General features: G+C 66.7%; 51 protein-coding genes (1 of these 51 running past the window's edge). 38 read left to right on the top strand and 13 right to left on the bottom strand.

Going from position 1 to position 56930, the window contains the following annotated elements; all coding sequences use genetic code 11:
• Nucleotides 1-153: 153 nt before the first annotated feature.
• Nucleotides 154-900 carry a sulfite exporter TauE/SafE family protein gene (locus ACTIAO_RS05640; protein WP_441905295.1) on the bottom strand — a complete coding sequence of 249 codons (747 nt, stop codon included), beginning with the start codon at nucleotides 898-900 and terminating at the stop codon, nucleotides 154-156.
• A gap of 170 nt (nucleotides 901-1070) precedes the next feature.
• On the opposite strand from ACTIAO_RS05640, the gene rlmN reads away from it, so the two are divergent.
• Entirely contained in the window at nucleotides 1071-2345 is a 1275-nt protein-coding gene (gene rlmN, locus ACTIAO_RS05645; RefSeq protein ID WP_441905296.1) for a 23S rRNA (adenine(2503)-C(2))-methyltransferase RlmN, read from the top strand.
• 72 nt (nucleotides 2346-2417) lie between these two features.
• Nucleotides 2418-4010, top strand: coding sequence for a DUF4407 domain-containing protein (locus tag ACTIAO_RS05650; protein WP_441905297.1), 1593 nt, complete (start codon nucleotides 2418-2420; stop codon nucleotides 4008-4010).
• Nucleotides 4011-4170: 160 nt separating this feature from the next.
• On the opposite strand, the gene ACTIAO_RS05655 is transcribed toward ACTIAO_RS05650, so the two are convergent.
• From ACTIAO_RS05655 to ACTIAO_RS05675, 5 genes are all read right to left on the bottom strand, one after another.
• Nucleotides 4171-4677, bottom strand: a complete 507-nt coding sequence (locus ACTIAO_RS05655; RefSeq protein ID WP_441905298.1) for a glycine cleavage system protein R — start codon at nucleotides 4675-4677, stop codon at nucleotides 4171-4173.
• A 30-nt stretch (nucleotides 4678-4707) separates the two neighbouring features.
• A complete protein-coding gene (locus ACTIAO_RS05660; protein WP_441905299.1) occupies nucleotides 4708-5763 on the bottom strand; it encodes a PLP-dependent cysteine synthase family protein in 1056 nt (351 codons plus the stop codon).
• Nucleotides 5760-6002: a hypothetical protein gene (locus ACTIAO_RS05665; RefSeq protein WP_441905300.1), complete on the bottom strand. Its 243-nt coding sequence runs from the start codon at nucleotides 6000-6002 to the stop codon at nucleotides 5760-5762. Before ACTIAO_RS05665 ends, ACTIAO_RS05660 begins: the two co-directional genes overlap by 4 nt.
• A 100-nt stretch (nucleotides 6003-6102) precedes the next feature.
• Nucleotides 6103-7065 carry a ribokinase gene (locus tag ACTIAO_RS05670; protein ID WP_441905301.1) on the bottom strand — a complete coding sequence of 321 codons (963 nt, stop codon included), beginning with the start codon at nucleotides 7063-7065 and terminating at the stop codon, nucleotides 6103-6105.
• Nucleotides 7066-7099: 34 nt separating this feature from the next.
• Nucleotides 7100-7630, bottom strand: coding sequence for a CGNR zinc finger domain-containing protein (locus tag ACTIAO_RS05675; RefSeq protein ID WP_441905302.1), 531 nt, complete (start codon nucleotides 7628-7630; stop codon nucleotides 7100-7102).
• Nucleotides 7631-7669: 39 nt separating this feature from the next.
• Here ACTIAO_RS05675 and ACTIAO_RS05680 point away from each other — a divergent pair, with 39 nt between their 5' ends.
• From ACTIAO_RS05680 to fgd, 10 genes are all read left to right on the top strand, one after another.
• On the top strand, nucleotides 7670-8686 hold the full coding sequence (locus ACTIAO_RS05680) for an EamA family transporter (RefSeq protein ID WP_441905303.1): 1017 nt from the start codon (nucleotides 7670-7672) through the stop codon (nucleotides 8684-8686).
• 72 nt (nucleotides 8687-8758) lie between these two features.
• The gene (locus ACTIAO_RS05685) at nucleotides 8759-9124 is read left to right on the top strand and encodes a VOC family protein (RefSeq protein WP_441905304.1); all 366 of its coding nucleotides are present in this window, start codon (nucleotides 8759-8761) and stop codon (nucleotides 9122-9124) included.
• A 174-nt stretch (nucleotides 9125-9298) separates the two neighbouring features.
• Nucleotides 9299-9982: a GntR family transcriptional regulator gene (locus ACTIAO_RS05690; RefSeq protein WP_441905305.1), complete on the top strand. Its 684-nt coding sequence runs from the start codon at nucleotides 9299-9301 to the stop codon at nucleotides 9980-9982.
• Nucleotides 9979-11496, top strand: a complete 1518-nt coding sequence (locus tag ACTIAO_RS05695; protein ID WP_441905306.1) for an MmgE/PrpD family protein — start codon at nucleotides 9979-9981, stop codon at nucleotides 11494-11496. The genes ACTIAO_RS05690 and ACTIAO_RS05695 overlap by 4 nt, the downstream gene beginning before the upstream one ends.
• A 145-nt stretch (nucleotides 11497-11641) precedes the next feature.
• Nucleotides 11642-12544 (top strand): methylisocitrate lyase, encoded by a 903-nt coding sequence (gene prpB / locus ACTIAO_RS05700; protein WP_441905307.1) that lies wholly within the window; start codon nucleotides 11642-11644, stop codon nucleotides 12542-12544.
• 3 nt (nucleotides 12545-12547) lie between these two features.
• Nucleotides 12548-13738 carry a bifunctional 2-methylcitrate synthase/citrate synthase gene (locus ACTIAO_RS05705; RefSeq protein ID WP_441905308.1) on the top strand — a complete coding sequence of 397 codons (1191 nt, stop codon included), beginning with the start codon at nucleotides 12548-12550 and terminating at the stop codon, nucleotides 13736-13738.
• Entirely contained in the window at nucleotides 13738-14922 is a 1185-nt protein-coding gene (locus ACTIAO_RS05710) for a thiolase family protein (protein WP_441905309.1), read from the top strand. The genes ACTIAO_RS05705 and ACTIAO_RS05710 overlap by 1 nt, the downstream gene beginning before the upstream one ends.
• Nucleotides 14923-14963: 41 nt before the next feature.
• Nucleotides 14964-15959: a TIGR03557 family F420-dependent LLM class oxidoreductase gene (locus tag ACTIAO_RS05715; protein ID WP_441905310.1), complete on the top strand. Its 996-nt coding sequence runs from the start codon at nucleotides 14964-14966 to the stop codon at nucleotides 15957-15959.
• A 1-nt stretch (nucleotide 15960) separates the two neighbouring features.
• Nucleotides 15961-16776 carry a coenzyme F420-0:L-glutamate ligase gene (cofE, locus tag ACTIAO_RS05720; protein WP_441905311.1) on the top strand — a complete coding sequence of 272 codons (816 nt, stop codon included), beginning with the start codon at nucleotides 15961-15963 and terminating at the stop codon, nucleotides 16774-16776.
• Nucleotides 16776-17792 carry a glucose-6-phosphate dehydrogenase (coenzyme-F420) gene (gene fgd / locus ACTIAO_RS05725; protein WP_441905312.1) on the top strand — a complete coding sequence of 339 codons (1017 nt, stop codon included), beginning with the start codon at nucleotides 16776-16778 and terminating at the stop codon, nucleotides 17790-17792. Before cofE ends, fgd begins: the two co-directional genes overlap by 1 nt.
• Nucleotides 17793-17869: 77 nt before the next feature.
• On the opposite strand, the gene ACTIAO_RS05730 is transcribed toward fgd, so the two are convergent.
• Entirely contained in the window at nucleotides 17870-18715 is an 846-nt protein-coding gene (locus ACTIAO_RS05730) for an LLM class F420-dependent oxidoreductase (protein ID WP_441905313.1), read from the bottom strand.
• A gap of 91 nt (nucleotides 18716-18806) precedes the next feature.
• Between ACTIAO_RS05730 and ACTIAO_RS05735 the strand changes: the two genes are divergently transcribed.
• Nucleotides 18807-19796 carry an LLM class F420-dependent oxidoreductase gene (locus ACTIAO_RS05735; protein WP_441905314.1) on the top strand — a complete coding sequence of 330 codons (990 nt, stop codon included), beginning with the start codon at nucleotides 18807-18809 and terminating at the stop codon, nucleotides 19794-19796.
• Nucleotides 19797-19805: 9 nt separating this feature from the next.
• On the opposite strand, the gene ACTIAO_RS05740 is transcribed toward ACTIAO_RS05735, so the two are convergent.
• Genes ACTIAO_RS05740 through ACTIAO_RS05755 form a run of 4 tightly spaced genes read right to left on the bottom strand, consistent with a single transcriptional unit; the run spans nucleotide 19806 to nucleotide 23087 of the window.
• Nucleotides 19806-20201 (bottom strand): PPOX class F420-dependent oxidoreductase, encoded by a 396-nt coding sequence (locus tag ACTIAO_RS05740; RefSeq protein ID WP_441905315.1) that lies wholly within the window; start codon nucleotides 20199-20201, stop codon nucleotides 19806-19808.
• Entirely contained in the window at nucleotides 20198-21025 is an 828-nt protein-coding gene (locus ACTIAO_RS05745) for an ABC transporter ATP-binding protein (protein ID WP_441905316.1), read from the bottom strand. Before ACTIAO_RS05745 ends, ACTIAO_RS05740 begins: the two co-directional genes overlap by 4 nt.
• Nucleotides 21022-22089 (bottom strand): putative F420-0 ABC transporter permease subunit, encoded by a 1068-nt coding sequence (locus ACTIAO_RS05750; RefSeq protein WP_441905317.1) that lies wholly within the window; start codon nucleotides 22087-22089, stop codon nucleotides 21022-21024. The genes ACTIAO_RS05745 and ACTIAO_RS05750 overlap by 4 nt, the downstream gene beginning before the upstream one ends.
• Complete coding sequence (locus tag ACTIAO_RS05755) at nucleotides 22089-23087, bottom strand: putative F420-0 ABC transporter substrate-binding protein (RefSeq protein WP_441905318.1); 999 nt, start codon at nucleotides 23085-23087, stop codon at nucleotides 22089-22091. The genes ACTIAO_RS05750 and ACTIAO_RS05755 overlap by 1 nt, the downstream gene beginning before the upstream one ends.
• 168 nt (nucleotides 23088-23255) lie before the next feature.
• On the opposite strand from ACTIAO_RS05755, the gene ACTIAO_RS05760 reads away from it, so the two are divergent.
• From ACTIAO_RS05760 to ACTIAO_RS05805, 10 genes are all read left to right on the top strand, one after another.
• Nucleotides 23256-24287, top strand: coding sequence for a LacI family DNA-binding transcriptional regulator (locus tag ACTIAO_RS05760; RefSeq protein ID WP_441905319.1), 1032 nt, complete (start codon nucleotides 23256-23258; stop codon nucleotides 24285-24287).
• Nucleotides 24288-24454: 167 nt separating this feature from the next.
• Complete coding sequence (locus ACTIAO_RS05765; RefSeq protein ID WP_441905320.1) at nucleotides 24455-25183, top strand: L-ribulose-5-phosphate 4-epimerase; 729 nt, start codon at nucleotides 24455-24457, stop codon at nucleotides 25181-25183.
• The gene (locus ACTIAO_RS05770; RefSeq protein ID WP_441905321.1) at nucleotides 25180-26763 is read left to right on the top strand and encodes a xylulokinase; all 1584 of its coding nucleotides are present in this window, start codon (nucleotides 25180-25182) and stop codon (nucleotides 26761-26763) included. The genes ACTIAO_RS05765 and ACTIAO_RS05770 overlap by 4 nt, the downstream gene beginning before the upstream one ends.
• 82 nt (nucleotides 26764-26845) lie before the next feature.
• The gene (gene araA, locus ACTIAO_RS05775; protein ID WP_441905322.1) at nucleotides 26846-28369 is read left to right on the top strand and encodes an L-arabinose isomerase; all 1524 of its coding nucleotides are present in this window, start codon (nucleotides 26846-26848) and stop codon (nucleotides 28367-28369) included.
• Complete coding sequence (locus tag ACTIAO_RS05780; RefSeq protein ID WP_441905323.1) at nucleotides 28369-29301, top strand: aldose 1-epimerase family protein; 933 nt, start codon at nucleotides 28369-28371, stop codon at nucleotides 29299-29301. Before araA ends, ACTIAO_RS05780 begins: the two co-directional genes overlap by 1 nt.
• A gap of 295 nt (nucleotides 29302-29596) precedes the next feature.
• Nucleotides 29597-30043: a hypothetical protein gene (locus ACTIAO_RS05785; protein WP_441905324.1), complete on the top strand. Its 447-nt coding sequence runs from the start codon at nucleotides 29597-29599 to the stop codon at nucleotides 30041-30043.
• Between the two features lie 106 nt (nucleotides 30044-30149).
• Nucleotides 30150-31652, top strand: a complete 1503-nt coding sequence (locus ACTIAO_RS05790; RefSeq protein ID WP_441905325.1) for a CoA-acylating methylmalonate-semialdehyde dehydrogenase — start codon at nucleotides 30150-30152, stop codon at nucleotides 31650-31652.
• A gap of 9 nt (nucleotides 31653-31661) precedes the next feature.
• The gene (locus ACTIAO_RS05795; protein ID WP_441905326.1) at nucleotides 31662-32849 is read left to right on the top strand and encodes an acyl-CoA dehydrogenase family protein; all 1188 of its coding nucleotides are present in this window, start codon (nucleotides 31662-31664) and stop codon (nucleotides 32847-32849) included.
• Nucleotides 32846-33733, top strand: a complete 888-nt coding sequence (gene mmsB, locus ACTIAO_RS05800) for a 3-hydroxyisobutyrate dehydrogenase (RefSeq protein ID WP_441905327.1) — start codon at nucleotides 32846-32848, stop codon at nucleotides 33731-33733. The genes ACTIAO_RS05795 and mmsB overlap by 4 nt, the downstream gene beginning before the upstream one ends.
• Before the next feature lie 172 nt (nucleotides 33734-33905).
• Nucleotides 33906-34682 carry an enoyl-CoA hydratase gene (locus ACTIAO_RS05805; protein WP_441905328.1) on the top strand — a complete coding sequence of 259 codons (777 nt, stop codon included), beginning with the start codon at nucleotides 33906-33908 and terminating at the stop codon, nucleotides 34680-34682.
• A 98-nt stretch (nucleotides 34683-34780) separates the two neighbouring features.
• Here ACTIAO_RS05805 and ACTIAO_RS05810 read toward each other — a convergent pair whose 3' ends face one another.
• Nucleotides 34781-35317: a MarR family winged helix-turn-helix transcriptional regulator gene (locus tag ACTIAO_RS05810; protein WP_441905329.1), complete on the bottom strand. Its 537-nt coding sequence runs from the start codon at nucleotides 35315-35317 to the stop codon at nucleotides 34781-34783.
• Between the two features lie 221 nt (nucleotides 35318-35538).
• Between ACTIAO_RS05810 and pulA the strand changes: the two genes are divergently transcribed.
• The 5 genes from pulA (at nucleotide 35539) to ACTIAO_RS05835 (ending at nucleotide 46079) form a co-directional block, all read left to right on the top strand.
• Complete coding sequence (pulA, locus tag ACTIAO_RS05815) at nucleotides 35539-41709, top strand: pullulanase-type alpha-1,6-glucosidase (protein WP_441905330.1); 6171 nt, start codon at nucleotides 35539-35541, stop codon at nucleotides 41707-41709.
• A gap of 152 nt (nucleotides 41710-41861) precedes the next feature.
• On the top strand, nucleotides 41862-42638 hold the full coding sequence (locus ACTIAO_RS05820) for an electron transfer flavoprotein subunit beta/FixA family protein (RefSeq protein ID WP_441905331.1): 777 nt from the start codon (nucleotides 41862-41864) through the stop codon (nucleotides 42636-42638).
• Nucleotides 42638-43612: an electron transfer flavoprotein subunit alpha/FixB family protein gene (locus ACTIAO_RS05825; protein ID WP_441905332.1), complete on the top strand. Its 975-nt coding sequence runs from the start codon at nucleotides 42638-42640 to the stop codon at nucleotides 43610-43612. The genes ACTIAO_RS05820 and ACTIAO_RS05825 overlap by 1 nt, the downstream gene beginning before the upstream one ends.
• 14 nt (nucleotides 43613-43626) lie before the next feature.
• Complete coding sequence (locus tag ACTIAO_RS05830; protein WP_441905333.1) at nucleotides 43627-45213, top strand: cytochrome b/b6 domain-containing protein; 1587 nt, start codon at nucleotides 43627-43629, stop codon at nucleotides 45211-45213.
• Nucleotides 45213-46079 (top strand): alpha/beta fold hydrolase, encoded by an 867-nt coding sequence (locus ACTIAO_RS05835; protein WP_441905334.1) that lies wholly within the window; start codon nucleotides 45213-45215, stop codon nucleotides 46077-46079. The genes ACTIAO_RS05830 and ACTIAO_RS05835 overlap by 1 nt, the downstream gene beginning before the upstream one ends.
• Nucleotides 46080-46089: 10 nt before the next feature.
• Here the strand turns inward: ACTIAO_RS05835 and ACTIAO_RS05840 are convergent, their stop codons facing one another.
• Nucleotides 46090-46596, bottom strand: a complete 507-nt coding sequence (locus tag ACTIAO_RS05840; protein WP_441905335.1) for a GNAT family N-acetyltransferase — start codon at nucleotides 46594-46596, stop codon at nucleotides 46090-46092.
• A gap of 108 nt (nucleotides 46597-46704) precedes the next feature.
• Between ACTIAO_RS05840 and ACTIAO_RS05845 the strand changes: the two genes are divergently transcribed.
• From ACTIAO_RS05845 to rocD, 10 genes are all read left to right on the top strand, one after another.
• Nucleotides 46705-47265, top strand: a complete 561-nt coding sequence (locus ACTIAO_RS05845; RefSeq protein WP_441905336.1) for an acyl-CoA thioesterase — start codon at nucleotides 46705-46707, stop codon at nucleotides 47263-47265.
• A gap of 63 nt (nucleotides 47266-47328) precedes the next feature.
• On the top strand, nucleotides 47329-51015 hold the full coding sequence (locus ACTIAO_RS05850) for a proline dehydrogenase family protein (protein ID WP_441905337.1): 3687 nt from the start codon (nucleotides 47329-47331) through the stop codon (nucleotides 51013-51015).
• Nucleotides 51016-51044: 29 nt separating this feature from the next.
• Complete coding sequence (locus ACTIAO_RS05855; RefSeq protein WP_441905338.1) at nucleotides 51045-52799, top strand: alkaline phosphatase family protein; 1755 nt, start codon at nucleotides 51045-51047, stop codon at nucleotides 52797-52799.
• 84 nt (nucleotides 52800-52883) lie between these two features.
• Entirely contained in the window at nucleotides 52884-53318 is a 435-nt protein-coding gene (locus ACTIAO_RS05860) for a hypothetical protein (RefSeq protein WP_441905339.1), read from the top strand.
• Nucleotides 53318-53545 (top strand): helix-turn-helix transcriptional regulator, encoded by a 228-nt coding sequence (locus tag ACTIAO_RS05865; protein ID WP_441905340.1) that lies wholly within the window; start codon nucleotides 53318-53320, stop codon nucleotides 53543-53545. Before ACTIAO_RS05860 ends, ACTIAO_RS05865 begins: the two co-directional genes overlap by 1 nt.
• A gap of 1 nt (nucleotide 53546) precedes the next feature.
• Nucleotides 53547-54566 (top strand): NAD(P)-dependent alcohol dehydrogenase, encoded by a 1020-nt coding sequence (locus ACTIAO_RS05870; RefSeq protein ID WP_441905341.1) that lies wholly within the window; start codon nucleotides 53547-53549, stop codon nucleotides 54564-54566.
• A gap of 58 nt (nucleotides 54567-54624) precedes the next feature.
• Nucleotides 54625-54900, top strand: coding sequence for a hypothetical protein (locus ACTIAO_RS05875; RefSeq protein ID WP_441905342.1), 276 nt, complete (start codon nucleotides 54625-54627; stop codon nucleotides 54898-54900).
• A gap of 17 nt (nucleotides 54901-54917) precedes the next feature.
• A complete protein-coding gene (locus tag ACTIAO_RS05880; RefSeq protein ID WP_441905343.1) occupies nucleotides 54918-55331 on the top strand; it encodes a type II toxin-antitoxin system VapC family toxin in 414 nt (137 codons plus the stop codon).
• A 147-nt stretch (nucleotides 55332-55478) separates the two neighbouring features.
• A complete protein-coding gene (gene ddaH, locus ACTIAO_RS05885) occupies nucleotides 55479-56375 on the top strand; it encodes a dimethylargininase (RefSeq protein WP_441905344.1) in 897 nt (298 codons plus the stop codon).
• On the top strand, nucleotides 56372-56930 hold the 5' end (the start) of the coding sequence (gene rocD, locus ACTIAO_RS05890) for an ornithine--oxo-acid transaminase (protein WP_441905345.1). Its footprint extends 626 nt past the window's final position; 559 of the gene's 1185 nt are visible here — the first part of the coding sequence; the start codon lies at nucleotides 56372-56374; its stop codon lies beyond the right edge, outside the window. Before ddaH ends, rocD begins: the two co-directional genes overlap by 4 nt.

A 56930-nucleotide genomic window follows, 5' to 3' on the forward strand; every position in this document is an offset into this window, starting at 1 on the left:
GTGACGGACTTCTCCGGCTACGCCGCGGTCCCCGGCACCCCTGACAACCGGCTCTTCCCGGACATCTTCCTGGACTAGCGGCGTCTCGCCCCCTTCGACAGGCTCAGGGATCGACAGTCGGTCGCTGAGCCTGTCGAAGCGTCCGGTCATCCATCAGAAGAGCAGGTACACCGCGCCGATGATCGTCAGCACGATCACGATGCGCTCGAAGACCCGCTGCTTCATCCGGCGCGCGAGGAACAGGCCGACGAGCGCGCCCGCGACGACGAGCGGTGCGAGCACGGCATCCATCAGCAGCACCGGTGGCTGGAACAGGCCGAGACCGGCGAGGAACGGTACCTTCACGAGGTTCACGATCGCGAAGAACCAGGCGGAGGTCCCGAGGAACACCTGCACCTGCGTTCGCGTCGCGAGGAAGTACATCGACATCACCGGCCCGCCCGCGTTGGCGACCATCGTCGTGAATCCGCCGAGTGTCCCGTACCCAGACGAGAGCAGGATGCCGTGAGCGGATGCCGCGGCATCCGCTTCGCTCTGGCGTGATCGACGCCACAGCGTGAGAGCGATCATCAGCAACAGGATCACACCGATCGCGCGCCGGACGAGCCCGTCGCCCGCGAGCGCGAGGAAGGCGAAGCCGGCGAGCAGCCCGACCGCGACAGCCGGTGCGAGCCGCAGCAGCGTCGGCCAATGCGCATGCCGGCGATAAGCGATCAGCGCGAAGACATCGCCCACCATGAGTAGAAGAAGCATCGCAGCCGTCGATGTCCGCGCCGGAAGCACCGCGGCGAACAGGGCGATGGCCAGGACGTTGCCGCCGGGGAGTGCCGTCTTCGAGATGCCGATCGTGAGCGCGGCAAGGCCCAGAAGCATCCATGCCCAGACCGCGAGATCGGGCATGCTCAGCCGCGCACGGCGCGGACGCCGGTGGCGCAGGCGAGACGGTCGGGCATGAGACTCCTTGTTCGAGGTGCGTGCCCATTCTCGCGGACGCCGACTTGTCTCGACAAGCGAAGCGGATGCTGCGCGCTCCAGCCTCTTCCCACCCATGAGCCCGTACCCTGGAGGGTATGATTGAGAACTCCCGCATCCGCTCGACGGGGCCTGCGAAGACGGGGCCGGCCACGACGGGCGCCGCCAAGGCACAGGTGCGCCCGCGCACCGAGGGATGGACCCAGAAGAAGGACGAGTCGGGGCGTCCGCTCCTGCAGTTCGCGAGCCCGAAGCGCGGCAAGCCGCCCGTGCACCTCGCCGACATGACTCCGGATGAGCGCACCGAGAAGGTCAAGGAACTGGGACTGCCCGGCTTCCGCGCCAAGCAGCTGTCCACGCACTACTTCACGCACTACACGTCCGACCCTGCCGAGATGACGGACCTGCCCGCCGCGCAGCGTGATGAGCTCGTCGCCGGCATGCTGCCGCCGCTGCTCACCGAGGTGCGCCGGCTCGAGACTGACAAGGGCGACACGATCAAGTTCCTCTGGCGTCTCCACGACGGAGCGCTCGTCGAGTCGGTGCTCATGCGTTACCCCGGCCGGATTACGCTGTGCGTGTCGTCGCAGGCCGGATGCGGCATGAACTGCCCGTTCTGCGCCACTGGTCAGGCGGGCCTGACCCGCAACATGTCCACCGCTGAGATCATCGAGCAGATCGTCCGCGCCAACCGCCTCATCGCCGAGGGGGGCCTGGGCGGCAAGAAGAGCGACGACCACTCGATGGAGCGCGTCTCCAACATCGTCTTCATGGGGATGGGCGAGCCGCTCGCCAACTACAAGCGCGTGATGGATGCTGTGCGCATCATGGTTGCCGACCAGCCGGATGGCCTCGGCATGAGCGCCCGCGGCATCACGGTCTCGACGGTCGGGCTGGTTCCCGCGATCCGCAAGCTCTCGGACGAGGGCATCCCGGTCACGTTCGCGCTCTCGCTGCACGCACCGGACGATCACCTGCGCGACGAGCTCATCCCGGTGAACTCGCGCTGGAAGGTCGACGAGGCGCTGGATGCTGCGCGCGAGTACTACGAGAAGACCGGTCGCCGCGTCTCGATCGAGTACGCGCTCATCAAGGACATGAACGACCACGCCTGGCGCGCCGATCTGCTCGCGGAGAAGCTCAACCAGCGTGGGCGCGGCTGGGTGCACGTGAACCCGATTCCGCTGAATCCGACGCCGGAATCGGTGTGGACGGCATCCACCCGCGAGGTGACGAACGAGTTCGTGCGCCGGCTCAATGACGCCGGCATCCCGACGACTCTCCGCGACACCCGCGGCAAGGAGATCGACGGGGCATGCGGCCAGCTCGTCGCCACGACCGAGGACGAGGCCGCCGCCGAAGCGATGGCCTGAGGGGGCATTCCTGTGAAGCGCTTGCAGGAGTTTTGCAACGTTTCCACAGGCGCTCTTTCGTAGATTGTCGGGATGCCCTATTCTGCCCACCGCCCGGGGCGATTCGACTCACAGGGTCGCATCGTGCTCGACAGCGAATCTGCGGACCAGACGGATGACCTCCACTTCCTGCGCGACTACGAGCCGGCAGGCAACGCGGAAGTCGCCGATCCGTTCGTCGGAACGTCGCTGACCGAAGACGCGATCCCGTCGGCCGAATCGGATGCTGCGCCCGAAGCATCCGAGACCGACGCCGTCCCCGCTCCGGCTCCCGCGAAGGTCAAGAAGCCGAAGCGTCCGCGGCGCGAGCGTGCCCCGCGCACACCGGGCTCCCGCCTGCGCACCCTTGCGATCCTCGGCGGAGCAGACGGGGAGATCCTGGACCGCGTTCCCGGTGAGACGCCGCGGTTCGTGCAGATGTTCTTCGTGCTCGCCGGCACCGCGCTGGTCTCGGCGATCTCCATGGTCTTCGCACTCACCACAGGCGTCGGCGCGGTCATCTGGCTGGCCGTTCCGCTGGCGATCGTGTGGGCTCTGGTCATCTTCAACCTCGACCGGTTCCTCACCTCGACGATGACGTCGACCCGGAATGTGCTCAAGCTCATCGGTCTCGCCCTGCCGCGTGTGATCATGGCCATGATCATCGGATTCGTCGTCGCGGAGCCGCTCGTGCTGCAGGTCTTCCACAACGACATCAACCGTGAGGTCGCCGCGACCAACATCGTCCAGGCGCAGTCCGATCAGGACGCTCTGGAGAGCGGTCCGGAGAAGGTCGCCCTGGATGAAGCATCCGAACGGGTGGCCGCACTCGAGAACCAGGCCGCGACCGGAATCGTCGCCGGCACCGACTCGTCTTCTGCCAGTGAGTCCGCCGCCCAGGCGACCGTCGATGACCTGACCGCGAAGATGGCGGACCAGCAGGGCGTGATCGACCAGGCGCGAGCGCTGTACCAGTGCGAACTGACCGGTGAAGGTGCCGGAACGGTGCCCGGCTGCACCGGAGTCAGCGGTGACGGCGCGAGCTCCGACGCCGCACAGGCGCAGCTCGGGCAGGCGCAACAGACCTACGACGCGCTCGCTGCACAGCTGCGCGATGCGAACGCCGGGCTGGAGAGTGCCGGGACCGCTGCGAAGGAGAACACCTCGAGCTCCGAGACCCGCAACCGCGACGAGGCCACCTCGAAGCTCCCGGCCGCGCGCGACAGCTACGATCAGGCGCTCGCCGCCTACAACGCGCGAGCGGATTCCATCGCGCAGGGCAATGCCGGTGCCACCGGGCTCCTCAGCCAGATCAGTGGATTGAACCGACTCTCCGAGAAGGAGCCGACGATCCTGTGGGCGCACTGGCTCATTGCAGCGCTCTTCTTCATGATCGAGCTGCTGCCGGTACTGGTGAAGGTGCTCACGAGCTATGGCGAGAAGTCGCTGTACGAGAAGGCCTATGCGATCCGTAAGCAGGTCGACCTCGACCGGGTGACGGCAGAGGGATTCCGTGACAGGGCGTCGATCGTCACGATGCCGGATGCTGCGGCATCCGCCTCTGCGCCGTCTCACGAGGCTGAGGCGAGTGGCGTGCCCACGCAGCCGATGACCCGCGCGGACATGCGCGACTCGGTCGGCGTGTAGCTCGCGCCCGCTCGCCCTGTCGGACCCCGCCCACCCCGTACGCCGAGGCCCCCTCTGGTCGCCGGCGCCCCCTCTGATTCGCGCATATTCGAGGGGGCGTGGATGACGGGAGGGGGCCTCGGCGTAAAAGCTGGGTCGGGGAAGCGGGCCGGAAACCGGGTCAGTCCAGGGTGATGTCGACCTGGAGCTCGGACGTCAGTCGCTCCAGGTCAGCGCGGAGCGCGGCCAGATCAGCGGATGCCGGCACGGTCGCTGCCACGGACGCCTCGAACAGGCGGCCGCCGGCCATCGCGGCATCCTTCGTCTCGGTCGTCATGTCCTGGATGCTGAGCTCATGAGTGTGCAGCACGGCGGACACCTCGCGCACGATGCCCGGCCGGTCATTGCCGAGCACCTGCAGCGTGATCGGGCGTTCGGCAGCTTCGGCGGCATCCGCACCGGTGTTCACCGAAACGGTGAGCAGCCCGTCGAGCGCCCGCAGCGCTGACTGCAATGCGGTCTCGCGATCGGGAGCGACTGACACCTGGATGACGCCGGCGAAGACTCCGGCGAGCTCGGCGAGCTGACTGCTCTCCCAGTTGCCGCCGTGCGCATCTACGATGTCGGCGACGGCCGCGACGAGCCCCGGTCGATCGGATCCGGCGATGGTGAGGATCAGAGTGGTCATGGCTGAAGCGTAGTCCGGGTGGGGAGGGCGCTACCAGGTGCCGGTCTCGAGGAAGCTGTCGAGCTGAGCGCGATGCGGGGCGAGGTTCATGCCCTGGGACGCCACCCACTCGTCGGAGTAGTACGTTCCGGCGTAGCGGGCGCCTCCGTCGCAGATCAGCGTCACGACGCTGCCGGTCCGCCCCGCGGTGCGCATGCGCGCGATGAGCTGGAACGCTCCGACGAGGTTGGTGCCGGTCGACCCGCCCGTCCAGTGCAGCGTCCGCTCCTTGAGCAGCCGGATGGCGGCGACGGACGCAGCATCCGGAATCTGCAGCATTTCGTCGATCACGCTCGGCACGAACGACGGCTCCACGCGCGGTCGGCCGATGCCCTCGATGCGGCTCGGGGTGCCAGTCGTGTAATCGGCGGCTCCGGTGCTCCACCCGCCGTAGAACGCCGATCCTTCCGGATCGACGACGGCGACGCGGGTCGGATGCTGGCGGTACCGCACATACCGGCCGAAGGTCGCGCTCGTGCCACCGGTTCCGGCGCCCACGACGATCCACTCCGGGATCGGATGCCGCTCCCGCTCGAGCTGGCTGAACACGCTCTCGGCGATGTTGTTGTTGCCGCGCCAATCGGTGGCGCGCTCGGCATAGGTGAACTGGTCGAGATAGTGCCCGCCGCACTCGGATGCGAGGCGCTGGGCTTCGCTGTACATCTCGGGGCCGCTGTCGACATAGTGGCAGCGTCCGCCGTAGAACTCGATCAGCTCGATCTTCTCCGGGCTCGTCGAACGCGGAACGACCGTGATGAAGTCGAGCCCCAGCATCCGCGCGAAATAGGCCTCGGAGACGGCCGTCGATCCGCTGGATGCTTCGACGAGCGTCGTGTTCTCGGTGATGCGTCCATTGACCAGCCCGTACAGGACGAGGGAGCGCGCGAGGCGGTGCTTGAGCGAGCCGGTCGGGTGCACCGACTCGTCCTTCAGATACAGGTCGATGCCCCACTCGGCAGGCAGCGGGAACACGTGCAGGTGGGTGTCGGCGCTGCGATTGCCGTCCGCCTCGAGAAGAGAGATCGCGGTGCTGGTCCAGGAGGTCACTGGACGCTCAACTGCCAGATCACGGCGCCTGCGCCGGCGGCCACGAGCACGATCACGACGATGAGCGGCACCAACCAGCGCGCGCGCCTGCGCTGCGGACGGATGACGGGGGAGGGCTTCGTCAGCGGTCCCGGGACGGGTTCGGGCCGTCCGCTGAGATTCGCCAACGGCGGCGTGGGCCCGGTCGAGGGCTGCTTGTCGCTGCCGGGAGTCTGATCGGATGCGGCGCCAGTGACCATCGTCTTCCTCTCTCAGGCGGGTGATCGCCTCAGACTGAAACTGTACCCGCCCGCGCTGTTTCCCCGGTCCCGATCGATCGTCTCGGTGGTCGTGCTCATGTCAGGATGCGACCCGTGCGCCGAGGAAGGCGTCGACTTCGTGGCGCACGGGCAGGCTCGGAGAGGCACCCGGCCGGGTGACGGTGAGCGCACCGGCGGCAGTGGCCAGACGCACCGCATCTGCGAGGGATGCTCCGCCCGCCAGCGCTGCTCCGAGATAGCCGGCGTAGGCGTCGCCGGCGGCCGTGGTGTCGACGGCATCCACTGGCATCGACGGCACGAACGACGCACCCTCGGCGGTGACGACGCACGAGCCCTGTGCGGCAAGTGTGATGACGGCCGCACCGACTCCCTGCTCGAGAAACCACCGACCGGCCTGCTCCGCGGTGGCCCCATCGGTCACCTCGATGCCGCTGAGCACGGAAGCCTCCGTCTCGTTCGGGGTCACGATGTCGATGCTGCGCCAGAGATCTGCGGGCAGGGGAGTGGCGGGAGCGGGGTCGAGGACGACGGTGTAGCCGAACTCCTGACCGCGGGTGGCGATGTGCGCTGCGAGGGAGGGCGGCGTCTCGAGCTGGGTGAGGAGCACGGAGCTCGTGGCGGACAGGGCATCGAGCGCGGTGTCGATCTGCTCGGTGCTCAGTGCGGCGTTCGCGAGCGGGACCACGACGATGTCGTTCTGCGCCGAGGCATCCACTCGGATGTGCGCGATTCCGGTCGGGCCGGGGACCGTGCGCAGGTGCGTGAGGTCGACGCCCGCGTCGGTGAGGCCGTCGACGACGAGGTCGTGGAAGAGGTCGTCGCCGACGCATCCGACGAAACTCGTCCGGGCACCGGCCCGGCCGGCGGCGACCGCCTGGTTGGCCCCCTTGCCGCCGAGGAGCAGCGTGAACTCATCGCCGAGGATCGTCTCGCCTCTGGCGGGAAGCCGCTGCGAGAACGTGGTCACATCCGCGGAGACGCTCCCGATCACGACGACCCCGGTGCGGTCGCGGGTGCGTGGTTCACTCGGGGCGGCGGGCATGGAGCGAGCCTACCTGTGCGGACAGGAGGGGTGATCAGCGCTGTCGTGCGCGGTAGGCGGCGACCGCATTGCGGTTGGTGCAGGTCGTCGAGCAGTATCGGCGGGAGCGGTTCCGGGAGAGGTCGAAGAGAACTCCTTCGCATTCCTCATCCGCGCACACGGCGATGCGACTGCCCTCGTCGGCACGGACGATATCGATGAGGGCCATGGCGGTTTCCGCCAGCACGCGCTCCGCGAGCGGGCGTTCGTCGGAGACGGCGTGCAGGTGCCAGTCGGCGTCATCGTGCCGGACGACGTGCGCGTCGAACGTCACGTCCTTCAACGCGGCATTGATACCGACGACCATCTCGTCGCGCGGAGCGAGGAGCATCCGGCGAAGGCGCGGGCGCAGGGTGCGGACAGCATCCAATTCGGCCGGATCGCGATCGAGGCGGCCGGTGTAGGGGAAAGCGGTGAGGAAGGCGTCGAAATCGCTCGCTGTTGCGAGCGTGTCGGGATCTTGGGCGCTGTTCACGAGGTGGACGGCCGCTCGCATAGCCTCGACCGTGTCATCGGTGAAGATCATGTTGACACCTTACATGCTTCGACATTACTGTCATTGATCATGGATGCTGTGGCAAATGACGCACGCGTGCACTCCGGACTGCGTCTCGGGCTGCCGCTGGCGATCGCGGCTGCGCTGTCGTTCGGGATGTCCGGCGCGTGGGCGCGCGGTCTCATCGACGCAGGTTGGACTCCGGGGGCCGCGGTGACCGTGCGGATCTGGGTCGCGGCGCTCGTGCTGCTGATTCCGACCGTCATCGCTCTGCGCGGGCGATGGCGGCTCCTGCGTCGGAACCTCGGCGTCATCGCCGCCTACGGTCTGCTCGCCGTGACCGCGACGCAGCTGTTCTACTTCCAGGCCGTCGCGGTCATGGACGTGGGCCTCGCTCTGCTCATCGAGTACACCGCACCCATCGCGGTCGTGCTGTGGCTGTGGATGCGCCGCGGCGAGAAGCCGACTGGGCGCAGCATCCTCGGTGCGCTGATCGCGTTCTTCGGTCTCGTGCTCATGCTCGACGTGCTCTCCGGACGCACGGTCGATGTCGGCGGCATCCTCTGGGCATTCGGTGCGATGGTCGGGGCTGCGGCCTACTTCATCCTGTCGGCGAAGAGTGACACGGGACTCCCGCCGATCGTGCTCGCAGGTTCTGGACTTCTCGTCGGGGCGGTCGGGCTCACCCTCGCCGGACTCGTCGGAATCCTGCCGATGGTGTGGAACACCGAAGACGTCGCCTACCGCTTCGGTACCGTCCCGTGGTTCGTCCCCGTTCTCGCGATCGGGCTCATCGCCACCGCGCTCGCGTATGTGCTCGGGATCGCGTCGACCCGGCTGCTCGGATCGCGGCTCGCGTCGTTCATCGCGCTCGCCGAGGTGATCGCGGCGATGCTGTTCGGGTGGCTGCTGCTCGGACAGCTGCCGAACCTGCTGCAGGGCCTCGGTGCTGGTCTGGTGCTGGCCGGAGTCGTGGTCGTGAAGCTCGGCGAGCCCGCGGCATCTGTGGCATCCGTCTCTGGTGATCCGGCGCTCACGACGCCGGGTGAACACTCGGTGGACACTCTTGAAGTCGACGACGCGTGAGCGGAGACTGGCCGTGCCGGTATCCGGTCGGTACCGGCCCTTCGGCAGGCTCAGGGACCGAAAGGCGGAGAGATGGCTCACGGCGACATCACGCACATCGACATCCCCGTTGCGGACATGGAACGGGCGAAAGCCTTCTATTCCGGGTTGTTCGGGTGGCAGATCGCGTCACCTCCCGGGTTCGAGGACTACCCGATGTGGCAGGCGCCGAACAAGATCAGCGGCGGCGGGCTCGCACCGCGCAGCGAGGACTTCAGCCAGCCGCGCTCCTACGTCGAAGTCGATTCGATCGATGAGACTCTCGCTGCGGCCGTAGCGGACGGTGCGAGCGTGCTGATGGAGAAGTCGCCGATCAGCGAAACGAGCTGGTGGGCCGTCATCCTCGACCCCGACGGCAACTCGATCGGCCTGTACGAGGGCGTGACCGACGTCGGCTGAGTGCTGAGTCTGAGCGTTCGGGTCGCAAACTCTGTCGCTCTGGCGCTCGCAGAGCGACAGGGATCGCGACCTGAACGTGGGGGTGGGACTCGAGTCCCTGCCCATCTGTATACGTTCCGCCGTCTCGGGTGAGCTCGAATGCCCCGAGCCGCGATTTGTGTATACACTAGCCCTGTGAGCACCACTGTCGAGCGCACTGCCGCTACCGAGAGGCCCCGAGCGAGCGACCGCGCGTACGCGACGCTGCTCGAGGAGATCCAGTCCGGCGCGCTCGCGCCCGGCGCCGTGCTCGCGGAGGTCGAACAGGCCGCACGTCTCGGTGTCAGCCGCACGCCGCTGCGCGAGGCGCTCCAACAGCTCAGTGCCGACGGGCTCGTCGAGCAGCAGTCCCCGCGCGTCACGGTCGTCTCCGGCATCGACGTGGGCGACATCCGTTCGCTGTTCGAGATCCGCCGCGCACTCGAGGAGTCCGCTGCTCGGCTGGCCGCGGACCGCGGCGACGCCGGGCGGTTCCGTGCTCTCGCCGACGAGTTCGCGCTCGCCGGAGCATCCCTCGATGCCGTCACCGGCCGCGAGGACTATTACGCGCTCATCGCGCGCTTCGACCGTGCCGTCGATGCCGCGGTCGACAACGATTACATCGCCGCGGCCCTGCGCACCGTCCGCACCCATCTCGTGCGCGTGCGCCGCATGGCGCGCGACAACCGCGAGCGGCTCGCGGCCTCCGTCTCCGAGCACCGGCTCATCGCCGAGGCTCTCGCCGAACGCGACGGCGATCTCGCCGCCCACGCCACACACGTACACCTGCGCAATGCCCTCACCAGCATTCTCGATTCCCTTAAGGAAGGCCAGCAATGACCGTCAACCACCACGTCCGCGTCTACAAGAGCGAAGAAGACCTGCCCCGCGAGGAGCAGCTGGCCTGGAAGATCGCCGAGGTCGCGACCGATGCCGTCGAGGTCGAGCAGGACGTCGTCGACATGATCATCAACCGCATCATCGACAATGCGTCGGTGGCTGCGGCATCCCTCACGCGTGGCCCGATCGTCGCTGCCCGGGACCAGGCGTTCAGCCACCCGGCATCCACCGGTGGCAAGGGGGCGACCGTCTTCGGCGCTCCGCTGGAGAAGCACACGAGCCCGGAGTGGGCGGCCTGGGCGAACGGCGTGGCCGTGCGCGAACTCGACTATCACGACACGTTCCTCGCAGCCGAGTACTCGCACCCCGGTGACAACATTCCGCCGATCCTCGCGGTTGCCCAGCACGTCGGCGCCGATGGCCGCGCGCTCGTCCGTGGCATCGCGACCGGCTATGAGATTCAGGTCGATCTGGTCAAGGCGATCTGCCTGCACAAGCACAAGATCGACCACGTCGCCCACCTCGGCCCGTCGGCCGCCGCCGGAATCGGCACCCTCCTCGGCCTGAACGCCGAGACTATTTACCAGGCCGTCAGCCAGGCCCTGCACACCACCACCGCGACGCGCCAGAGCCGCAAGGGTGAGATCTCGACGTGGAAGGCGCACGCCCCCGCATTCGCCGGAAAGATGGCCGTCGAGGCGGTCGACCGTGCGATGCGCGGCCAGACCAGCCCGTCGCCGATCTACGAAGGTGAAGACGGCGTGATCGCCTGGATGCTGGACGGCGCGGATGCCGCATACGACGTGCCGCTGCCCGCCGCAGGTGAAGCCAAGCGCGCGATCCTCGACACGTACACGAAGGAGCACTCCGCCGAGTACCAGGCGCAGGCGTGGATCGACCTCGCCCGCAAGCTGCACGGCAAAGGCGTCGACACCTCGAAGATCGAATCTGTGGTGCTGCACACCTCGCACCACACGCACTATGTGATCGGCTCTGGCGCGAATGACCCACAGAAGTACGACCCGAAGGCGTCGCGCGAAACGCTCGACCACTCGATTCCGTACATCTTCACAGTGGCGCTGCAGGACGGCACCTGGCACCACGTCGACTCGTACGCCCCCGAGCGTGCAGGGCGGGCCGACACGGTTGAGCTGTGGAACAAGGTCACCACCCTTGAGGATGCCGAGTGGACGCGCCGCTACCACTCGAACGACATCGCGGAGAAGGCCTTCGGCGGTCGCGTGGAGATCACGTTCACGGACGGCTCCACGCTCGTCGACGAGATCGCCGTGGCTGACGCCCACCCGCTCGGTGCGCGGCCGTTCGCGCGCGACAACTACATCGCGAAGTTCCGTCTGCTGGCGGAGCCCGTGCTCGAAGAGGCCGAGATCGAGCGTTTCCTCTCGCTCGTGCAGCGCCTGCCTGAGCTCACCGCCGCTGAGGTCGCCGAGCTCTCGATCATCGCGAAGGCCGGCGTCGTAGCATCCGAACCGACGACTACGGGGCTGTTCTGATGCTGTACTCCCACGCCACCCCTGGCGGGTCGTTGAGCGAGCGAAGCGAGACGAAACGCGTTGAGCGAAACTTCGACTCGCTCGCGCTCGCTCAGTGCGGGTCTCCGCGAGTCGAAGCGATGCAGTCCCCGGAAGGAGCCCTCTGATGCTGTACTCGCACACCACCCCCGCCGAAAAGCGGCGACTGTTCCGCGAGCGGCTCGCGACCGGCGAGCTGCTGCGCTTCCCCGGCGCTTTCAACCCGCTGTCGGCCCGCCTCATCGAGCAGAAGGGCTTCGAGGGCGTGTACATCTCGGGCGCGGTGCTGTCCGCTGACCTCGGTCTCCCGGACATCGGACTCACGACGCTCACCGAGGTCGCCGGTCGCGGCAAGCAGATCGCGCGCATGACCGACCTTCCCGCGATCATCGACGCGGATACCGGTTTCGGCGAGCCGATGAACGTGGCTCGTACGATCCAGGAGCTCGAGGATGCCGGGCTCGCCGGCGCCCACATCGAGGACCAGATCAACCCGAAGCGCTGCGGCCACCTCGACGGCAAGGCCGTGGTCGACTCCGACACCGCGGTCAAACGCATTCGGGCCGCGGTCGACGCGCGGCGGGACGAGAACTTCCTCATCATGGCGCGCACCGACATCGCCGCCGTCGACGGGCTCGAGGCCGCGAAAGCTCGCGCTAAGGAACTGGTGGATGCCGGAGCCGACGCGATCTTCCCCGAAGCGATGCGCTCGCTCGAGGAGTTCGCCGCGATCCGCGCTGCCGTCGATGTGCCAATCCTGGCGAACATGACCGAGTTCGGGAAGAGCGACCTGTTCTCGGTCGACCAGTTGCGGGACGTCGGCGTGAACATCGTCATTTGGCCGGTATCGATGCTGCGCATCGCGATGGGGGCGACCGGGCGCGCGCTCGATACGCTGATCGATGAGGGACACCTCACGAGCAAGCTCGGCGAGATGCAGCACCGCGCCGACCTCTACGACCTGATCGACTACGAGTCGTACAACCACTTCGACTCCGGCGTCTTCAACTTCACCATCACGAAGGAGTGAGCAATGGCTGACAACGACATCAAGAAGGGCCTCGCCGGCGTCATCGCCGATGAGACCGCGATCAGCAAGGTCAACCCCGAGACGAACAGCCTGCTCTACCGCGGGTACCCCGTGCAGGAGCTCGCGGCGACGCAGCCCTTCGAGGCGGTCGCCTACCTGCTCTGGCACGGTGAGCTGCCGACAGCATCCGAGTTGGCGGAGTTCCGCGCGACCGAGCGCGCGAACCGTGCGCTCGCCCCCGAGGTCAAGGAGGCGATCGATCGCCTCCCGCTCGACTCGCACCCGATGGACGAGGTGCGCACCGCCGTCAGCGTGATCGGCGCGATCGAGACGGCTGGCATCAGCAATGTTCTGGATGCCGTCGGCACTCCCGAGGAGAACCTCGAGCGCAGCCTGAAGCTGTTCGCCACGCTGCCGGCGATCGTGTCGTACGGGCAGCGTCGTCGGCGTGGGCAGGAGATCGTCGAGTCGCGCGACGACCTCGACTACGCCGCGAACTTCCTGTGGCTGACGTTCGGTGAGGAGCCGGATGCCGAGGTCGTCGACGCATTCAACCGCTCGATGATCCTGTATGCGGAGCACTCCTTCAATGCATCGACCTTCACGGCGCGTGTGATCACCTCGACGCTGAGCGACCTGTACTCGGCGGTCGTCGGTGCGATCGGTGCGCTGAAGGGCCCGCTCCACGGCGGTGCCAACGAGGCCGTGATGCACATCTTCGATGAGATCGGCACCGCGTCCGAGGTGTCGGCGTGGCTCGACACGGCGCTCGCCGAGAAGCGCAAGATCATGGGCTTCGGCCACCGCGTGTACAAGCGCGGCGACTCGCGCGTGCCGACGATGAAGACAGCGCTCGATTCGCTCGTGGAGCACTACGATCGTCCGGATGTCGCCGAGCTGTACAACACGCTCGAGAGCGAGTTCGTCTCGCGCAAGGGCATCTACCCGAATCTGGACTACCCGTCGGGCCCGGCGTACAACCTCATCGGCTACGACACGCTGACCTTCACGCCGCTGTTCATCGCATCGCGCATCACCGGGTGGACCGCGCATATTTTGGAGCAGCAGGCATCCAACGCCCTGATCCGACCGTTGTCGGCGTACAACGGCGTGGATGAGCGGCACATCGCGGAGTACGAGCCTGACACGGCAGCGCTCGAGGTGCAGGAACGCCCTGAGGAGGCGGCAGGCTGATGAGTTCTTCACGCGAGAAGGTTGCGATCGTTGCCGGGGCCCGCACCCCGATCGGAAGGTTCGCCGGGGCGTTCAAGGAGACGCCCGCGCATGAACTGGGAGCGGCGGCGACTGTGGAGGCACTGCGCCGTTCCGGCATTTCGCCGGAGCGCGTCGGCGAGGTCGTCATCGGCAACATCGGGCAGGTTGCGGGGGATGCCTATATCTCGCGTCGGATCGCCCTGTCGGCGGGGCTCGACAACAACACTCCCGCGTTCACGGTGAACCGTCTGTGCGGCTCGGGTCTGCAGGCGATCTGGTCCGCGGCGCAGGAGCTGCTGTGGGGCGGGCTCGATGTTGCGGTCGCCGGTGGCGCCGAGAACATGACGCGGATGCCGTTCTACGACTTCAACGCGCGGTTCAACGACCGCCTCGGGCACCGTCAGTTGCTCGATGGCACGATCTCGATGCTGACCGACCCGTTCACGAACAAGCACATGGGCACGACCGCCGAGAATGTCGCGTCGCGCTTCGGCGTGACGCGTGAAGATCAGGATGCTTTCGCACTGGAGTCGCAGCGTCGAGCGGCGACTGCCGAGGCGCAGGCGGCGTTCGCCGAGGAGATCGTCGCGGTGACGACATCTGGGCGCAAGCCCGTCGAGGTGTCGAAGGATGAGCATCCGCGTCCGGACACGACGCTGGAGACTCTCGCTGGCCTTCCGGCGGCGTTCGCCGAGGGTGGGACCGTGACTGCGGGCAACGCCTCCGGCATCAACGACGGCGGAGCGGCGACCGTGCTCATGCGCGAGTCGGATGCCCGCGCCGAGGGTGCACCGGTTCTCGCGACTCTGGAGGCGGTGGCAACCGCCGCGCTCGAGCCCGAGATCATGGGTTACGCGCCCACGCTCGCCCTGAAGAAGCTGTTCAAACAGACCGGGCTGAAGCCCTCGGACATTTCGACGATCGAGCTCAACGAGGCCTTCGCGTCACAGGCGCTCGCGGTGATTCGCGACACGGAGCTCGACCCCGCCCAGGTGAACCCGTACGGCGGAGCGATCGCCCTCGGGCACCCCGTCGGTGCGACCGGAACGATCCTCACCGTGCGCGCGGCGTTGACGCTGCAGCGGACCGGCGGAGAGTACGCGATCGTCACGATGTGCATCGGCGGCGGGCAGGCGCTGGCGGCGTTGCTGAAGCGGGGTTGATTGATAGCGCCCGAGGTTCACCGGTCTGCCAGGCTGGAAGCATGACCCACCCCGAGCTGCACTACGTCGCGGCGCTTGAGCAGCTCGACCCTGCCGACGCGGTCAGCCTCGCCGCGAACGCAGATCGGGCGGGCTTCGCGGGCACGGTGGTGGCCGACCGGTTCCAGCCGTGGCTGCCCACCCAGGGACACGCCTCATTCGCCTGGACGGTGCTGGGCGCGATCGGTCAGCAGACTGACGGCATCCTGACGGCCTCGGCCGTGCCCGGTTACCGGATGCATCCGGCGGCAGTGGCGCAGGCATCCGCGACGCTCGCAGCTCTCTATCCGGGGCGGCACCGGCTCATGCTGTCGGCGGGCGATGCGATCGATGAGCACGTCGTCGCTCCGTACTGGCCGGAGGCTGCGGAGCGATCCGTGCGGATCTTCGAGGCCGCCGAACTGATTCGCAAGCTCTTCTCGGCATCCGCCAAGGGGAATGACACCCGGCACTCGGGCGCGCACTTCCGGATGGAGTCCGCGCGACTGTGGACCATGCCCGCGGCTCCTCCGCCACTCCAGATCTGGGCCGGCGGCCCGGTGACCGCACGCCGCGCCGGACGGAGTACCGACGGGGTCATTATGCAGGCGGGTCCGGCCGATCGGCTCTCCGCGATGCTGGATGCTTTCCGTGGCGGACATCGCGAAGCGCACCGCGAAAGTGAGACGCAGACCGCCGTCCACGTGCAGCTCTCCTGGGCGCCGACCGACGACGAGGCGATGACGAACGCGCTCACGGAGTGGCCGATGGTCGGGCTGCGATTCCCTCGCGGCGACATTCGCTCCCCGTTCGACGTCGCCCAGCTCGCGCGCTCGGTGACGGCCGATGACATCCGCGCGCGGATCCCTGTCTCGGCTGACCCGGAGGTCCACCGCGCCTACCTGCAGTCGTTCTTCGATCTGGGCTTCGATGCCGTGCACGTGCACAACGTCGGGCGCAATCAGGCCGAGTGGATCGAGGTCGCCGGCCGCGACATCCTGCCGAAGCTGGTGAGGTGACATGGCCGAGAGACTGAGCATCTGGGCGCCCGTCGGCATCCCTGAGATTCGCGAGGGCGACGACCTGGCAGAGCCCATCATTACGGCGGTCGCCGCGTCGGGTGAACCACTCGTCGACGGTGACATCCTCGTGATCACCTCGAAGATCGTCTCCAAAGCAGAGGGGCGCATCGTCCTCGCCGAAGATCGCGAAGCGGCGATCACCGACGAGACCGTCCGCGTCGTCGCCACGCGCGCACGCGGCGACGGAGGCGTGACGCGCATCGTTCAGAATCGGCTCGGCATCGTGGGGGCCGCCGCGGGTGTGGATGCTTCCAACACCGCCCCCGGCACCGTCCTACTGCTTCCGGTCGACCCGGATGCCTCGGCCCGGGCCCTCGCCGAAACGCTCAGAGCCCGCACGGGCGCGCAGATCGGCATCATCATCAGCGACACCCTCGGCCGGCCGTGGCGGAATGGTCAGACGGATGTCGCGATCGGCGCCGCCGGTGTGCACGTGTTCGATCAGCTGCAGGGCAGCGTCGACAGCGCGGGAAGGCCGCTCATCGTGACGCAGCCGTGCATCGGCGACGAACTCGCGAGCGCGACAGATCTCGCCAAGGGCAAGGTGAGCGGATGCCCGGTGGCCGTCGTACGCGGGGCAGCGCGCTTCGTCGGTCCCCTGGATCTGCCCGGAGCGCGGAGCATCGTCCGTGAGGCGGAGAAGGACATGTTCCGGCTCGGCACCGATGAAGCGCATCGTGCTGGCCACAAGGCAGGTTTCGAAGAAGGCTATGCGGCGGCGCTCGCCGCGTCCGCGAATGAGGAGGGTCACTGATGACACTGACACTGGGATACAAGGCATCCGCCGAGCAGTTCGGCCCACGAGAGCTCGTTGAGATCGCGGTTGCCGCAGAGCGGCACGGATTCGAGTCGGTCGCGGTGAGCGATCACTTCCAGCCGTGGCGATACACCGGTGGGCACGCGCCGTTCTCGATCGCATGGGCGGCCGCCGTCGGCGAACGCACGGAGCACATCCGGATCGGCACAAGCGTGATGACGCCGACATTCCGGTACAATCCTGCCGTGATCGCGCAGGCATTCGCGACGCTGGGGATGCTGAACCCGGACCGCGTCTTCCTCGGCATCGGCACCGGCGAAGCTCTCAACGAGATCGCCACGGGATTCCAGGGTGCGGGGGAGCAGGTGTGGCCGGAATTCCGGGAGCGGTTCGCGCGTCTGCGGGAGTCCGTGCGGCTCGTGCGGGCGCTGTGGACCGGGGACCGCGTGAGCTTCGATGGCGAGTACTACTCGACGCACGAGGCATCCATCTACGACGTGCCCGACGGCGGGATCCCGATCTACATCGCAGCCGGAGGCCCCCAGGTCGCCAAGTACGCTGGTCGCGCCGGTGACGGTTTCATCTGCACGTCCGGCAAGGGTGAGGAGCTCTACACGGACAAGCTAATCCCCGCGGTGAAAGAAGGCGTCGCGGCATCCGGTCGTGAGTTCGACCAGATCGACCGGATGATCGAGATCAAGATCTCGTACGAGGAGACCGAGCAGGCGGCGCTGGAGAACACCCGGTTCTGGGCACCGTTGTCGCTGTCGAAGGAGCAGAAGCACGACATCACCGACCCGGTCGAGATGGAGAAGGCCGCCGACGCCCTCCCGATCGAGCAGGTCGCCCAGCGTTGGATCGTCGGCACGGATCCGGATGCTGTTGTCGCCCAGATCAAGGATTACGCCGACTGGGGCTTCAACCACCTCGTCTTCCACGGACCAGGCCAGGACCAGGAGAGGTTCATGACCCTGTTCGAGAGGGATCTCGCTCCAAGGCTGCGGGCGTTGTAGGGGGTGAGTCGGGCTTCGGCTCGCTGGCGCTCGCTCAGCCCGCTTCGTCTCGCTTCGCTCGCTCAACGACCCGTGGTTCAGCCCAACCCGAGCTTCACGGCAAGCTGCTCGAGCGTCGGAATCGGATCTTCGCGCGCAGGCAGGACCTGCACGCACACATGGTCCGCGCCCGCATCGAGATGTCCGCGAACCGCGGCGGCCAGATCAGCGGCCGACCCATGCGGCGTCAGCGCATCGACAGCCTCGTCGGTCGCGCCGTCATCGAGATCGGATGCCGTGAAACCATGCTGCTCCAGCGTGCGCCGATAATTCGACAGCGATAGATACCGCGACAGGAACGTGCGTCCGACAGCTCGCGCAGCATCCGCATCGATGCCAGGAACGAGACGCTGCTCGGGCGCGATCAACACCTCCGGTCCGACGATCTCGCGGGCGAACCGCGTGTGCGTCGGCGTCGTCATGTACGGGTGGGTGCCCGCCGAGCGCTCGGCGGCGAGGCGCAGCGTCCGAGGTCCGAGCGCGGAGATCATCCGCCGCTCAGCCGGAACGCCTTCGGCATCGAGCACATCCAGATACCCCACGAGCGCCGAGTAGGGCTTCTGATAGACATCGCCCTGATTCTCGCGGTGGCCGATCCCGACGCCCAGGATGAATCGCCCGGGATGGGTCTTCTCGAGCCGGTGGAACGACGCGGCGATCTCGGTTGCCGGGGCAGTCCAGATGTTGACGATCCCGGTCGCGACTTTGATCTCGGAGGTGGCGTCGAGCAGTTCCTCTGCGATGGCAAGGTCAGTGGCAGGAGACCCTCCGATCCACACGGTGCCGTAGCCGAGCCGCTCTGCGGCGACAACGATCTCGGGTGTGAGGAGCCCGCCGCCCCGCCAGAGTCCGACATTTCCCAGTGAGGGCTTGGACATGCTCATCGGAACTCCATTCAGCGAAGCGGTCAGGGTGCTCGAGAGCGAGCCTATCGACGTCCACGAACGAGAGGGCCGAGGTCGCTAAACTGCACGCATGCGCTTCGGAACTTTCATCCCTCAAGGCTGGCGATTCGACCTCGTGGGCATCGAGCCCGCCGACCAGTGGCAGGTGATGCGCGACCTCGCACAAGCGGCCGACGCCGGACCCTGGGAATCGCTGTGGGTCTACGACCACTTCCACACCACCCCGATTGCCAGCGAAGAGGCCACGCACGAGGCATGGACGCTGATGTCGGCATTCGCGGCTTCCACCTCGCGCATCCGCCTCGGCCAGATGTGCACCTGCATGTCGTACCGCAACCCGGCGTACCTGGCGAAGGTGGCCGCGACCGTCGACATCGTCTCGGGCGGACGCACCGAGATGGGCATCGGCGGCGGCTGGTACGAAGATGAGTGGCGGGCTTATGGCTACGGGTTCCCGTCCGCAGGCGACCGGCTGCGCCGACTCGACGAGGGCGTGCAGATCATGCGCCAGGCGTGGACGACCGGCGAGGCGACCCTCGACGGCAAGCACTACCAGGTCGACCGCGCGCTCGTCCGTCCGCTGCCGCTCCAGACAGGCGGCATCCCGCTGTGGATCGCCGGCGGCGGCGAGAAAGTCACGCTGAAGATCGCCGCAAAGTACGCCCAATACACGAACTTCGCTGGATCGCCGGACGAGTTCAGCGCGAAGAGCGAGATCCTCCGCACGCACACACAGAATGTCGGCACCGATTTCGACGCCATCGTGCGCTCGGCGAACTACAACACCGTGGTCGGCTCCACCGAGGCAGAGGTCGCAGACCGGATTGCCGCGATCGAGGCCCGTGTCGCCCCGCACCTCGGCGACCGCACGGAGAGCTTCATGCAGAACTACCGCAGTGAGGACGCGATCTGCGTCGGCACCCCGGAGCAGATCATCGAGCGGATGCAGGACATGTCGGCTCGCGGCCTCGGATACGCGATCCACTACTTCCCGGAGGCCGCCTACGACCGATCCGGCATGGAGCTGTTCGAACGCGAGGTCATCCCGGCGCTGAGCTGAGGCGGCGCGCTACTGCCCGATGACCTTGTCGACCGACATCACGAGGATCACGCGGTCGGCGGCATCCGCCGGCGCGGGAGGATTTTCGGCGCCGTATCGAAGCGCGAGCTGCTGATAGAACGACCCCGTCGGGTCGGGCGTTGCCTCGAGCAGCCGCCCGCGCACCTCCACGTAGTGGGTGGGCTTTTCGGGGTCGTACACCGCCAGGCTCATCGACGGGTTGCGCTGGAGATTGCGATACTTTGTGCGCTTCGTCGTGTGGGTGAACCGGATGCTGTCCCCATCGAACTCGAACCACATCGGGCTCGTCTGCGCGGTGTCACCACGCCCGACGGTGCCAAGCACGCCGAAAACAGGACGCTCGAGAAGGTCGATGAGATGGCTGGGTACAGAGGAAGAGCTCATGCCCCCGAGTGTATCGACGCGTCCACAGAGGCAGCGGACTCGAGCGGCGAGAACGCGATCAGCGGAGCCCCGTCGACCGGATGCGGGATCACATCGGCGCGGACGCCGTAGACGAGCTGGATCAATTCCGGGGTGAGCGTGTCCGCCGGCGTTCCGGATGCCACGACCCGCCCGCGATCCAGGACGATGATCTTGTCGGCGTAGCGTGCGGTGAGGGTGAGATCGTGGAGGGCTGCGAGCACGCCGATGTCCTCGTCGGCCAGAGATCTCATCAGCTCCAGCGTATGCAGCTGTGCGTGGATATCGAGGTGATTGGTCGGCTCATCCATGAGCAGCAGCGCCGGCTCCTGCGCAAGCGCCCGTGCGAGCAGAATACGTTGGCGCTCGCCGCCGGAGAGCTGCTGAAATCGTCGTTCCGAGAACTCCGACGCGCCGGTGCGATGCAGGGCAGTGCGGGCGATATCGACGTCCGCTGATCCTGGCCCGCTGAGCGCGCCCAGGTGCGGGCTGCGCCCGAGCAGCACGACATCGAGCACGCTCAGATCGAGCTCCGTCTCGGCCTGCTGCTCGACGAGTGCCGTGAAGCGCGCCCGCGCTCGCCGTCGCATCGTCCTGGTATCGGTTCCGTCGAGTTCCACCGCGCCCGCCGTCGGCTTCTCCGCGGCGGCGATGAGGTGCAGGAGGGTCGACTTGCCCGCGCCGTTGGGACCGACGAGCGCGGTGAGGGATCCGGCCTCGACAGTGCAGTCGACGTCGTCGATCAGCATCCGTCCGTCTCGCTGGAACGCGATGCCGTCGGTGCGGAGCGGGGGATGAGAGGTCATGAGATTCTCCGTGAACGCAGCAGGAGCAGTCCGAACAGCGGGGCACCGATGAGCGCGGTCACCACGCCGACGGGCAGCTCCCGCGGATCGAACAGCGTGCGCGCGAGCGTGTCGGCCCAGATCAGCACGATCGCACCGGTCAGCGCCGACAACGGCAGCAGCGCGCGATGACGGGCACCGACGATCAGCCGGACCGCGTGCGGCACGACCAGACCGATGAATCCGATGGACCCGCTCACCGCCACGAGGCAGCCGGTCAGCAGCGCCGTCGCCGTGAGCAGGATCCAGCGGGTCCGCTCGACCGAGACGCCGAGGGATGCCGCCGCACGGTCGCCGAACGCGAAGGCATCAAGCGTCCCCGCGCTGAGCATCAGCGGGAGCCCCACCAGTACGAGCGCGCCCAGGGCGAGCAGCGCGGTCGCCCAGGTGGAGCCGGCGAGGGACCCGAGCAGCCAACCCAGGATCTCGCGGTAGCTGTCACCCGTCGCGCTCCAGAAGATCACCAGACTCGTGAGGGCACCGAGCGCGGCAGAGACAGCGACGCCGGCGAGAATCGTTCGGGATGCCGTCATCCGGCCGATCGCTCCGGCGAGCAGCAGGGTGAGGGCAAGAGCCCCCAGCGCACCGCCGAAAGCGGCGAGCGGCAGTGCGATCGAGAAACCCAGCACGATCACGAGGACGGCCCCGAAGGAGGCTCCGGAGGAGAGGCCCAGCAGATAGGGATCGGCGAGCGGGTTCCGCAGGACCGCCTGCATGATCGCACCGCAGATCGCGAGTCCTCCTCCGACGGATGCCGCGGCGAGCTCGCGCGGCATCCGAAGCTGCCAGACGATTCCGTCGCGCAACGTGCTCAGCGTCGTGTCCCCGATTCCCAGATGGGCGAGGATACTGCTCCACGCCTCGCCGGGTGAGATCTGCGCCGGGCCGAACGTGACGGCGAGCACCACGGATGCGCCCAGGACGACGAGGAGGCCTGCCGCCCACACGCCCGTCCGCGCGCCGGAGCGATCACGCCGGTCGGGTTCCGATGTGCGCGGGGGCGAGGGAGAGGTCATCGTCGTCATCACGGCAGGCTGATCTCCTCCAGCTGCGCGACCAACGACTGCACGGCTTCGACGTTGCGCACTCCGGCCTCACCGGCGGCGAAGGGCACGACGAGATAGCGATGATCCCGCACGGCCGGAAGCTGGGCGGTCGCCGGATTTGATTCGAGCACGCCGATCTTCTTCTCAGTCGATCCCCACGCGGAGTCGACGAGGACGATCACGTCAGGGTTCGCGTCGATGACGGCCTCCCAGCTGAGGCTCGACCAGGTCTCATCCACGTCTGCGGCGATGTTGGTGAGCCCCGCAGCATCCATCATCATCTGCGGTGCGCCGATGCCGGCGCCGACGTAGGGGGTGTCGCTGCCGGAGCTGAACCAGAGAGCGGTCAGATCGCGATCATCGGGGGTGACGGCGTCGAGCTGGCTATGCAGGTCGGCGACGAGGCCGTCCGCAGCATCCGGCACGTCGAAGATCGCACCCATCTGTTCGATCTCCGCGAAGACGTCGTCGAAGGTGAGCGGGGTGGGCTGGTACTCGGGCTCCTGGCAGGCGGCGGGGGACACGAAAGTGTTGACACCGAGCGAGGCGAGCGTCGCGCGGTCGCCGGCGCCGTCGGCCGTGACATTGGATTCCCATCCGGCGTAGACGAGGTCGGGCTCGAGATCCAGCGTCGCCTCCTGCCCGGGAACCTTGTCGGAGATCAGCGGAATGTCGCTGCCCCGGGAAGCCCACTCCTCGGCATAGGGACCATCGGGGAATGCGGTGCCGATCATCCGATCCTCCAGGCCGAGGGCGAGCATCATCTCGATCGAGGTCGACTTGATCGCCAGAACCTTCTCCGGAGCTTCGTCGAACGTGACCGAGGTGCCGCAGTTGTCGATCGTGAGGGGATAGACGGCCGCTGCCGGCGGGGCCGTGTCCGGCGCTGCATCGGCGGTGGATGCGCAGCCCACGAAAGCGGATGCTGCGACAAGAATGGCAACGGACGTGATGAGTCGCTGTCGGCGGACGGGCATGAGTCTCCTGGCGCTGGTCGAGTGATGACGAGCGGCCAAGTTCACGGCCGATTTGTCCCTGCCAATGCGGGCAGAGGATCAAGGATGAGTCTAGCCAGGTCCGGGCGCAGCCAGAACCGGCGACGTACTACTCTGTTGTTGTTATCGGTCACAGGGTCGGGGTAGGCGATGAGCGGCGAGAGTACGCCACAGAACGGCAGCTCGCGCCGCCCGAGTATCTACGATGTCGCCGAGCGCGCCGGCGTCTCGCACATGACTGTCTCCCGGGTGCTGAACGGGCATCCGAACATCCGCGAAGCCACCCGCGAGCGCGTGCTGAGTGCGATCGACGAGATGAGCTACACGCGCAGCACGATTGCCCGCGCTCTCGCGACGAAGCGCACGATGCGCATCGGGGTCCTTGTCGATGGTCCCGGACAGCACGGCCCCAACAGCACCCTGCGCGCACTGGAATCCGCAGCCCGCGAGCGCGGCTACTCCGTCAGCGCGTTCTCCGTGGCTGACGACGACAACCACCGCATCGACGACGGCGTCCTCGATCTGCTGACCCAGGGCGTCGACGCGCTGTGCCTGATCGCCCCCCGCGCATCCTCGCTCGACGTACTAAGAAAGCAGTCGATCGGCCTTCCGATCCTCATCATCAAGGATGAGGCGGATGCCGAGATGCACACGGCCGCTGTCGATCAGCGGGCGGGAGCCGATGAAGCAGTTCGCCACCTCATCGACCTCGGTCACCGAGTCATCCTGCACCTGTCGGGTCCGACGGAGTGGTTCGATGCTCGGGCGCGCGCCGAGGCCTGGCGGGATCGACTGACCAACGCGGGGCTCGAAGTCCGCGATCCGGTGGTCGGCGACTGGTCATCGGACTCCGGCTATGCGTACGGGTTGAGCCACGATCTCGGAGATGCGACCGCAGTCTTCGCCTCGAACGACCAGATGGCCCTCGGCGTCGTTCACGGGCTGGTCGAACGAGGACTTCGGGTTCCGGAGGACATCAGTGTGATCGGGTTCGATGATCTGCCCGACGCGCGCCATTTTCTTCCTCCGCTGACCACGGTGCGCCAGCACTTCGATGCGCTGGGCCGATTGGCGATCCGTGAATTGCTGATCGCCATCGATGGCGGCGAGAGCGACGAGCGCGCCCTGATCCAGCCCACTCTCGTCATTCGATCTTCCACCGCCGTACCGCGTTCGCGGTAACAAGCTTGTAACGACGCGGGTCTGTCGACTTGCGCTTCATGATTGTTAGCGCGCACAATGACACAAGCACGGTGGCCACGGCGGACAATTCACACCCGACGGCGATGTGCCGTAGGACTCAACGAGGAGATGTCCAGCGCGCCGTCACTCGTAAGAAGGAGTAGTCGATGACGTTCCCCGCCTTCACCCCAGAGATCGAAGCATCCGTCGCCGCAGTCCGCGCCGACGTCGCGAGGCTGCATGGCGAGCTGGTTCGCAATAGCCTGGTCGTCTGGACCGGTGGCAACATCTCCGGCCGGGTTCGGCTCTCTGATGATGGCCGAGCCGACCTGTTCATCATCAAGCCGTCCGGCGTGAGCTACGACGACCTGGCGCCCGAGAACATGATCCTCTGCGACCTCGATGGTCATGTGATTCCTGGCAGCGCGGGCAGCGACCGAAGCCCGTCGAGCGACACCGCCGCGCACGCCTACGTCTACCGGCACATGCCCGAGGTCGGCGGAGTCGTGCACACCCACTCCACGTTCGCCGTCGCGTGGGCGGCGAGGGGGGAGGAGATCCCCTGCGTCATCACGGCGATGGCGGATGAGTTCGGCGGGCCGATCCCGATCGGCCCCTTCGCGATCATCGGCGACGACTCGATCGGACGCCGCATCGTCGACACGCTCACCGGGCACCGCTCCCGTGCGGTGCTGATGCAGAATCACGGTCCGTTCACGATCGGCACAGACGCGAAGGATGCTGTGAAAGCCGCCGTCATGGTCGAAGACGTCGCACGCACCGTGCACTACGCACGGGAGGCGGGTCCACTGATCCCCATTCCGCAGGAAGCGATCGACAGCCTGTACGACCGGTACCAGAACGTGTACGGCCAGAGTTCGGATGCCCGTCGATGACCGCGCAGCGCGACATCGTCGAGGGGCGTACGAGCCTCGGCATCGAGTTCGGCTCGACCCGCATCAAAGCGTGCCTCATCGGGCCAGACGCTTCAGAGGTGCTGGCCGTCGGTTCGTTCGCGTGGGAGAACAGCCTCGAGGACGGGCTGTGGACCCATGCGCTGGACGAGGTCTGGCAGGGGCTTCAGGCGGCATTCGCCGACCTCATCGCTGACGCGCAGAAGCGCCACGGCGCACGTCCCGAATCCTTCGGCGCCATCGGCATCTCCGCGATGATGCACGGATATCTCGCCTTCGATGCGTCGGGTGATCTGCTTGTGCCGTTCCGCACATGGCGCAACACCAACACGGGTTCTGCTGCGTCCGAACTCACCGACCTGTTCGCTGTGAACATCCCGCTGCGCTGGTCGATCGCGCACTTGCATCAGGCCGTCCTTGACTCCGAGGAGCACGTGTCGCAGGTCGACTTCGTCACGACCCTCGCCGGATACGTGCACTGGCGCCTCACCGGCGAGAAGGTGCTCGGCGTCGGCGATGCGTCGGGCATGTTCCCGATCGACTCCGCGACGGGCGACTATGACGAGAGGATGCTGTCCGCATATGACGCGCTGGCCGGCGAACGACTCCCGGCTCCGGTGAAAAGCTTGCTGCCTGCGGTGCGCGCGGCTGGCGAGCCAGCAGGCACTCTCACCGCCGAAGGTACGGCGCTGCTGGATCCGACCGGCACTCTGCGCTCCGGCATCCCGCTCTGCCCGCCCGAAGGCGATGCCGGCACCGGCATGGTGGCGACGAACTCCGTCGTGCCTCGCACCGGAAACGTCAGTGCCGGGACCAGCATCTTCGCGATGGTGGTGCTCGAGCATCCGCTGGCAAGCATCCATCACGAACTCGATCTCGTGACGACTCCGGCCGGGGATGCTGTCGCCATGGTGCACTGCAACAACGGTGCGAGCGAGCTGGCCGCGTGGGCCGGGATGTTCGCACGTTTTGCAGCTGCCTCCGGCAACCCCCTCGACGACGACGCCGTGTTCGACGTGCTCTTCCGCGAGGCGCTCGCGGGCGATGTGGATGCCGGGGGACTGCTCGCCTACAACCACCTCGCAGGCGAGCCGATCGCGGGCCTCACCGAGGGGCGGCCCCTGTTCGTGCGCACACCGGACAGCGAGTTCACGCTCGCCAATGCGATGCGCGCGCAACTCTACGGAGTGTTCGGCACGCTCGCGCTCGGCATGCAGGTGCTCGAGAGTGAAGGCGTGGCGCTGGATCGGATGTTCGCGCACGGAGGCATGTTCCGCACAGCCGGCGTCGCGCAGCGCTTCCTCGCTGGAGCCCTGAACGCGCCCGTCGCCGTCGGCGAACTCGCTGCCGAGGGGGGAGCGTGGGGCATCGCCGTCCTGGCGTCATACCTCGCTCATTCCGCAGAGAGCGACCTCGGCAGCTATCTCGAGGATCAGGTCTTCGCCACAGCATCCCTCACTGTCATCGAACCGGACCCGGCCGATGTCGCCGGCTTCGCCGCCTACCTCCACCGCTACCGCGCCGGCCTCGCCATCGAGGCCGCCGCGACCACCGCCCTCTGACCCGCTCAGGTCGCAAACTTTGTCGCAAAGCATCCGCCATACCGACATAAATAGCGACCCGAACAACAAGAAAGACCTTCCCATGACACGCACACCGCTGAAGACCACGCTCGATGAGTACGAGGTCTGGTTCCTCACCGGCAGCCAGCACCTGTACGGACCCGAGACGCTCGCGCAGGTCGCGGAGCAGTCGCAGGAGATCGTGCGGATGCTGGATGCTGCGCTCGACATTCCCGTGAAGATCGTCTGGAAGCCGGTGCTCACGGACTCCGCCGCGATCAAGCGCGCAGCCCTCGATGCCAACGCCGATGACCGCGTGATAGGCCTGGTCGCCTGGATGCACACGTTCAGCCCCGCGAAGATGTGGATCGCCGGCCTCGACGCGCTGCAGAAGCCTCTGGCGCACCTGCACACGCAGGCGAACATCGAGCTTCCCTGGGCCGACATCGACTTCGACTTCATGAACCTGAACCAGGCAGCCCACGGCGACCGCGAGTTCGGCTACATCCAGACCCGCCTCGGCGTCCCGCGCAAGACAATCGTCGGCCATGCCAGCGATCCGCGCGTCCAGCAGGAGCTCGGCACGTGGCAGCGCGCGGCAGCAGGTCTTGCGGCATCCCGCTCGCTGAAGCTCGCCCGTTTCGGGGACAACATGCGCTTCGTCGCCGTCACCGAGGGGGACAAGACCGAAGCAGAGCTGCGCTTCGGTGTGCAGGTCAACACGTGGGGCGTCAATGAACTGGCGGATGCCGTCGCCGCGGCATCCTCGTCCGACATCGACGCGCTCGTCGCCGAGTACGAAGAGCTGTACGAGGTCGTCCCGGAACTCCGCCTCGGGGGAGAGCGGCACCAGTCGCTGCGCGACGGTGCGGCGATCGAGATCGGCCTGCGCTCCTTCCTCGAGGAGGGCGGCTTCGGTGCCTTCACGACGTCGTTCGAGGACCTCGGCGAACTGAAGCAGCTGCCGGGTCTCGCCGTGCAGCGGCTGATGGCCGAGGGCTACGGCTTCGGCGCCGAGGGTGATTGGAAGACTTCCGTCCTCGTCCGCATCGCGAACGTGATGGGTGCTGGCCTGCCTGGTGGCGCGAGCCTCATGGAGGACTACACCTACGACATGACCCCTGGCGACGAGCTCATCCTCGGCGCGCACATGCTCGAGGTCTCGCCGTCGCTGACCACGGCGAAGCCGACGCTCGAGATCCACCCGCTGGGCATCGGCGGCAAGGACGCCCCGGTGCGTCTCGTCTTCACCGCTGACCCTGGCCCCGCTATCGTCGTGGCCATGAGCGATATGCGCGACCGGTTCCGCCTCACCGCGAACGTCGTCGAGAACGTCGAGCCTCGGGCTGCGCTCCCGAACCTGCCCGTGGGGCGCGCGGTGTGGAAGCCGCAGCCGGACTTCAACACCAGTGCCGCCGCGTGGCTCACCGCCGGTGCGGCGCACCACACCGTGATGTCCACAGCCGTGGGGTTGGAGGCATTCCGCGACTTCGCCGAGATGGCAGAGGTCGAACTCCTCGTCATCGACGATGAGACCACGCTTCCCGAGTTCCAGAAGCAGGTCCGCTGGAACCAGGCGTACTACCGCCTCGCGCAGGGGCTGTGATGACTACTTCGTCCGCTGAGCCTGTCGAAGCGTCTGGTCGACAGCTCGCCCTTGTCGGACACGGGTACGAGGCGGTTATCGCGAGCGTCGGCGCATCGCTTCGGATGCTGAGGCACGACGGACGTGACCTCATCGTGCCGTTTGAGATGGATGAGGTGCGCCCGGCGTATCGCGGTGCGACTCTTGCGCCGTGGCCGAACCGCATCGTCGATGGTCGGTACTCGTTCGCCGGCGTCGAGCAACAGCTCGCGCTCACCGAGCCGTCGCGCAATCACGCACTGCACGGACTTGTCGCCTGGGCCGAGTTCGCCGACCGCGTCGTCGAGGAGGATCGCGTGGTGCTCGCGGCGACGATCGAACCGCAGCTCGGCTATCCCTTCCGCGTGGAGGTCGAGGTCGAGTACCGGCTCGACGAGGACGGTCTCACGCAGACGGTGACCGCACGGAATCTCGGGGCGGATGCTGCGCCCTGGGGCACCGGTCCGCATCCGTATCTCTCCGCGGCGCCCGGCCGCGTGGATGACTGGACGCTCACACTGCCGGCATCCGAGGTGCTCACCGTGACACCCGACCGGCTGAGTCCTGTCGCGGTCGAGCCGGTCGACCAGCATCCGGAATGGGATTTTCGCGCACCGCGCGTGATCGGCGACGTCTTCATCGATCATGCGTTCACGGAACTCGCCACCACCGATGGCATCGCCGAGGTGCGCGTCGTCGGGCCCGACGGTCACGGTGTGGCGTTGAGCTGGGATGAGCGCTGCCCCTGGGTGCAGGTGCACACTGCAGACACCGCTGATGCCGAGACGAACCGGATCGGCCTCGCGGTAGAGCCGATGACTTGCCCACCGGATGCCTTCAACTCTGGGGTCGACCTGATCGTCATCGAGCCGGATGCCGAGAGCGCCGTGTCCTGGCGGTTCACCGCGATCTGAGCGCGACCCCTCGCTTGCTTTTTGAGAAATGGGGAACCCCCGCCGACCCGATTCGGCGGGGGTTCTCTCATATCGGGAGCTGAGCTCACCGTGGCGCGGAAAGTGTCTGACTACCCGATCCGGTCTGAGATCTTCCGCGCACAAGTAGTTCTACGTGCCGAAGGTGACGCCGTGGTGAACGCGGGCCGAACACCGGGTGCGCACTATTCCTCCACAATCGGACTTCTGGAGAAGCTATCCACAGGGACGCAGGATTCCGCAAATCGACCTCTGCCGGCTCCGCCATCATCAGGGCATGACAAAGACGAACAACTCCCTAAAAGACCGTGTCCTCGACCACGATGACAAGCTGCTGGACGTGCTTCGCGTCCTGCTGCAGTGTGCGAACCAGCGCCAGATGTGGCTGATGTTCATGGATGACCGCGGATGCCTCGGCGATCCGCTCATGCCGATGAACGACTATCCCGATGATCCGAACGACGTGGTCGAGATCGACGACCTCGGTTCGGTGACCGAGGCTCACGTGCTCATGCATCGAGGGGGGATGCTCCGTGAGCTGACCGGCAACGTCAGCGTGGTGCTCGCGTGGGAGCGGCTCGGGCCGGACACGGTGATGAAGAGTGATCGCGAGTGGGCGCGGGCGATGGCAGAGGCAGCCCAGCTGCTCGACATTCCCCTGCGCGCACAGTTCATCGTGCACTCGCAGGGCGTCCGTCAGTTGCATCCCGACGACTACCTCTGACGGTCGTCCGTGGGCGACGGCGAAATGCAAGGGTGTCCTAGTAAATATCCGGGTTACAGAGTAATCTAGACATCGTGCCAACGACGGCACGAAGGGACATCACAAAATGATTCGTACTATCCCCCACCTTGTAGGCGGTTCGCTCCAGACTCCGGATGCTGGACGCTTCAGCGACGTGTTCGACCCCAGCACCGGTGCTGTGCAAGCACGCGTGCCGCTGGCGTCAGCGGACGACGTTCGCGATGCGATCGCGAACGCCGAAGCGGCTCAGCCCGCATGGGCTGCGACCAACGCGCAGAAGCGCGCACGGGTGCTGATGCGGTTCGTCGATCTCGTCAATCGCGACATGGACGAGCTGGCACGCCTGCTCTCCAGCGAGCACGGCAAGACCTTCGCCGACGCCAAGGGCGACATCCAGCGCGGCCTCGAGGTCATCGAGTTCTGCATCGGCGCACCGCATCTGCTCAAGGGGGAGTACTCCACACAGGCGGGGACCGGCATCGACGTCTACTCGATGCGCCAGCCGCTCGGTGTCGTCGCCGGGATCACACCGTTCAACTTCCCGGCGATGATTCCGCTGTGGAAGGCCGGTCCCGCGCTCGCGGCAGGCAACGCCTTCATTCTCAAGCCCAGCGAGCGCGACCCCTCGGTGCCCGTGCGCCTCGGCGAGCTGTTCCTCGAAGCGGGGCTTCCGGCGGGGGTCTTCAACGTCATCCACGGCGACAAGGAAGCCGTCGACACGCTGCTCACTGACGATCGGGTCAGAGCCCTCGGCTTCGTCGGATCGACGCCGATCGCCGAGTACATCTATACGACAGCGGCTGCCCACGGCAAACGAGCACAGTGCTTCGGCGGAGCCAAGAACCACATGATCGTCATGCCGGACGCCGATCTCGACGTGGTCGTCGACGCGCTCATGGGCGCGGGCTACGGCTCAGCCGGCGAGCGCTGCATGGCGATCTCCGTCGCCGTTCCCGTCGGTGCGGAGACAGCCGATGCGCTCGCGGCGAAGCTGACGGAGCGCGTCGCCCAGCTCACGGTCGGCCCCTCGCTCACCGAGGGAGTCGACTACGGGCCGCTGGTCAGCAGCGCCGCCGTCTCGCGCGTCTCGGACTACATCCAGCAGGGTGTGGATGCCGGTGCCACCCTCCTCGCCGACGGCAGAGGCTTCTCCGTCGAAGGCCACGAAGAGGGCTTCTACCTCGGCCCGACCCTGTTCGACAACGTCACCACCGACATGTCGATATACCGCGAAGAGGTGTTCGGGCCGGTCCTCGTCATCGCACGCGCTGCCGACTACGAAGAGGCACTGGCGATGGCATCCGATCATGAATTCGGCAACGGCGTCGCGATCTTCACCCGCGACGGCGATGCGGCCCGTGACTTCACCGCCCGCGTGAACGTCGGCATGGTCGGCGTCAACGTGCCGATCCCGGTGCCGATCGCCTACTTCACGTTCGGAGGCTGGAAGAAGTCGGGCTTCGGCGACCTCAACCAGCACGGCACCGATGCCTTCCGCTTCTACACGAAGACCAAGACGGTGACCAGCCGCTGGCCCGCGCACGGGGTGCGAGACGGTGCCAGCTTCGTGATCCCGACGATGCACTAGGAGGCCGACATGACCATGACATCGACTTTCACCACAGCTGAAGAACGCGAGGCGATCCTCGACGCCGTCCGCGACTACGCCGAGGCGGAGCTCGCGCCGTTCGCGATCGAGCGCGATGAGAAGCATCTCTTCCCGCGGGACGCGCTGCATCGCGGCGGCGAACTCGGACTCGGCGGAATCTACGTGCGCGAGGAATCCGGCGGCACCGGACTCTCTCGCTTGGACACCGTGGCGATCTTCGAGGAACTCGCCAAGGGTGACCCGACGATCGCGTCGTACATCTCGATCCACAACATGGTGGCGTGGATGATCGACACTTACGGCGACGACGTCCAGCGTGCCGACTGGCTGCCCAAGCTCACCGTCATGCGCGAGTTCGGCAGTTACTGCCTGACTGAGCCCGGCGCCGGTTCCGATGCGGCGGCCATCACGACGAGCGCGGTCCGCGACGGTGACGACTACGTGCTCACCGGCGTCAAGCAGTTCATCTCCGGCGCGGGGGAGTCCAGCGTCTACGTCGTGATGGCGCGCACCGGTGCTACCGATTCCGGCGCTCGGGGGATCAGCGCCTTTCTCGTCTCGGATGGAACCCCCGGCCTGGGCTTCGGTGCACTCGAGAAGAAGATGGGCTGGCACGCTCAGCCCACCCGTCAGGTCATCTTCGACGGAGTGCGCGTGCCAGCATCCGCCATGCTCGGTGACGAGGGCAAGGGATTCGCCATTGCAATGTCCGCCCTCAACGGCGGCCGGCTCAACATCGCCGCGTGCTCGCTCGGTGGCGCCCAGTGGGCGCTGGATCGCGCGGTCGCCTACATTCATGAACGCGTCGCCTTCGGCGAGCCCCTCGCCGAGAAGCAGTCGATCCTGTTCACCGTCGCCGACATGCGCACCGATCTGCAGGCGGCGCGCCTCATGGTGCGCGATGGCGCGCAGGCCGTCGACGACCACGCCCCGGATGCCACGATGCGCTGCGCGATGGCCAAGCGCTTCGCGACGGATGCCGGGTTCGACGTCGCCAACCGTGCCCTTCAGCTGCACGGCGGCTACGGGTACCTGCAGGACTACGGGATCGAGAAGGTCGTGCGAGACCTTCGAGTGCACCAGATCCTCGAGGGGACCAACGAGATCATGCGTCTGATCGTCGGCCGCGAGATGCTGCGACCGGCCGGATCTGCGTCGATGAGGAGTTCATCATGAGTCGCATCGCGTTTCTGGGACTGGGGCATATGGGACTGCCGATGGCGGTCAATCTGGTCAGGGCCGGGCATGAGGTCCACGGCTTCGATCTCATGCCCGCAGCGATCGAGGCGGCACGCGCCGCTGGTATTCCGATCGCGGCCAGCGGTGCGGATGCTGCGACGGATGCGGATGTCGTCATCACGATGTTCCCGGCCGGAGAGCAGGTGATCTCTGCCTATCAAGACGGGCTCCTGGCGGCGGCGAAGCCAGGGACGCTGTTCATCGAATCGTCCACGATCGCCGTCGACGAAGCGCAGGCCGCGCATGCTCTGGCCGTTGCTGCGGGGCACCGCAACATCGACGCCCCGGTCTCCGGTGGTGTCGTCGGAGCGGAGAACGGCACGCTGGCGTTCATGGTCGGAGGTTCTGACGAGGACTTCGCCGCGGCACTCCCGCTGCTCGAAACGATGGGCAAGCGCATCGTGCACTGCGGCGGGCCGGGACTCGGCCAGGCGGCAAAGGTCTGCAACAACATGGTCCTCGCGGTGTCGCAGATCGCCGTCGCCGAGGCATTCGTGCTGGGGGAGCGGCTCGGGCTCGCGCATGACGCGCTGTTCGATGTCGTCTCGCAGGCATCCGGGCAGTGCTGGGCGATCACGACGAACTGTCCGGTGCCGGGGCCGGTGCCGACGAGCCCCGCGAACCGTGACTACCAGCCGGGTTTCGCAGGGGCGCTGATGGCGAAGGATCTGGGGCTGGCACTCAAGGCGATTGAGCAAACCTCGACCGATGCGAAGATGGGGCGGCTCGCGCAGGAACTTTATGCCGCCTTTGCCGCGGGGGACGGCGCCGGGCGCGATTTCTCCGGCATCATCACCGACGTCCGCGACGGGAACGTGTGACGCTCGCGGGCATACCCTGAAGGCACACCATGTGGGGGATGCCCTGCGGGCACACCACGCGGGGCATTGAGCGAGCGCAGCGAGACGAAATGGGCTGAGCGAGCGGAGCGAGTCGAAGCCGTGACACCCGCCGCCGCGCGAGGCAGACTGTTCTTGACGTGAGGAGTCATTGATGACCGAGTACGAGACGATCCTGGTCGAGCAGCGCGGACGCGTGGGCTGGATCACGCTCAACCGTCCACAGGCGCTGAACGCGCTGAACTCTCGAGTCGCGCAGGAAGTCACCGCAGCCGCCGTGGCATTCGACGCGGATGAGGGCATCGGCGCGATCGTCGTCACGGGGTCTGAGAAAGCCTTCGCTGCGGGCGCCGACATCAAAGAGATGCAGGCCATGTCCGCCGCAGACATGCGCGAGACCGACCACTTCGGCGAGTGGAGAGACTTCGCCGCCGTCCGCACTCCAGTGATCGCTGCCGTCAGCGGCTTCGCGCTCGGCGGCGGATGCGAGCTGGCGATGATGTGCGACATCATTCTCGCCGCCGACTCCGCGAAGTTCGGTCAGCCCGAGATCAACCTCGGCGTGATCCCTGGGATGGGCGGCACGCAGCGTCTCATTCGTGCTGTCGGGTACTACAAGGCCGCTGAGCTCGTGCTCTCCGGACGCATGATGGGCGCTGAAGAAGCCGAGCGCTCGGGGCTCGTGTCGCGGGTGGTTCCAGCATCCGATCTTCTTGCCGAGACGGAGAAGCTTGCCGCGACGATCGCATCCAAGAGTTTGCCGAGCGTGTACGCAGCGAAGGCGACGTTGGATGCCGCGATGGAGACGACCCTTGCGGAGGGCCTGGACGTGGAGAAGGCCGCATTCACCGCCCTGTTCGACACCGAGGACCAGAAAGAGGGCATGGCCGCCTTCCGCGAGAAACGGTCACCGAACTTCACCAACCGCTAGCCCGCGAGAAACCACTCCGCGCTCGAGACACCACCTCACACGTGGTGTCTCGATGCGCCGATGATGTCTCGACGCGTCGTCACCCGCGCAGCACGCCATCAGAGCGGGTCGGGCTGCGGACGAGGCTCGGTGAAGTCCCCGGCATCCCGGCGCAGCCGCGCGACGATCCCGACGAGGTCGGTGGTGTCCTGATCGCTCATCCCCGGCGCGCTGAACACCTGACTGTTGAGCGCCGCAGTCGCGCGCTCCACGAGGTCGCGACCGACGCCGGTGAGGCTGAGCATCGCGGCACGACCATCGTGCGGGTGCGGTTCGCGGACGATCATTCCATCGCGCACGAGACGTTCGGCCGTGCTCGTGACGGTCGTGGCGTGCACCTGCAGCCGGGCGACGACGCTCGAGAGCGGAAGACTGCCCGAGCGGCTGAACGCGAGAAGCCGCAGCATCTCATACCGCGCGAAGGACAGGCGGAACGGTTTCAACGCGGCGTCCACGCGGGCGAGAAGGAGCTGCTGCGCCCGCATCACGGAGACGACGGCGGTCATGCCATCGGCGGCATCCGTCCATCCGTGCGCGAGCCACTGCCGCTTCGCCTCGGCGAGCGGGTCGATCGGGAGCGGACGGGGTCGGGCCACAGCACCTACGGTACCGGGTCCATGAGTGGCGAACGCCCCCGGTTCTCGACGCTGGGCGAGTGAAAGCGCTTGCGTGTTGCAGGTCCCTCGCAGTGGTTTATTCAGACTTTTCACTGTCTTTTCTCTGGAAGCGCTTGCAGTCATTCCCGAAATCCTGCTAGCTTCGCACCCACAGCATCCGAGCACGTTGTCGTGCTTTTCCCCTCACCCCCGGAGCATTCGTGTCGAAGAAGACCGCCCAGCGTCGTGCCGCCCTCCTGATCGCCACCACTCTCCTTGCCTCCGGCATCTCCGCCATCGGTCTTGCTCCGGCATCCGCCGCGGACCGCACGGTCGCGCTTGTCGGCGACCTGCAAGCAGCCGTCGGCTGTGTCGCTGATTGGGCACCCGACTGCGCCGAGAGCGAGTTGCCGCTCACTGCCACCGACGGCGTCTACAGCGCCGCCTTCGAGGTGCCGGCCGGCACCTACGAGTACAAAGTCGCGCTCAACGATGGATGGGACGAGGCCTACGGCCTCGACGGAGGAGACGGCAACATCCCGCTCACCGTCGCGGGACCCTCGACGCTGCGGTTCACCTTCGATGACAACCTCAAGCGGGTCGGCGTCGAGGTCGAAAGTCTGCGCTCGACCTACACCGAAGGCGATGATGCGCTCGTCGCGCCGCCCGTTCGCCAGGCTGGAGCCGGCGAGCAGTTCTACTTCGTGATGACCGACCGCTTCGCCAACGGCGACACCTCCAACGACACCGGTGGGCTCACCGGTGACCGCATGGCGACTGGCTTCGACCCGACGGACAAGGGGTTCTACCAGGGCGGCGACATCGCCGGCATCCGCCAGCAGCTCGACTACATCGACGGGCTCGGCACGTCGGCGATCTGGCTCACTCCGAGCTTCGCGAACAAGCCGGTCCAGGGGGAGGGCGCGAACGCATCCGCCGGGTACCACGGCTACTGGATCACCGACTTCACCCAGATCGATCCGCACCTGGGCACGAACGCCGAGCTCGAAGCTCTCATCGCCGAAGCGCATGAGCGTGGCATCAAGGTCTACTTCGACATCATCACCAACCACACCGCCGACGTCATCGACTATGCGGAGTCCGAGTACTCGTACATCGATCAGGCGACCAGCCCGTACCAGGATGCCGATGGCACCGCGTTCGATCCCGCGGCCTTCGCCGACGGTGCGGCATCCTTCCCTGCACTCGACCAGAGCAGCAGCTTCCCGTACACCCCGGTCGTGACCGAGGACGTCAAGGTTCCGGAGTGGCTGAACGACCCGACGCTCTACCACAACCGCGGCAACTCGACCTGGTCAGGGGAGTCGGTCACGTACGGTGACTTCGACGGACTCGACGACCTCATGACCGAGCATCCGACGGTCGTGAACGGCTTCGTCGACGTGTACGACCAGTGGATCGACCTGGGAATCGACGGCTTCCGCATCGACACCGTCAAGCACGTGAACTTCGAGTTCTGGGAGCAGTGGACCACCCAGGTCCTCGACTACGCGCACGGCCTCGGCAAGGACGACTTCTTCATGTTCGGCGAGGTCTACGACGCCGATCCGGTCAAGCTCTCGCCGTACGTTCGCAGCACCGATATGAACTCCGTGCTTGACTTCACCTTCCAGTCCGCCGCCGTCGGCTACGCCGGAGGGAACTCGGCGAAGGGCCTGCAATCGCTGTTCGCCGGCGACGACTACTACACGACCGCGGAATCGTCCGCGACAGCTCTGCCCACGTTCCTCGGCAACCACGACATGGGCCGGGTCGGCTCCTTCCTCGACGGGACGGATGCTCCGCTGGAGCGCGACGAGCTCGCCCACGAGCTGATGTTCCTGACCCGCGGCCAGCCGGTCGTCTACTACGGCGATGAGCAGGGCTTCACCGGGCCCGGTGGTGACAAGGACGCCCGCCAGACGCTGTTCGCCACCGGAGTCGACGAGTACGCGGATCAGAACCTCATCACCGGCGAGGTGGCCGGATCCGTCGATCGCTACGACACGGATGCCGCGCTGTACGCGCAGATCGCCACGCTCTCAGACCTGCGCGCGGCCCACCCCGCACTCGCCGATGGTGCCCAGATCGAGCGGTACGCCGCCGATGGTGCCGGTATCTACGCCTTCTCGCGAGTCGACGCCGAGGAGAAGACCGAGTACCTCGTCGCGGTGAACAACGCGGCATCCGCCCAGACCGTCGACCTGACCACGCTCACGGCGGATGCCGGCTACGACGTCATCTACGGCGACGCCGCCGCGATCACGACCGACGCCGGTGCCGCGACGAGCATCACCGTTCCCGCGCTTTCCGCCGCGGTGTGGAAGGCGAACGGCACCGTATCGGCGCCGGACGAGGCCGCTCCCGTGACCATCACGGTCCCCTCCGCCGGCGCCGGTATCACCGGTCAGGCGGCGGTGCAGGCCGACACTGCTGATCAGTGGCTGCAGACCAGCTTCTCGTGGCGCGTTGTGGGGGCAGAGGACTGGAACGCACTCGGCACCGCCGAGGACACTGCCCCGCGCGTTTTCCACGACCTCGGCGGACTCGCAGACGGCACGCTCATCGAGTACCGGGCTGTGACCACCGACGCTGCCGGTCACCACGCCGCAGCATCCACCTACGCATCCGTCGGCAATGCCGTCACGTTGACCGAGACGGAAGAACCCGAGACGACGATCGACTCGGTCGTGATCGCGGGGAGCCTGGATTCCGAGTTCGGCTGCGCCGGCGACTGGGACCCGGCCTGCGAAGCGGCCAAGCTGAGCCCGCGCGCCGACGGCGTCTGGGAGGGCGCCTTCGACCTGCCCGCCGGTGATTACGAGTACAAGGCGGCCATCAACGGCAGCTGGAGCATCAACTACGGTGCGAACGGCGTCCCGGACGGAACGAACATCGCCATCTCGCATCCGGGTGGGCCGATCACGTTCTACTTCGATCCCCGCACGAACATCGCCCAGTCCACCGCCGAGGGCCCCATCATCACTCTGCCGGGATCGCAGCAGAGCGAGCTGGGCTGCGCCGCCGACTGGTCCCCGGACTGCTTGGGAACCCTGATGGCCGACGGAGACGGCGACGGCGTCTACGAGTTCGCGACCGCCGAGCTGCCCACGGGCGCGTATGCGCTGAAGGTTGCTCATGGTCTCAGTTGGGACGAGAACTACGGCGCCGATGGGGTGCTGAACGGAGCGAACATCTCGTTCAGCGCGACCGAAGGCAAGGTTACGACCTTCCACTACACCCTCGAGACCCACATCCTCGAGATCACCAGTGACGACCCGCTGCTTCCCGGAGTCGGCGAGCAGCGTGCGCAGTGGATCGACGAGACCACTATCGCGTGGCCGGCGACTCTGGGAACGCCCGCGGAAGCGGGCTACCGCCTCTACTCATCGGCTGATGCCTCGCTCGCCCTGGCAGACGGTGATGTCGCCGGCGGCGATGCCATCGAGCTGACCGTCGACGGCACCCTCACCGAGGAGCAGCTCGCACGTTTCCCCGCGCTCGACGGCTACCTTGCATTGAAGATCGACGATGCGGATGCTGCTGAACTGGTGCGCACGCAGCTTGCCGTTGCCCAGCTCGGGCTGGACGGTTCGGCGACGGCGTACACCGGGGTGCAGATCCCCGGCGTCCTGGACGACCTCTACGCATCCGCTGTCGAGGATGCCGAGCTCGGCGTCACCTTCTCCGGCAACAAACCCACCTTCCGCCTGTGGGCACCGACGGCACAGTCCGCGACCCTGCTCACCTGGGAAGCCGGATCCGACGGCGACCCGGTGCGTCACGAGGCCGCACGGGATGACACATCCGGTGTCTGGCAGGTCGACGGCAAGAAGGCTCTCAAGGGCGACGAGTTCCTCTGGGAGGTCGTCGTCTACGCCCCGAGCACCGGGAAGGTCGAGACCAACGCTGTCACCGATCCGGTATCCGTCGCACTGACGCTGAACTCGGAGCGCTCCGTCGTCGTCGACCTCGACGACACGGAGTGGCAGCCGAAGGTCTGGCGCAAGGCGGAAGCGCCCGCGGTGGATCGCGCTGTGGACCGTGCGATCTACGAGCTGCACATCCGCGACTTCTCCATCTCTGATGAGACAGTCCCGGAGGACGTGCGCGGCACCTATCGTGCCTTCGCTGAGGACAGCGCAGGCACCGATCAGCTCCGCGAGCTCGCCGATGCCGGGATCAACACCGTGCACCTGCTGCCCTCGTTCGATATCGCCACCATCGAAGAAGACCGAGCGGTGCAGGCCACGCCGGACTGCGACCTCGCCACGTTCGCACCGGACTCCGACCAGCAGCAGGCCTGCGTGCAGGCGATCGCCGCGGAAGACGGCTTCAACTGGGGCTACGACCCGTACCACTTCTCCACGCCGGAGGGTTCGTACGCCGTCGATGCCGATGGCGGCGCGCGCGTCGGCGAGTTCCGCACGATGGTCGGATCGCTCCACGACATCGGGCTGCAGGTCGTGCTCGATCAGGTGTTCAACCACACCGCGGCATCCGGACAGGCCGAAACATCGGTCCTCGACCAGGTCGTCCCCGGCTACTACCACCGCCTGAACGCGGCCGGCGCCGTGGAGACATCGACGTGCTGCCAGAACGTGGCGACCGAGCACCTTGTGGCGCAGAAGCTCATGGTCGACTCCATCGTCACCTGGGCTCGCGACTACAAGGTCGATGGGTTCCGGTTCGATCTGATGGGACATCACTCCACCGCGAACATGCAGGCGATCCGCGACGCCCTGGACGCGCTGACGATGAAGAAGGACGGAGTCGACGGCGCGGCCATCTACCTCTACGGCGAGGGCTGGAACTTCGGCGAGGTCGCAGACAATGCTCTGTTCGAGCAGGCCACGCAGGGGCAGCTCGGCGGTACCGGCATCGGCACCTTCAACGACCGGCTGCGTGACGCCGTGCACGGCGGAAGTCCTGTCGATGGAGCATCCACGTACCAGCAAGGCTTCGGCACAGGGCTGGGTACGGACCCCAACGGCAACGCGATCAACGGCACCGCCGAGGAGGCACTCGCCGACCTCGGGCACCAGACTGACCTGGTGAAGCTGGGGCTGGCCGGCAACCTGCGTGACTTCTCATTCACGACGAGCGACGGAGAGGTGACCGCGGGAGAGGACATCGACTATCGCGGTTCGCAGACCGGATACGCCGACCAACCCGGCGAGGTCATCAACTACGTCGACGCGCACGACAACGAGACGCTCTACGACCTCTCGGTGTTCAAGCTCCCGGTCGATACGTCAATGGCAGACCGAGTGCGCATGAACACGCTGTCTCTCGCGACGGTCACGCTGTCGCAGTCTCCGTCGTTCTGGCACGCGGGCACCGAGCTGCTGCGCTCGAAGTCGCTGGATCGCAACAGCTACGACTCGGGTGACTGGTTCAACCGCATCGACTGGACCGGGCACGAGTCGACCTTCGGCTCGGGTCTGCCTGCGGCAGCGGACAACGAGGAGAAGTGGCCGATCATGGCGCCTCTGCTCGCAGACCCCGCGCTGAAGCCCGGTGCGGAAGCCATGGCGGCCGCCGAGGCATCCGCTCTCGACCTGCTGCGCGTGCGCAATGAAGTGGATCTGCTGCAGCTGGGATCCGCGGATCTCATCGAGCAGAAGGTCACCTTCCCGAACGGTGGGACGGATGCCGCCCCCGGCGTCATCGTGATGCACATCGACGACCTGGTCGGCGAAGATGTCGACCCCGCGCTGGTCGGTGCGCTCGTCGTATTCAATGCCTCACCCGACGCGGTGACCCAGACCGTCGACGGGCTCGCAGGCCGCGACTTCGCGCTGACGGATGCGCAGGCCAACGGTGCGGATGCTGTGGTCAAGACGACAGCGTGGGATGCCGCGACCGGCACTGTGACGGTTCCCGCGCGGTCAGTGGCCGTGCTCGTGGACGCACAGAGCGATTCGCCGACGGAGCCGACCCATCCTGGTGAGGATGGTGACGGCGAAGGGGATGAGGATGGAGATGGCGACGCTCAGGCGTGGGCGAAGGTGTCTCTGTCATCCGACCGCGTCGAGCAGGGCGGCGCGATCACGGTGAGAGTGACGGATCTCGAGCCCGGACAGCAGATCACCGCAACGCTGCACAGCGAACCTCGCGTGATCTCGGGAATCCCCGTGGCTGATGCCTCTGGGACGGTCCGGTTCGAAGTCGCGATTCCGGCGGACTTCGCGCTGGGTGAGCACACGCTGGTGATCACGTCCGGCGCGCACGAGCCGATCTCCGTATCGCTGACCGTCGTGCGCGCGGGCGAGCTCGCGACGACGGGAGCGCAGGCGCCGTGGGGTGCGGCACTGCTGGCAGTGCTGCTCCTGGTCGCAGGCTCCGTGGTCTTCGTGACCCGCAGACGAGGAGTGTTCGACGGGCACTGATGCACCGTCCGGTGTGGGCAGTCTCTTCCGGGAATGGTGCAGTGTGTATACATTGCGGCTCATTCAGTGCGTTTTCATTGATGTGTAACCCAATGGATTTACGGGACTGTCCACAACGTGGATAGACTCGGCTCTGTCGTGAGGAGCATTCGATGAAGATCTTCGTCCTTGTCAAAGAGGTGCCTGACACCTATGGCGATCGCAAGCTGAACCTGGAGACCGGATTGGCTGATCGTGCCGCCGGTGACGTGGTCCTCGATGAGATCACCGAGCGTGGTCTCGAGGTCGCGCTCTCCTATGCGGGCAAGGCAGAAGGCACGGAGGTCGTCGCTCTCGCGATGGCTCCGGAGTCGTCCACGGCATCCATCCGCCGCGCGCTCGCGATCGGCGCAGGGTCTGCTGTGCACATCGTTGATGAGCAGCTCGCGGGAGCCGACCTCGGGTTGACGGCAGAGGTTCTGGCTGCGGCCATCCGTCGCGCAGAGCCCGACCTGGTCATCACCGGAAACCTCTCCACCGATGGCTCCGGCGGCATGATCCCGTCGATGCTCGCCGAGCACCTCGGATTCGCGCAGGGGACGGCCCTGAACGCCGTCGAGATCACCGCTGACGGTGTCTCCGGAACCCGCGCGGCCGATGACGGATCGCAGCAGGTCTCCGTGTCGTACCCCGCCGTCATCTCGATCACCGAAGCGCTGCCGGATGCCCGGTTCCCTAACTTCAAGGGCATTATGGCTGCGAAGAAGAAGCCGCTCGAGGTGCTCTCGCTCGACGACCTCGGCGTTTCCGCAGATCCCGCTGCAGCGCCCCGAACGATCATGACGACCGTCTCCGAGAAGCCCCCGCGTGCGGCGGGCGTGAAGATCACCGATGAAGGTGACGCCGGCGCGAAGCTGGTCGAGTACCTCGTGCAGAACAGGCTGGTGTGATGATGAGCTACCCCGACAAGTCCATCCTCGTCCTCGTCGACGTGACTCCGTCCGGCGATGCCGCCAGCTCGACGGCGGCGCTGATCGGCGCCGCGTCGCAGATCGGTTCCCCGGTCGCGCTCGTCCCGGGCGGCGCCCAGAGCGCTGTGGATGCCGCGGCCGCCGCCGGTGCGTCGGTCGTTCTCACCGCGGATGCTGACGCTGAAACCCTGACGGTTCCGCTGGCCGACGCTGTCCAGGCCGCGTACCAGAAGGTGCAGCCGGATGCTGTGCTGATCTCGAACTCGATCACCGGCCGCGATGTCGCCGGACGCCTTGCGGTCCGCGAGAAGCTCGCGCTGTCGATCGATGCGATCGGCGTCTCCCGTGATGACGAGGGCATCATCGCCCATCACTCTGTATACGGTGGCGCCTACCTCACCGATTCCGCACCGACATTCGGCGCGCCGATCGTCACGGTCCGTCAGGGCGCGGTGGATGCTCGCGGCGAGGCCGTCGCATCTCCCACGGTCGAGGCGCTCGACGTCACGGCATCCGGTGCTGCTGCCGCGAAGGCCGGTGCCGTCGAGGTCATCGAGGTCGAGTCGTCCCGTCCGGAGCTTCGCGGAGCGACGAAGGTGGTCTCCGGTGGTCGCGGACTCGGTTCGAAGGAGCAGTTCGTGCTCGTCGAGCAGCTCGCTGACGCGCTGGGGGCCGCTATCGGCGCCTCGCGCGCTGCCGTTGATGCCGGATACATCCCCTACGCGCACCAGGTCGGTCAGACCGGCGTCTCGGTTTCTCCGCAGCTGTATGTCGCTGTCGGCATATCGGGCGCGATCCAGCACCGGGCCGGCATGCAGACCGCCAAGAACATCGTCGCGATCAACAAGGACGGCGACGCTCCCATCTTCGACGTCGCCGACTTCGGCATCGTCGGTGACCTGTTCACCATCGTGCCGCAGGTCGTCGAGGCTCTCGAAGCGCGGAAGAAGTAACCATGGCGACGCGGATGCTCAGGCGAGGCCTGCCGCGAGTGGCTGGAGGTGACCCCTGGCCCCCGGCCGGCGACGTCGAGGTCGCGGATGCTGCGGTGGCTGCTCCGGTAACTGAGGAAGGCTTCGACTCCTCCGTCGCTCAGCCCGTTTCGTCTCCTTCGTCGCTCAACGACCCGCAGGAAGAAGTTCCCGCGGCGGCAAAGGCCCCGCAGGTTGATGGAAGTGCGACACTGCGTCGGGGGCTTCCCCGTACGCCCGGCGGAGAGGCATGGCCGCCCGCGAATGCTGCCCCAGCCGCCGTTCCCGCACCAGCTGCTGCACCCGCAGAGACTCCGGTCGTTGAGCGAGGGAGCGAAGCGACTGAGACGAAACGGGTTGAGCGAGCGAAGCGAGTCGAAACCGCGACCGCCCCCGCAGCCTCCGCCCCCGGCGCGACCCTCCGCCAAGGCCTGCCGCGCACGCCCGGCGGCGAGCCCTGGCCTCCAGCGGGAACCGCTGCGGCGGTCGCCGTCGTCCCCGTCTACGAGGAGGTCGAGTCCGACGACTTCATCGAAGCATCCGAGATCCCCGGATCTGCGGTTGCGACGATCGATGTGAGCACCCCGTTGCCGTTCACGCAGACGGTGTTCCCGGGAAAGAACGCTTTCGTTCACCAGAAGCCTGCCCCCGAGCCTCAGCGCTTCGGTCCGTTCACGAAGGGTCAGTGGGCAGGCGCCGTGATCGTCGGCGGTATCGCCCTGCTAGGTGCCGCTGCGATGGCCGTGCTGTTCGTTCGCTGGTTCCTCAGCCTCGACTTCATGCAGGACTTCCTCGCCACCTATCCGGGCGAGTACCACCTGCCCGAGGGTGCGCCGGTCGGGTTCCCGGCGTGGCTGGGCTGGCAGCACTTCTTCAACGTGTTCCTGATGGTGCTGATCATCCGCTCGGGCCTGCGTATCCGCAACGAAAAGCGACCGACGGCATTCTGGACACCCCGCGGCGAGTCCAAGGGCAAGGTCAGTCTGACGATCTGGTTCCACCAGTCGCTCGACATCCTGTGGCTCGTCAACGGTGTCGTCTTCATCGTGCTGCTGTTCGTGACGGGACAGTGGATGCGGGTGATCCCCACCAGCTGGGAGGTCTTCCCCAACGCGCTGTCCGCGGTTCTGCAGTACATCTCGCTGGACTGGCCGACCGAGAACGGCTGGGTCAACTACAACTCGATCCAGCAGATCGCCTACTTCGCGACGATCTTCCTCGCAGCTCCTCTGGCCGCCGTCACCGGATTCCGCATGAGCGGGATGTGGCCGAAGAACGCTGAGAAGCTCAATAAGGCGTACCCGATCGAGTGGGCGCGTGCGTTGCACTTCCCGGTGATGCTCTACTTCGTTGCCTTCATCGCCGTGCACGTTTTCCTCGTGTTTGCCACCGGCGCGCTGCGCAACCTCAACCACATGTTCGCCGCGCAGGGCTCCGCTGATCCGAACGCGTACGCCGACAACTGGACCGGGTTCTGGTTCTTCGTCGCGTCCCTCGTCGTCATCGCTGCAGCCTGGGTCGCGGCGCGTCCGATGGTGCTCGCCCCGATCGCCAAGCTCTTCGGGACGGTGAGCAGCCGCTGATGCCGTCCGCCGCAGCCTCGCCGCACGACGTGCGTGTCGACAGCGGTGGCGTCGAACTCGTCGGTGATCACTGGCCGGCTGTCGGAGCGTCGAGGGGCGCCGTCCTGCTGCTTCACAGCGGAGCCCAGCGCCGGCACTCCTGGCGGCGGACCGGCCAGTGGCTCGCGGAAGCGGGATGGTCGGCCTGGGCCTTCGACGCACGAGGACACGGCGAGAGCGACCGCTCCCCGGACGGGGACTACTCGATCTCGAGGCTCGTCGACGACGCTCTCGCGATCATCGACGACATTGGCGAACCGCCGGTTCTCGTCGGTGCGTCGATGGGCGGGATGACGTCGCTCATCGCCGAGGGGGAGCGCGGTCCGCTCGCCCGCGCCCTGGTGCTCGTGGACATCGTCGCGCGCATCGAGTCGGAGGGTTCGAGCAAGATTCAGGCTTTCATGCGCAGCGCTCCGAATGGATTCGCGACGCTGGAAGAAGCATCCGACGCCATCGCCGTCTACAACCCGCATCGCCCGCGCCCGAAGTCCCTGGACGGTTTGCGCAAGAACCTCGTGCAGCACGACGACAGGCGCTGGTACTGGCACTGGGACCCGAAGATTCTCGTACGTGGCTCCGAGCCCGAGCTCGAGATCCGGTACGCGCGGTCGAAAGTAGCGGCGCGGAACATCACCATCCCGACGCTCCTCGTTCGCGGCGGACAGTCCGACATCGTCAGCGAGGAAGGGCTCCGCGAGATGCATGAACTCATTCCGCATGCGCAGTCCGTCGAGGTGGGGTCAGCCGGTCACATGATCGCGGGCGACGATAACGATGTCTTCACCTCGGAGCTGCTGCAGTTCATCGAATCGACGCCGCGGGTGTGAGCCTCCGAACTCAGCGAACGAAGCGTACTTCGGTCAGCGTCTCGCCGAGGAAGGGTTCCGTGTGCGAATCGCCGTCGAGGGTGAAGCCGTTTCGCGCGTAGAACCGGTGCGCACGAGGGTTGTCCTCGGCGACCCAGAGGTAGAGCGGCTCGTCCTTCTCCACGGCGGCGTCGAACAGCTTCTGTCCGAGGCCGGTGGAGTGGTACTGGCTGAGCAGGTAGATGAAGTACAGCTCGCGGAAGGCCGGAGCATCCTTGTCGCGGGCGGGCCCCGAGCCGACGAAGCCGACGATCTCGCCGTCGACGAGCGCGGCGCTCATCTTGAAGTCATCACCCTGTGCGGCCCAGTTCGTCCACAGCTCGGCCATGCGGCGGGGCGACACGCGCTCGAGCGCAGCCTTGCTGATCAGGTGGTCATAGGTCTCGTGCCAGCACTGTGCATGTACGCGACCCAGCGCCTCCGCATCCACATCGCGAACCGGACGGACGATGACTTCAGACAGGGCTTCGGCGCTCATGCCGTGACTCTACGCGCGCCCTGCATGATCGGGAAATCGAGCACGACACATGTCACTTTCCTACAACCCGCTCCGCGGATCGTGCGCCGATGGCTACGATCGAATCTCGTGAACGTGATCTGGCGAACCCTGTTTGTGATGTGGCGCGCGCGCCGTCGGCTGCGTAGCGGTGGGCGACTGACGTCGACCGATATCAGCCGCATCCGGGTGACGACGCTGCCGACGGATCTTGACGTCCTGCGTCACATGAACAACGGCCGCTACCTGTCGCTGTTCGACCTCGGACGCTGGGATCTGCTCACGCGCACGGGCATGGCCGATGTGATGAAGGACAACAACTGGTACGCGGTGGTGTCCTCCGAGACGGTGACATTCCGCAAGTCGCTGCAGCTGTGGCAGCGCTTCGATATCGAGTCGCGCATGCTCGGTCACGACGACAAGGCCATCTACCTCGAGCACCGCGCCGTCGTCGACGGCGAGATCTACGCTCGTGTGATCGTTCGGGCCCGCATGCTCAAGCGTGCAGGAGGCACGCTCTCGCATGAGGAACTGTTCGCTGCCATCGGCGGCCGGCCCGAAGAGCTGCCGGACGTCGTCCCCTGGATTCACGAGTGGGCGGACGCCTCATCTCTTCCCTCCACGAAGGCGGACGCCCCCAGCACCTGGTAAGGACACGGGCACTGTTCGGCAGTGTCACGCGGATAAGCGGGCAGTCGAACCTAGGCTGATCTCATGTCAGTGTCGCCCGCGAGTAACGCATCACTCTCCGACCGTGCGGTCGAGCTCGCTCAGCGCTGGATCGTCGAAGCATCCGATGCCGAAGTCGATCCCGCCGCCGCCCGCCTCGCCGATGTCCTGCAGGACAAGAACGGTCTGCCGTTCACACTCGGTTTCGTCGATGGCGTGATGCGCCCCGAGAGTCTGTCTGCCGCGGCATCCGGGCTGCATCGAATCGCTCCGATCGTGCCCGAGTTCCTGCCCTGGTACCTGCGCGGTGCGGTGCGGCTCGGTGGCGGACTCGCTCCGGTGCTGCCCTCTCCCGTCGTACCGATCGCGCGGCGCGTGCTGCGCGAAATGGTCGGGCACCTCGTCGTCGATGCACGCCCGGCCAAGCTCGGTGCCGCGATCGAGAAGCTCCGCACCACCGGGAACGCGCGGCTGAATCTCAACCTGCTCGGTGAAGCCGTGCTCGGCGAGGATGAAGCGAAGCGGCGGCTCGACGGCATCCACGATCTCATCCGCCGCGACGATGTCGATTACGTGTCGGTGAAGGTCTCGTCCGTGATGAGCCACCTGTCGATGTGGGCGTTCGATGAGGTCGTCGATGCTGTCGTCACGCGGCTGACGCCCCTGTACATCACCGCAGCCCGGACCGGCACGTTCATCAATCTCGACATGGAGGAGTACCGCGATCTCGACCTGACGATCGCGGTGTTCACGCGCATCCTCGAGGACCCGCGCCTCCCGCTGCTGGAGGCCGGTATCGTCCTGCAGGCGTACCTGCCCGATTCGCTCGGCGCGATGCGCGAGCTGACCGCGTGGGCGAAGGGTCGCGTCGAGCACGGGGGAGCGGCGATCAAGGTGCGGCTCGTCAAGGGCGCGAACCTGCCGATGGAACGGGTGGATGCTGCGATGCACGGGTGGCCGCAGGCCACCTATGAGACCAAGCTCGACACGGACGCGAACTACCTCCGGGTGCTCGATGAGGCGATGCGTCCGGAGAACATCACCGCCGTCCGCATCGGTGTCGCCGGGCACAACCTGTTCGGCATCGCGTACGCCTGGCTGCTCGCCGGCGAGCGCGACGTCCGGGACGGTGTGGAGTTCGAGATGCTCCTCGGGATGGCGCAGGGACAGGTGCAGGCGGTCTCTCGTGAGGTCGGTCCGGTGCTGTTGTACGTTCCGGTCGTCAAGCCCGCAGAATTCGATGTCGCCATCAGCTACCTCGTGCGCCGACTCGAGGAGAACGCCGAGCACGACAACTTCCTCTCCGCCGCATTCCACCTGCACGATGATGCGTCGCTGCTCGCCCGAGAGCGCGACCGATTCCTGCGCGCGCTCGAGCGCTCGAGCGACCCGACCCTGCGCGCCGTGCCGTTTCGCCTGCAGAATCGGCAGACCCCGGTGCACGAATCACTGCGTCCGACGACGCAGGCCGAGGTCGACCCCGCAGACCTCACCCAGGCCGTGCTCGGAATCGCACGCGGCTCCAGCCGCGGATCCGGCAGCGACTTCGACGGCAAGTTCGGCAGCGGCTCGGCCAGCGACGATGCGTTCGTGGAGACCGCCGTCTACTCTCGGCACGAGGTCGATACGGATTCGGCCGGAGCGCCCGGCTTCTCCAATACCGCTGACAGCGACCCTGCCCTGCCGGCGAACCGTGAGTGGGCGCACAGCATCCGGGCCCGCATCGCAGAATCGACCGCCGGAGATGACGCCCTCCGCGCCGCGCGCGTCGATGATGCGACTCTGCTGGATGAGATCATCGACCGGGTCGTATCGACCGCCCCCACCTGGGGCGCCCGTCCTGCGGCCGAGCGCGCCGAAGTGCTGCTGCGTGCCGCCGCCGCCCTCGAATCGCGCCGCGCCGAGCTGATCGAGGTCGCGGCATCGGAGACCGGCAAGGTGCTCGCCGAAGCCGACATCGAAGTCAGCGAGGCTGTCGACTTCGCGCGCTACTACGGAGCCAAGGCGCGCGAGCTGGATGCTGTGACCGGAGCCGCCTTCGAACCGGCCCGGCTCACGGTCGTCGCACCCCCGTGGAACTTTCCGCTGGCGATTCCGGCCGGCGGAGTGCTCGCCGCGCTCGCCGCGGGCTCGGGCGTCATCTTCAAGCCTGCGCCGCAGGCTCGCCGCTGCGCGGCAGTCATCGCGGAGGCGCTGTGGGAAGCCGGCATCCCGCGCGATGTGCTCGCGCTCGTCGACATCGAGGAGGGCGATCTCGGCCAGCACCTGATCGCGCACGAGCAGGTGGATCGTGTCATCCTCACCGGTTCGTGGGACACCGCGGCCCTGTTCCGCTCGTGGCGCCCGGACCTGCCTCTGCTCGCCGAGACCAGCGGCAAGAACGCGATCGTCATCACGCCCTCGGCCGACCTCGACCTCGCCGTCGCCGACCTCGTCAAGAGCGCGTTCGGGCATGCCGGACAGAAGTGCTCGGCCGCCTCGCTGGCGATCCTCGTCGGCCCGATCGGGCGTTCCAAGCGCTTCGCGCGTCAGTTGGTGGATGCTGTGCGGTCGCTGCGCGTCGACTGGCCGACGGAGGCGCTCGCCGACCTCGGACCCGTGATCGAGAAGCCGCAGGGCAAGCTCGCCTGGGTGCTGAGCGAACTCGAGGGGGACGAGCGTTGGGTGATCAAGCCATCACCGGTCGCCGGCGATGAGACCGGGCGGCTGTGGCATCCCGGTGTGCGCATCGGTGTCCAGTCGGGGTCGCGCTTCCACATGGAGGAGTTCTTCGGTCCGGTGCTCGGCATCATGCACGCATCGACCCTCGAGCACGCGATCGGTATGCAGAACGCCGTCGAGTACGGGCTCACTGCGGGGCTGCACACCCAGGATCCGGACGACCTCGCCGTCTGGCTCGATCGCGTCCAGGCGGGAAATCTCTACGTCAATCGCGGCATCACCGGTGCCATCGTGCAGCGTCAGCCCTTCGGCGGCTGGAAGAGGTCATCCGTCGGACCCGGCACGAAGGCGGGTGGTCCGAACTACCTCATCGGGCTCGGCAGGTGGCGCTCGCGCGGCAGCGGTGCAGCATCGAGCACACTGCACCTGCGCGGGCTCGATTCGCGCATCACCGACCTCATCGAATCGGCGCAGCCGTCCCTCGACTTCGAGAGCTTCGAATGGCTGCGCAGGGCGGCGCTGTCGGATGCCGTCGCCTGGGACCGCGAATTCGGGCAGGTGCGGGACGTCTCTCAGCTCGGCATCGAGCGGAACCTCTTCCGATATCGTCCTCTGCCGGTGATGATCCGGGCGGTCGGGGATGCCGGGTGGCACGAGCTGCTGCGCGTCGTGATCGCCGGCATCCGCACCGGTTCGAAATTCTTCCTCTCGACGCCCGTCGGCTTGCCCGCAGAGGTGCGCCGTGCGCTGTCCGAACTGCGCATCGGGATCGCGGTGGAGAGCGATGAGGAGTGGATCGATCGGATGAGCAGGAGCGGCGACGACGCGCTGCTCGCCGACGCTTCCCCCACCGCCCCGCGGGTGCGGCTGGTGGGGCCGGGGGATGCTGTCGCCGCTGTGCATCGCGCACTCGCCGATGCCGTGGAGGGTGACCCGGACCTCGCGGTCTACGACGGCGAGGTGACATCGGCCGGGCGCATCGAGCTGCTGACCTTCCTGCACGAGCAGGCGATCGCGATCACGGCGCACCGCTTCGGCAACCCCGACGACTGGAGCGCCGACATCATCTGAGTGCCCCGGGCATCAGTAGGATTTCGGACATGGACTCGAGTGAGGGCGACGCGACCCCGGACTCCCGAAGATCACGCCGCGACTTCCTCCGGTTCGGGGGAATGGCGGCAGCCGGCGCCCTGGTGGGTGGCGGTGCGGGTGCCGCAGCCGGCTATGCGATCGGACAGCAGGAGGGCTTCGCGGAAGCCGCCGACGATTACGGCGCGCTCTCTCCGCGGCATGCTCCCGGGTTCGACCACATCGTCGTCGTGATGGGCGAGAATCGATCCTTCGACAACATCCTCGGCTATCTGTACACGAAAGAGAATCTCCCCGAGGGGCAAGACTTCGACGGCGTCGACTTCGGGGACTACACGAACACCGCATCTGACGGCACGACCGTCGCTGCGCACGTGTACAACGGGCCGACCGACCGCATCATGACGTTCCCCGATCCGGATCCGGGCGAAGAGTACCCGCACGTCAACACGCAGATCTTCGGCACGATCGAGCCGCCCGGCAACTTCGGCATTCCGGTCGGTCAGATGCAGCATCCGTACAACATGCCGCAGCATGGCGAGCAGCCCACGATGGGTGGGTTCCTCGAGGACTACATCAGCAACTTCAGCCGGCTGAAGAAGGGCGAGCGCGCCACCGCAGAGCAGGCCAAGCACATCATGGGATCGTTCTCCCCGGAGATGCTGCCGACGCTGTCGACCCTGGCACGCGAGTTCGCCGTGTTCGACAACTGGTTCTGCGCCGTGCCCTCGCAGACGTTCTGCAACCGGTCCTTCTTCCATGCCTCCACCTCGCACGGGTTCGTCACGAACAAGCAGGGCGGCGGGTACGACAAGTGGTTGGATGCCCCGAAGGCGCCGACGATCTTCAACAGGCTCGAAGATGCCGGCATCCCCTGGAAGATCTACTTCGACGAACTGCAGATGGTCTCCTTCACCGGTGTGCTGCACGCGCCGGTGCTGGAGAAGTTCTGGCGCACGGAGCACTTCGGGACGATGGACGACTTCTACGCCGACGTCGAGCACGGAGAGCTGCCGGCGTACGCGTTCATCGAACCGCGCATGATCTACAACCACAACGACTTCCACCCGCCGTTCGGGCGCCTGCACGAGAGCGATGTCGAAGGATCCGATGTGATCAACAGCGCGTACTCCGATGTGCGCGCAGGCGATGAGCTCGTCCACGACATCTACTCGGCGATCCGCACGAGTGCGACCCCCGATGGGTCGAACGCCGTGAACACTCTGCTGCTGATCACCTTCGACGAGCACGGCGGAACCTATGACCACGTTCCGCCGCCGGATGCCACGCCTCCCGACCAGTCCGGAGCAGGGGAGATGGGGTTCGAATTCGACCGGCTCGGATGCCGCGTGCCGGCGATCGCCGTGTCGGCGTACACCCGCGCCGGCACGATCATCAACGACCAGATGCACCACGGCTCGGTGGTCTCGACCCTGAACCGGCTGCACGGCCTGAAACCGCTCACCCGCCGGGATGCTACGGCGAATGATCTGTTCGGCGTGATCAACCTGGAAAAGCCCCGGCATCCCTCCGACTGGCCGACGACGAGTCCGTCGTTCACTCCGGACAACCCGGAAGAGACACCGGCGCACCCCGCGCACGCGCATGCGGATAAGCCGCTCACGCCGCCCGCGCGCGGGTTGCTGGGACTGCTGCTCGTGCGTGCTGGGCTGCCTGAGTCGCAGCAGCCGCAGACATTCATCGAGGCGTACAACCTGCTGCACGCCGAGGGTAAGGGGCTGTTCGGCGCACCGGACGAAGACTGATCTCAGTGTAAAAGATTCTTGACATGCCCGTGTCGGGCGCAGTACCTTCAGGGTGTCAAGAATCTTTTACATCCGGAGGTCGTCATGGTCTATCACGAACGCGCGGCTTGGGCGGGGCTCATCGTCTCCGTCGTCACTATGGGTGTGTACATCGCACTGGTGCTCTCGCGAGCCGCCGGTGGTGATCTCACCGCCGTCGACTGGTTCCCGCTCATGCTGTGGACGATCGGCGGCGGCATCGTGCTCACCATCCTCATCACGATCTTCTGGGGGATCGCCGTCGGTATCCGTGATCGGGATTCGGCGACGACGTCGGACATGCGCGACACGGACATCAGTCGCCTGGGGGGCCGCGTCGAGTCCGCGTTCCTCACGATCGCCGGGCTCGGAGTGATCCTGCTCTGCGCAGTGGGGGCGGATGTGTTCTGGATCGCGAACACGATGTTTTTCGGCTTCGCCGTGGCCGCGTTCATCGGCGGCATCGCCCGCGTCATCGCGTACCGCCGGGGCCTTGTCTGATGGTCAAGCCCACCCTTGTCACCAACAGCATCCGCACGCGCCGCGAAGAGGCCGGCGTCACGCAGGCCGATCTCGCGCGACAGATCGGCGTGACCCGCCAGACGCTCATCGCTATCGAGCAGGGAAAGTACTCGCCCACGCTCGAGCTCGCCTTCCAGATCGCCCGTGCGTTCGAGGTCGGCATCGACGATCTCTTCCAGTACCCGTCTCACACCTCGGAGGATTGATATGGACACCACGACCCTTCGACAGGCTCAGGGGCCGACCACCACCATGCCCGCATGGGTGAACGACGAGTACGGGGCAGCCAGCGGCATGCGGCAGGAAGTCGTGCCGACGCCCTCACCCGGACCGGGCGAAGTACTGCTGCGCGTGCGCGCGACGGCTCTCAACGCAGCCGATGTGCGGGTCATGCTCGGCGATCCCGTACTGGTGCGACCGATGTTCGGTATACGGCGGCCCCGGCAGCCGATCCGCGGCATGGATGTCGCCGGTACCGTCGTCGCCGTCGGACCCGACGTCGATCAGGGTCGCATCGGTGACGAGGCGGTGGTCGAGTTGGATGCCGGTGGTGGTCTCGCACCGTTCGCAGTCGCCCGCGTCGATCGGCTGGCCACACGTCCCGCCGGGGTGACACCCGAGGTTGCGGCGACGCTGCCGATCTCCGGCGGCACGGCCGTGCAGGCACTTGACGTGGCCGGCGTCCATGAGGGCCACCGTGTTCTCGTCATCGGGGCATCCGGAGGAGTGGGCACTTTCACTGTGCAGCTTGCCGCTCTTCGGGGTGCCGAGGTGTGGGCGACGTGCGGTGAGGCGAACCGTGCCCTCGTCGAATCGCTCGGCGCCACGCGCACCTTCGACTATCGGACCACCGAAGTGTCGAGCATTCCGGCATCCTTCGACGCGATCATCGACATTGCCGGTGGCACTTCGCTGAGACGTCTGAAGCGACTGCTGTCGCCGGCCGGCGTCGTCGCGATGGTCGGCGGCGGGGGCGGCCGGTTTCTCGGGCCGATCCCGCGGATGCTGCGCGCGATCTTCCTGTCGATCGGCTCGCGCCGTCGCATCCGCATGGTCATGGCGATGCCCAAGCGTGAGGTCAACGAGCAGCTCGTCGCGCTCGTCGCCGAAGAGCGGGTCGCGCCGGTCATCGAGCAGGTGCTGCCGTGGGATGCCGCGGTCACGGGCCTCACGCGGCTGGAGTCCGGTCGCACCGTCGGCAAGGTCGTCGTGCTCGGGCGAGAGTGAGCGGCATCGATATGCACATACCTGCACATGCATGTGCAGGTCGGCGTACCATGGACGTATGGCTACTTTGGAGAAGCGGGTTCAGGTGCTGTTCTCGGCCGAGCAGTATGCGCGGCTGGAGGCGGAGGCGACGGCGGAGCGTCTGAGCGTTGGAGCATACGTCCGGCAGGCTGTTGATGGGTGGATGGACCGCAAGCGATCAGACGCTTTGGCAGCGCTCGATCGACTGTTCGAGCGTGCTGATCAGCACGACGAACCCGCGATGACACCGAAGGAATGGGCGCTCCACAAGGAGGATCTGCTGGATCGACCTTCCCTGCGGGAGATCCCGTGACGGATCGGATCATTCCGATGAGCGAACGAGCGGTGCTCATCGATTCGACAGTGGTGCTTCATGCGCTGGGACGGTCCGAGCCGCATCGCGACAAGGCGCGTTCTTTTCTTCGTAGCGTGTGGAGCGGGAGCGGTCGCGCCTACGCCAGCACGGAGATGATTCAGGAAGTCGTGTTTCATCGAATGCGCAGGGCAGATCGCCATCAGGCCGTGGCGGAAGCTCGCGAGATGAGTCGATCCTTCATACTTCTGAACTTCGATCACGAGGTTTTGGAGACAGCGCTCTCGCTCATCGAGGCGACGCATGTCCGTGGCCGCGACGCCGTTCATGTGGCAACGGCGCTGGCGTACGGCATCGAAACGATCGCATCCTCGGATCCCGCGTTCGACGGCATCCCCGGCATCCGCCGACTCGATCCGCTCACACTCTGACCGCAGGGTGGCGAACTTCCAGGACCGGATGTCAGAATAAGACCGGCGTGCTCGCAGCGCATCTTCCCCTTCCGCTCCCCTGAGCGGCGGGTCGAACTTCCGCCGGGCCCCTGGACAGCGTCCGCCGCGTCCCTCCCAAGGAGCATGATGTCGACGACTGAAACCACCACCGCCACCGCCACGGTCTCTGAGCCTGTCGAAGGGCGTACCGCGCAGCACCGCCGGTACCTGATGTGCCGGCCGGAGCATTTCACGGTCAGCTACAAGATCAACCCGTGGATGGAGCCCGCTCGCCCCACGGACACGGCCAAGGCGGTCGCGCAGTGGCAGAAGCTTTACGATCTGTACGTCGAGCTCGGTCACGAGGTCGAGCTCATCGAGCCGCTGGCCGGCTACCCCGATATGGTCTACACCGCCAATGGCGGCTTCCTCATCGACAACCGCGCGTACGTACCGAAGTTCTATTTCGAGCAGCGCGCCGGTGAGGCCCCCGCATTCGCGGACTGGTTCCGTGCGAACGGCTTCGACACCGTCATACCGGAAGAGGTCAACGAGGGCGAGGGCGACTTCCTGCTCGTCGGCGACACGATTCTCGCCGGCACGGGCTTCCGTTCGGCCGGCGACAGCCACCGCGAGGTTGCTGATGTCTTCGGCCGCGAGGTCGTCTCGCTCACACTCGTCGACCCGCGTTTCTACCACCTCGACACCGCGCTCACCGTGCTGGACCCCGTCGAAGGCGCGGAGAACGGCGGGCCGGAGAAGGCCAACATCGCCTACCTGCCCGGTGCCTTCGATGACGCGAGCCGCGCGATTCTGGAGGAGCGCTTCCCCGACGCGATTCACGTGTCGGACGAGGACGGCTCGGTGTTCGGGTTGAACTCCGCGAGCGACGGATACAACGTCATCATCTCGCCGCGGGCTACCGGGTTCGAGAAGCAGCTGCGCGAGCGCGGCTACAACCCGATCATGGTCGACCTGTCCGAGCTGTTGCTCGGCGGCGGCGGAATCAAGTGCTGCACGCTCGAGCTGCGCGGCACGAAATGACGACCACGCCCGAGGCGCATGTCGCGGAGAACTACAGCCCGCTGCCGGTGACGATATCTACCGCCGAGGGCGTCTGGGTCACCGACACCGAGGGCAAGCGTTACCTCGACCTGCTTGCGGCGTATTCGGCCGTGAACTTCGGTCACCGGCATCCGGATCTCGTCGAGGCGACGATCCAGCAGCTGGGGCGCGTCACGCTCACCAGCCGCGCGTTCACGAACGACCAGCTCGAGCCGTTCGCGGCCGCGCTCGCGCGGCTGTGCGGCAAGGAGCTCGTGCTGCCGATGAACACCGGCGCCGAGGCCGTGGAGACCGGCATCAAGGTCGCCCGCGCCTGGGGCTACCGCGTGAAGGGGATCGCTCCCGGCGAGGCCCGGATCGTGGTCGCCGCGGGCAACTTCCACGGCCGCACGACCACGATCGTCAGCTTCAGCGACGACGACACCGCGCGTGACGGCTTCGGTCCGTTCACGCCCGGCTTCGACGCCGTGCCCTACGGAGATGCGGATGCCATCGCCGCAGCCATCACGGCGGAGACGGCCGCTGTGCTCGTCG

Source organism: Microbacterium sp., assembly GCF_052099035.1.
Classification (GTDB): domain Bacteria; phylum Actinomycetota; class Actinomycetes; order Actinomycetales; family Microbacteriaceae; genus Microbacterium.

What these genes read in the sequence shown, in the direction of transcription:
- mmsB (WP_441905327.1), top strand. Translation starts at nt 32,846, where the DNA reads ATGAGTCGCATCGCGTTTCTGGGACTGGGGCATATGGGACTGCCGATG.
- ACTIAO_RS05670 (WP_441905301.1), bottom strand. Translation starts at nt 7,065, where the DNA reads ATGCCCGCCGCCCCGAGTGAACCACGCACCCGCGACCGCACCGGGGTC.
- ACTIAO_RS05710 (WP_441905309.1), top strand. Translation starts at nt 13,738, where the DNA reads ATGAGTTCTTCACGCGAGAAGGTTGCGATCGTTGCCGGGGCCCGCACC.
- ACTIAO_RS05880 (WP_441905343.1), top strand. Translation starts at nt 54,918, where the DNA reads ATGAGCGAACGAGCGGTGCTCATCGATTCGACAGTGGTGCTTCATGCG.
- ACTIAO_RS05655 (WP_441905298.1), bottom strand. Translation starts at nt 4,677, where the DNA reads ATGACCACTCTGATCCTCACCATCGCCGGATCCGATCGACCGGGGCTC.
- ACTIAO_RS05805 (WP_441905328.1), top strand. Translation starts at nt 33,906, where the DNA reads ATGACCGAGTACGAGACGATCCTGGTCGAGCAGCGCGGACGCGTGGGC.
- ACTIAO_RS05740 (WP_441905315.1), bottom strand. Translation starts at nt 20,201, where the DNA reads ATGAGCTCTTCCTCTGTACCCAGCCATCTCATCGACCTTCTCGAGCGT.
- ACTIAO_RS05860 (WP_441905339.1), top strand. Translation starts at nt 52,884, where the DNA reads ATGGTCTATCACGAACGCGCGGCTTGGGCGGGGCTCATCGTCTCCGTC.
- ACTIAO_RS05765 (WP_441905320.1), top strand. Translation starts at nt 24,455, where the DNA reads ATGACGTTCCCCGCCTTCACCCCAGAGATCGAAGCATCCGTCGCCGCA.
- araA (WP_441905322.1), top strand. Translation starts at nt 26,846, where the DNA reads ATGACACGCACACCGCTGAAGACCACGCTCGATGAGTACGAGGTCTGG.
- ACTIAO_RS05750 (WP_441905317.1), bottom strand. Translation starts at nt 22,089, where the DNA reads ATGACGACGATGACCTCTCCCTCGCCCCCGCGCACATCGGAACCCGAC.
- ddaH (WP_441905344.1), top strand. Translation starts at nt 55,479, where the DNA reads ATGTCGACGACTGAAACCACCACCGCCACCGCCACGGTCTCTGAGCCT.
- prpB (WP_441905307.1), top strand. Translation starts at nt 11,642, where the DNA reads ATGCTGTACTCGCACACCACCCCCGCCGAAAAGCGGCGACTGTTCCGC.
- ACTIAO_RS05675 (WP_441905302.1), bottom strand. Translation starts at nt 7,630, where the DNA reads ATGATCTTCACCGATGACACGGTCGAGGCTATGCGAGCGGCCGTCCAC.
- ACTIAO_RS05735 (WP_441905314.1), top strand. Translation starts at nt 18,807, where the DNA reads ATGCGCTTCGGAACTTTCATCCCTCAAGGCTGGCGATTCGACCTCGTG.
- ACTIAO_RS05680 (WP_441905303.1), top strand. Translation starts at nt 7,670, where the DNA reads ATGGATGCTGTGGCAAATGACGCACGCGTGCACTCCGGACTGCGTCTC.
- ACTIAO_RS05770 (WP_441905321.1), top strand. Translation starts at nt 25,180, where the DNA reads ATGACCGCGCAGCGCGACATCGTCGAGGGGCGTACGAGCCTCGGCATC.
- ACTIAO_RS05840 (WP_441905335.1), bottom strand. Translation starts at nt 46,596, where the DNA reads ATGAGCGCCGAAGCCCTGTCTGAAGTCATCGTCCGTCCGGTTCGCGAT.
- ACTIAO_RS05755 (WP_441905318.1), bottom strand. Translation starts at nt 23,087, where the DNA reads ATGCCCGTCCGCCGACAGCGACTCATCACGTCCGTTGCCATTCTTGTC.
- ACTIAO_RS05795 (WP_441905326.1), top strand. Translation starts at nt 31,662, where the DNA reads ATGACCATGACATCGACTTTCACCACAGCTGAAGAACGCGAGGCGATC.
- ACTIAO_RS05705 (WP_441905308.1), top strand. Translation starts at nt 12,548, where the DNA reads ATGGCTGACAACGACATCAAGAAGGGCCTCGCCGGCGTCATCGCCGAT.
- ACTIAO_RS05850 (WP_441905337.1), top strand. Translation starts at nt 47,329, where the DNA reads ATGTCAGTGTCGCCCGCGAGTAACGCATCACTCTCCGACCGTGCGGTC.
- ACTIAO_RS05825 (WP_441905332.1), top strand. Translation starts at nt 42,638, where the DNA reads ATGATGAGCTACCCCGACAAGTCCATCCTCGTCCTCGTCGACGTGACT.
- ACTIAO_RS05780 (WP_441905323.1), top strand. Translation starts at nt 28,369, where the DNA reads ATGACTACTTCGTCCGCTGAGCCTGTCGAAGCGTCTGGTCGACAGCTC.
- ACTIAO_RS05730 (WP_441905313.1), bottom strand. Translation starts at nt 18,715, where the DNA reads ATGAGCATGTCCAAGCCCTCACTGGGAAATGTCGGACTCTGGCGGGGC.
- ACTIAO_RS05790 (WP_441905325.1), top strand. Translation starts at nt 30,150, where the DNA reads ATGATTCGTACTATCCCCCACCTTGTAGGCGGTTCGCTCCAGACTCCG.
- cofE (WP_441905311.1), top strand. Translation starts at nt 15,961, where the DNA reads ATGGCCGAGAGACTGAGCATCTGGGCGCCCGTCGGCATCCCTGAGATT.
- ACTIAO_RS05870 (WP_441905341.1), top strand. Translation starts at nt 53,547, where the DNA reads ATGGACACCACGACCCTTCGACAGGCTCAGGGGCCGACCACCACCATG.
- ACTIAO_RS05785 (WP_441905324.1), top strand. Translation starts at nt 29,597, where the DNA reads ATGACAAAGACGAACAACTCCCTAAAAGACCGTGTCCTCGACCACGAT.
- ACTIAO_RS05650 (WP_441905297.1), top strand. Translation starts at nt 2,418, where the DNA reads ATGCCCTATTCTGCCCACCGCCCGGGGCGATTCGACTCACAGGGTCGC.
- ACTIAO_RS05855 (WP_441905338.1), top strand. Translation starts at nt 51,045, where the DNA reads ATGGACTCGAGTGAGGGCGACGCGACCCCGGACTCCCGAAGATCACGC.
- ACTIAO_RS05745 (WP_441905316.1), bottom strand. Translation starts at nt 21,025, where the DNA reads ATGACCTCTCATCCCCCGCTCCGCACCGACGGCATCGCGTTCCAGCGA.
- ACTIAO_RS05665 (WP_441905300.1), bottom strand. Translation starts at nt 6,002, where the DNA reads ATGGTCACTGGCGCCGCATCCGATCAGACTCCCGGCAGCGACAAGCAG.
- ACTIAO_RS05695 (WP_441905306.1), top strand. Translation starts at nt 9,979, where the DNA reads ATGACCGTCAACCACCACGTCCGCGTCTACAAGAGCGAAGAAGACCTG.
- ACTIAO_RS05875 (WP_441905342.1), top strand. Translation starts at nt 54,625, where the DNA reads ATGGCTACTTTGGAGAAGCGGGTTCAGGTGCTGTTCTCGGCCGAGCAG.
- ACTIAO_RS05830 (WP_441905333.1), top strand. Translation starts at nt 43,627, where the DNA reads ATGCTCAGGCGAGGCCTGCCGCGAGTGGCTGGAGGTGACCCCTGGCCC.
- ACTIAO_RS05640 (WP_441905295.1), bottom strand. Translation starts at nt 900, where the DNA reads ATGCCCGATCTCGCGGTCTGGGCATGGATGCTTCTGGGCCTTGCCGCG.
- ACTIAO_RS05760 (WP_441905319.1), top strand. Translation starts at nt 23,256, where the DNA reads ATGAGCGGCGAGAGTACGCCACAGAACGGCAGCTCGCGCCGCCCGAGT.
- ACTIAO_RS05835 (WP_441905334.1), top strand. Translation starts at nt 45,213, where the DNA reads ATGCCGTCCGCCGCAGCCTCGCCGCACGACGTGCGTGTCGACAGCGGT.
- rlmN (WP_441905296.1), top strand. Translation starts at nt 1,071, where the DNA reads ATGATTGAGAACTCCCGCATCCGCTCGACGGGGCCTGCGAAGACGGGG.
- ACTIAO_RS05715 (WP_441905310.1), top strand. Translation starts at nt 14,964, where the DNA reads ATGACCCACCCCGAGCTGCACTACGTCGCGGCGCTTGAGCAGCTCGAC.
- fgd (WP_441905312.1), top strand. Translation starts at nt 16,776, where the DNA reads ATGACACTGACACTGGGATACAAGGCATCCGCCGAGCAGTTCGGCCCA.
- ACTIAO_RS05820 (WP_441905331.1), top strand. Translation starts at nt 41,862, where the DNA reads ATGAAGATCTTCGTCCTTGTCAAAGAGGTGCCTGACACCTATGGCGAT.
- ACTIAO_RS05865 (WP_441905340.1), top strand. Translation starts at nt 53,318, where the DNA reads ATGGTCAAGCCCACCCTTGTCACCAACAGCATCCGCACGCGCCGCGAA.
- ACTIAO_RS05685 (WP_441905304.1), top strand. Translation starts at nt 8,759, where the DNA reads ATGGCTCACGGCGACATCACGCACATCGACATCCCCGTTGCGGACATG.